Origin of the sequence: Echinicola pacifica DSM 19836, from assembly GCF_000373245.1 — a bacterium.
Classification (GTDB): Bacteria; Bacteroidota; Bacteroidia; order Cytophagales; family Cyclobacteriaceae; genus Echinicola; species Echinicola pacifica.
In genome coordinates this window covers 66,884-124,554 of record NZ_KB890759.1, presented here as the reverse complement: position 1 = coordinate 124,554, position 57,671 = coordinate 66,884, and the positions used below count along the sequence as shown (strand labels likewise).

Sequence of the window (57,671 nt, the reverse complement as noted above, 5' to 3'; positions counted from 1 at the left end):
CAAACAAGTGATGTTCCGTTTCCGACATGCCAAAGCTGGCGGTTATTCTTATATGCAGCTAGATGATATCAGCGTAAAAGAAGGAGACCTGGCAGATATTGCCATCGAACTACTAAGCCCGAGAGATGTCTGCGGATCTGAAGACGTGTTTTCTGTGAAAGTATCGAATAAGGGAAATATCGCAGTCGGAACCAATGCGGTAGTTCTTGATCTGCAGTACTTCAATACAGGAGAAATCTTAACAGAAACCGTGGAAGCGGGGATCCCAGTAGGTGGAAGTGTTATTTATACCTTCAAAAGCCCGCCAACCTTGGAAAACAAAGGTGATTCTCATGTCTTTAACCTGCATGCTACCATGAAAAATGAAAGTGTGGTGGATAATAATGATGTTGCCAACTTTGTTTACCAAAATGTAGGAAGCGATTTCACGATATTTGATACGACCACCGTGCATACTTATAGCGGTCAGGCCAAATTCCTGGATGCGAATAAGAATGTATTGTTTCATGAGCTGCGTGCAGCATCTTTTACCTGGAATACTGGTCAGACCACCGAATCCATTATGGTGACGGAGCCTGGTGTGTACACTGTATCGGTGAAATTTGAAAATGGATGTGAACGTTCTGAATCGATTGAAATTATCTTTGATGATTTTGCGAATGAAATGGTCGCTGGCCAACTATGTGGTCCGGATGTGATCCTCGAGCCGGGCGATTACAGCTCTTACCTATGGTTTGATGGATCCACAGAACCTATCTATATCGCCAAAGAGAATGGTGAATATTATGTGACCGTGTATAATGAACATGGCCTAGGTAAGACGCTTCGTACAGAGGTGGCAATAATGGATAATCCGTCTCCAGCAATCATCCGAAAGGACCTGGAGCACCTGAGCACCAATTTGGAAGCTAGCACTTACCAATGGAAAATCAACGGTAGAGTAATTCCTAACGCGAATAAAGCCTCAATTGTGGCCTTGTGGGAAGGTATATACACCTTGGAAGTACTCAATTCGACAGGATGTATCAGCGAATCTACGCCAGTATATGGACATGGATTGCTGGTAGGTAAAATGGTGAAAACATTTAGAGTTTTCCCAAATCCAACCGATGGAGAGTTGAATATTTTCCTTGCGGATAAGGTGGAAGGCCTGACCATGATCAATATCTACAGTAGTGATGGTCAAGTGAAGTATTCAGAGGAGTTTGCCTCCATACCTGAAAAACTTGATCTTAGTCAGTTGAGTCCGGGGACCTACATTTTAGAGTGTATCGTTCAGGGTGAGAAATTTACGGCTAAGGTGATCAGGAAATAACCGATCCATAATGGTGAAATTTTTGGGTGAGCCTTGACCTCTGTCGGGCTTACCCAATTCATATCAAACGATCCTAAAGATGAAAAAATATATTTTAATTGCATGCGCAGTATTAATGAGCTTCGCAAGCCAGGCCCAATCCTCTAATATGGGGATAGGTATTAAAGTTGGTTATAATTCCAGCTCCATGAAAAACTCCGGGGATATCATTACCACCTCTGGCAAAAGTGGAATAAGCTTTGGACTAATGGGGCTTATTCCGATCAGTGGAAACTTGGCATTTCAGCCTGAGGTTTTATATTCCCAGCAAGGAGCCGAACAGGAATATTCCTCAGGTGGCTTTAGCTATAAAGGCACGATGTCGATGGATTATATCAATGTTCCCCTGATGCTGACCTACACTGTTTTTAAGGGTGTTGCCATTCAGGCAGGTCCGCAGATTGGCTTCTTAATGTCCGCAAAGAATGATTATGAGGACAATTATCTAGGATACCAGGATGGTGACGAGCTCGACATTAAAGACCTGAGCAATGATCTTGATATAGGCCTAAATCTTGGCCTTGGTTATACTTTCATGGAGAAATATTATGTGGATGCACGGTACAATATGTCGTTTTCGGAGCTGTTTCCCGACCAGGAGGGACTAGGATTCGAACAAGCAGACTTCAAAAATAGAGTGTTCCAAATTTCTGTGGGATATCGATTTAAATAACACTTGCTCAATAAGGATCTCGAAAGGATCAAAAGGGGACTAAAGGCCTCATTTACTAACAATTGAGCGAAACTCAATTAATTGTTGACAACCTATTGATTTTCTCGAAAAGCCACTCTAAACGTTTAGGGTGGCTTTTTTATGGCTTATTACGAAGGCTGTAAAAGTAGAATTATTTGCAGGTAAATGTTGCTTCTATGGTTCAGTTGCGAGGAGAAAAGCAGAAATTCAGGATGTATTTTCTTACATTTGAAGGGGGATTTGATAAGCCATTGCAGTTTAGGGCAAAATAGATTTCACCACCCGAAAAAAACCGACATCATAAGATTAATAAGACACCGTCTATTGTGGATGAGGTTAAAGGCTCAGTTTACTTTTTTCATAGTAGGGAAATATAAAATATAAATGGAAAATCAAGTTTCAACAGAGGGAATATTACAAGCAAGCAAGGTGCTGGAAAGCTTGGTCACCAAGACTGCTTTGCAGCATAATCAACAGCTTAGCGAGGAATATGGCTGTCAGGTGTATTTAAAGCGTGAGGATTTGCAGGCGGTACGCTCCTACAAAATACGTGGGGCATTCAATAAGATGTCCTCCCTGACAGAGGCCGAAAAGGCCCGTGGGGTAGTCTGTGCCAGCGCCGGTAATCATGCTCAAGGTGTGGCATTTGCCTGCAATATGCTGGGTATAAGAGGAGCGATATTTATCCCTTCAACCACCCCCAGCCAAAAAGTCAGTAGGATGAAGCTCTTTGGCAAGGATCAAGTGGAGATTATTCTAGCAGGAGATACTTATGATGATGCTTACTTAAGTGCAGCACAATTTTGCAAAGAAAAAGAAGCGGTATTTGTACACCCTTTTGATGATCCTAAGGTGATTGAGGGGCAGGGTACCGTAGCCAAGGAGATTTTAGATGATGCGGATTTTCCGGTGGACTTTTTATTCTTACCGATTGGTGGCGGAGGCTTGGCTTCCGGAGCTTCAGTTTATTTCGACCAGTACAGCCCAGAGACCCAGCTGATCGGTACGGAGCCTGAAGGGGCGCCATCCATGAGCGAAAGCATCAAAGCAGGAGAAAATCTGGTGTTGGAGGATATTGATGGGTTTGTGGATGGAGCGGCAGTGAAGAAGGTGGGAGACCTTCCATTTTCGATTTGCTCCAAAAGCCTTGATGAAATGATCAGAGTCCCTGAAGGCAGGATATGTACCACTATTCTTAATTTGTATAATAATGAGGGAATTGTGGTAGAGCCAGCCGGAGCGCTTACTTTGGCCGCATTATCCCTATATGATAGGGAGAAGATTAAGGGCAAAAACGTGGTTTGTGTGATCAGCGGAGGTAATAATGATATCATGCGAACGGCAGAGATCAAAGAAAGGTCTCTTATCTATGAGGGGGTAAAGCATTATTTTATGATCCAATTTCCCCAAAGGCCTGGTGCGCTTAAGGATTTCGTCTCTAAGATCCTGGGGCCCAAGGATGACATTGCTTACTTTCAATTTACGAAGAAAAACTATAAGGAAAATGGCCCTGCAGTGGTAGGAATTGAGCTAAAAGATCCAGCGGACCTCGCAGGAATCTTCCAACGTCTCAAAGAATATCGATTTAAATATAATTACCTGAACGAAAATCTGGACCTCTTAGCACTATTGAGTTAATAGGTGAATCGCTATTACTGTGAGAATCAATTTGGAGTTGGAGGTATTTGCCCTTCGTTCTCACCTCATTCATCCCTATCTATAGCATGGGACAGGAACTAGCGTTACGCACAAGATGGTGATTGATATAGGATTGGCCCTGCTAATTATATTTGTAAAAAGCCTATAATGGCAAATATACTTTTGAGTATATTAGTGATTCAAACTGAAAATAAATCTTATGAAAGTATTTTTAAATTTTGTCAACAAGACGCTCAAAGGAGGCTTGTTTTTTATTCTGCCTCTGATGTTATCCATCGTATTGTTGGAGAAGGTGCTTCATATCATTCAACCAGTGGCCTATAAAAGCTCGCATTGGCTGCATCCTGATCAGGAGAAGGTTCTTGATTTCAGCTATGTTTTGGCAGTGGTGATACTGGTGGTAGTATGTTTTTTTATGGGGCTGGTGGCGTCCTCGGCGATTGGGGCGGGCATGATTGCATGGATTGAAAATAATATTCTGACGATGTTTCCTGCTTATCGACTGATGAAAAGCACCTTTCAGTCCGCTGCAGGCATAAGAGATGGCGATCATCTTCCGGTGGTTTTGGTGCCTATGGATGGCTTAGTGCTTGGCTTTTTGGTGGAGGAACTTCCTGATGGAGATAAATTGATTTTTGTCCCGGGCTCACCCGACCCTTGGTCAGGCAATTTGATCATCTATAAAGACAGTCAAGTTAAACACACCTCTCTGACTCAACCGGAGGCATTGAAGATCTTGAAGCAGACGGGGATAGGGGTAAAGGATAAGCTGCTGAGTGGAATATACCAAAATCAAGTGAAATGATCAGGTCTGACCTGATGTTTTTACGATTTTGAAAATAAACTACGATTTTTTCTTAAATATTGCAGGAATACTACCTAAATTCAACTTCTTGATATGTAAATAATTATCCAATAAAGTTGAAGAATTAGCCGTTGAACTGAGCTTGGATTTCGAAAGTCAGGTAGTCCAATCATTTTAGTTCGGGATAATATTTTTATCTTTGTCTAGAAATAAAATTTAAGGTATGGTCTTAGAATTTGAAAAGCCAATTGCTGACTTAGAGCTTAAGCTTCAAGAAATGAAGGATTTGGCAAAAGGCAAGGATATTGATTTGTCTGGCGACATCAACTCATTGGAAGAAAAAATACAAACTTTGAAAAAAGAGACATTCCAGAATCTAACCAGATGGCAACGTGTCCAATTGTCCCGGCATGCAGATCGTCCTTATGCTTTGGATTATATCTATGAAATCACCAACGATTTTATAGAAATCCATGGTGATAGGACTGTGAAGGATGATAAGGCCATGATAGGTGGCTTGGGAGATCTTGATGGACGTAGCGTAATGTTCATTGGCCAGCAGAAAGGTAGAAATACCAAACAAAGGCAAGAGCGTAATTTTGGGATGGCCAATCCGGAAGGCTACCGAAAGGCTCTGCGTCTGATGAAGATGGCCGAGAAATTCGGTAAACCTATCGTAACTTTGATCGATACTCCTGGTGCTTTTCCAGGACTCGAAGCAGAGGAACGTGGTCAAGGTGAGGCAATCGCCCGAAATATCCGAGATATGTTCATGCTGAAGGTTCCGATCATCTGCATTATCATTGGTGAAGGTGCCTCTGGTGGAGCTTTAGGAATAGCCATCGGTGATCGAGTAATGATGCTTGAGAATGCCTGGTATTCAGTGATTTCTCCAGAAAACTGCTCCACTATCCTTTGGAGAAGTTGGGATTATAAGGAACAAGCCGCTGAAGCCCTGAAGCTTACCGCTTCCGATATGCTCCAAAATAAATTGGTCGATGCCATCATTCCGGAACCACTCGGTGGGGCTCATAAGAACCTACAAGGAATGGCGGCTACCTTGAAATCAACCATCCTGGAAGCACTCAAGGAACTGGATAAAATGAAGGTCGATAAGAGAATAGAAGCTAGAATAGACAAATTCTCAAAAATGGGCGTTGTAAACGAATAGATATTATCCATAAGTTATATATCAAAAAGCCTCCTTCTATCAAAGGGAGGCTTTTTTAGTGTATAGGGTAAAGATAATTGGGTAATCTAGAAGTATCTAGAAAGCAAGCCCTACTTTGGGTGAGTTTCTATGCAAAGTGTAGCATTGTTTTTTCCGGGAAATAGGTAGGGCTCGAGCGTTTTGACTTTATTACCTTCTTGATCAATCGGAGCCGGGTAAACCATTGCACTTTATTAGGATAAAGAATCCATGGTCAAACGAGATGGAATTTGTATTTTGATAGCCATTCAGTATGGACAAAAAATAATATAATATAACCATGCAATTACATGTAATTGATACAGGCTATTTCAAACTTGATGGAGGGGCGATGTTTGGAGTGGTACCGAAGGCCTTATGGCAACGAACCAATCCTGCGGATGAAAATAACCTCTGCACTTGGGCCATGCGCTGCTTACTGGTCGAGTCTGGCGATCGTTTAATATTGATTGATAACGGCATCGGCGATAAGCAGAGCGAAAAGTTTTTTAGCCATTATTACCTTCATGGGGATAGCAACCTGCGGTCCTCCCTCCATAAGGCCGGTTTTGATGAAGGGGAGGTGACGGATAATTTTCTTACTCACCTACATTTTGACCATTGCGGTGGAGGGGTGAAATATAAAGAAGGAGGTACTGTACCAGAAATGGTCTTTGGGAATGCAAAGTATTGGAGCAATAAAGCGCATTGGACATGGGCTACTGAACCTAACGATAGGGAAAAAGCCTCGTTTTTGACTGAGAATTTATTGCCAATGCAGCAGAGTGGACAGCTGCATTTTCTCGAAGCAGAAGCAGGTCAGTTTATAGATGATTTCTCCTATATTACCGTGGATGGCCATACGGATAAACAAATGCTTCCCAAATTGTCCTACAAGGGTCATACGGTAGTTTTTGTGGCGGACCTATTGCCCTCAGTTGGTCATATTCCTCTTCCCTATATAATGGGATATGACACCAGGCCGCTGTTGACCCTAAAGGAGAAGGAGGCATTTTTGAGAGAAGCGGCAGAGCAAAAATATATTTTATTTCTAGAACATGATCCAAATAATGAATGCTGCACAGTAAAAATGACTGAAAAGGGTGTACGTTTGGATCAAACATTCAAGTTAAGTGAACTCTGAACATAGCATTGGTATTGCGCTTTCTGGCGGTGGAGTCCGTGGAATTGCGCATTTAGGGGTCTTAAAGGCCCTGGAAGAAATTGGTATTAAGCCCGGTAGGGTAAGTGGTACCAGCGCTGGAGCCATTGTAGGGGCACTTTACTGCCAAGGATTAAGTCCAGATGAGATCTTTGATATCATCCAAAGAACCAAATATTTCAAATTTCTAAGGCCCGCCATCAGCTGGACTGGAATACTGAAAATGGATATTTTGGAGGAGTTATTTAAGCTGTATTTGCCAGAAAACACCTTCGAAAGCCTTAAAATCCCCCTTACTATTACTGCCACTGAACTCAGTAGAGGCAAGGTGGTGTATTTTAGTCGTGGGGAATTGATTAAGCCACTGATGGCTTCCTGCTGCATACCGGGGATGTTTGATCCCATTCTGATTGAAGGAAAATATTATATTGATGGAGGAGCCTTGAATAATTTGCCTGTCGAACCCTTGGAAGGGCGATGCGTGGACCTCATAGGTGTCAACTGCAATCACCTCCAGGAGGTTCATACCGTGGGGAATATGAAGGCTTTGATAGAGCGTACTGTGATCATGGCCATGAATTATAATGTTTATTCAAGAAAGAATAAATGTGATTTTTTTATTGAGCCGCAGGGATTAGCGCGTTATGGAGTGTTTGATATCAAAAAGGCAAAGGATATCTTTGTTGCCGGATATGAATCGGCCCAGCGATTTATAAGTTATAACGATGGATTAGCAAAACTGGGAAGCCAATCCAAATAATAGTGAATGTGATGATGAAATTATTAGCCCGATTTGTCTTTTGGATTACTGGATGGAAGGTCGCAGGATCGTTTCCAGCAGGCCTCAAAAAGGCAGTGATGATCGCAATACCTCATACTAGCAATTGGGATCTGCTATACGCCAGGGCTGCTTTTTATATTATGGAAGTGCCAGTAAGATTTACCATCAAAAAAGAAGTGATGGTCGGGCCATTGGGCTGGCTGATTAAGGGCCTGGGAGGCATGGCCATTGACCGTAAAAGGATGGCTGGCCGTAGCAAACAGACCTATACAGAAGCCATGATTGACCTATTGCAGAAGAGCGATGAAATGGTAATGATGGTCACCCCAGAGGGAACGAGAAGTTATGCCAAACGATGGAAGTCTGGTTTCTATCATGTAGCTCTTGGAGCTGAAGTGCCTATCGTTATCGGGTTTTTAGATTATAAGAATAAAAGAGCTGGGGTGGGACCTGTAATTTATCCAAATGGAAATATGGATGAGCAGATAGAAGAAATGAAAGCCTTTGGCCGTACGGTGGAAGGAAAGTACCCCGATCAGGGAATCCGGTAATCGGTAGGACCAAAGCTTTAGCCGCCCCATGCTAAGCTTGTAGTATTATCATGAAAGGGCTCCAATGCTTAGGGTTAGGGGATGTTTTGCTTAAAATTGAATTTTATATTGACTCGAGCCAAATGATTTTAGCCATGCAGCCAAATTATTTGACCGGGTACATTTTGATAATAATGAGTAAAAACGATCTCAAAGGCAAACATTTCTCTGGAGAGGTGTAAGAATAATACGGTGGGATCTTTTTTAAAGATTATCACCTTTTATTAGAGTAGGCAAAAGCTAAAACGAAGAAGAATCCTCTGTTTTTAATATACTACTTTTAGGCAAATAAGTGGGGAAGGGGATGGCTGATGAATTGAGTTTATAGGATGCCTGTCCTTGCCATTTTGATAATTTGTTTAATTTTTAAGTAATTTCATATTTCTAAAATCGTAAGGCATACAATTTGTTCTATCGGTAGAAAATCTGTCCTGTTATGATGAAAAAGCTAAAAAATCTCACCATTTTTAATATTTTGAAAGATAGTGTCATGGCATTCGGCAAAAGCGATTCCATGACATATGCGGCCAGTATAGCATTTTACACCTTATTTAGTATGCCAGCTTTGCTGGTTATTTTATTAAATATCGGGGCTACATTCTACAATAAAGGAGCGGTGCGAGAAGAGCTTCTAGCTCAGATTTCCAATTTGAGTGGAATGGAAACTGCCGAGATGCTGGATGAGATTATTTATAATGCTTCCTTTGATGCGGATGGATTTGTGGCTAAGGCTATTGCCATCGGGGTGTTGATTTTCAGTGCAACGACCGTCTTTGTGAGTTTGCAGAATAGCATCAACCATATCTGGCATATCAAGCCTAAGCCTGAAAAGGGCATAATAAAATTCATAGTAAACCGTCTATTAAGCTTTTCGATGGTTGGAAGTATTGGCTTTGTACTTTTGGTATCGCTGGTCATTGATGCTTTAATTGTGGTGTTTTTCAATCAGCTCAGCATGCTGGTGGAAGGATTATCCTCCTTTTTGGCAGCTGTTACCAATTTCGTGTTGACGCAAGCCTTGATGGTGTTGATCTTTGGACTGATGTATAAGATTCTGCCTGACGCCAAGGTGAAGTGGCGCTCCGTATGGTTTGGGGCCATTAGTACCATGGTGCTTTTCGCATTGGGTAAATACCTCATCGGCTTCTATTTGGGCAATAGTGATATTGGGAGCGCTTATGGCGCAGCAGGCTCCTTGGTGATCTTCTTGGTGTGGGTTTATTATTCTGTCATTATATTCCTCTATGGGGCGCAGGTAACGTTTTATATAGCAGAAAATACAGGCAGGGGAATCCGGCCTGTAAAGCATGCTGTGAAAATAGAAGTGACCGAAATAGATGATACCGATATCCCTGACTCGCTGGATCCTAAGACGTAAAGCCGCCGTCCACAGTGAAGATACTTCCAGAGATATAACTGGCGGCTGGAGAGGCTAAGAAAAGGGCTAATGCGGCAACCTCTTCCGTTTTGGCTAGGCGCTTGATTGCTAAACGCTTCATGATTGTCTCCAAGTGTTGATCATTATTCCATAAAGCCTCGCTAAACTTGGTCTTCATCACCCCTGGACATATAGCGTTTACGCGTACCTTCTGATTTCCCCATTCCTTAGCAAAGACCTTCGTGAGGGAGTTTAATGCAGATTTACTTACACTATAGAGGCCTAGGAAGGGTTCTGGAGATAGGGCGCCTATCGAGCTTATATTTATAATAGAAGCATTAGAGGACTTCCTTAAATGGGGCAGGCAGAGTTTGGAGAGTTCGAAGGGGGCTTTGACATTCACCGCCATGATCTTATCAAATACCTCGAGACTAGCTTCATGAACCACTCCCAAAAAAGGATTTGTACCTGCGTTATTCACTAAAATATCGATCTGACCATAGGTCTCAATAGTTTTATCCACCAACATTGGTAATTCAGCCATATGACCTACATTGCAGACAAAGCCGGTAACCTCATAGCCTTTATCATTCAACCTGCTAGACACCTTATCCAATTTACCTTGATTTCTGCTACAAATAACAACTTTTGCTCCTGCGGCTGCTAAAAATTCGGCAATGCTCAAGCCTACTCCCTCCGATCCACCTGTAACTATTGCAACTTTATCATTTAATGAAAACAATGCTGACAAATCCATATCTTACTCTTTTCTTAGTGAAAAATCATATTGAATAAGATAACGATTTTACATAACTATTATTAGGTTTTTGGTATTATTTTTAATTGATTTTATATGAAGAAATAGGTGTCGAATAGGGCCTCAGTTCTTCTAAAAATGGGTTTCATTGATTTTTTGAGAGAGAGATTAGCTTAGGGGTTAAAAGTAGCCCTGATTTTATGTTTCGTGAATATTAATTCAGCAAAATAAGGATAAAATTAAACGTAAAAAAAAAGGGCAGAACGGTAATATTACCTGTTCTACCCCTGCTGTTTTTTTTGGATTTCTTAGAATAAAGACCCTTGGATAGCCTTTGGCCGCTGGGACTGGACAGTTCCCTTGAGCATATCATGGATTAATTTAATGAATCCGGTTTGCCAATTCTCCTGGCTTATCTTTACTTCCTTATTTTCATATTCTATCGGACCTCGCAGTCGCTCATAGCCAATCATCATGGACCATATGGTATAGAAGGTGATCTCTGGCTGCAAATCAGGCCTCATGCTGCCATCCCTGACTCCATGCGAGATGATCTGAATACCTAGCTTGGCAGGATCATGATGGATCTCTAATAGCTGCTTGAAATTAGGGCTTTCTAGGATCAAAGGATCCATTAATTTCCTTTTTTCTTCATTATTGTACTGATCCATAAGTCCCATAAAACTTAATATGGACTCATGGTACATTTTATTTTCTTCAGTGAAGCTAATGAAGTTTTGGATGAGCAAGGTCACCATATCCACGCCGGTTTTGCCTTTGGACTTCTGGACCTCCCGAAATAGCTCCTTTAGTTCCTCAAATGCTTTTTTGGTCACCGCCATGTATAGGTCTTCCTTATTCTTATAATAAAAATAAATCAAACCTTTACTCATCTTTGCTCGCTTAGCCACCTCATCCATCTTGGTGCTATAATAGCCCTTAATGGCAAAAAGCTGAATAGCCGCTGTAAGTATTTCTTTCTCTTTTTTCTGTCTTTCTAATGCTCCCATGGTTATAAAAAATTCTTGGATATTAAATGAGGGTTAAATTTATTGAACTTTATTTAAAAATGATAAGGATCGTTCTAAAAGTTTGCAAAAATATTGTTAAAATCACTTATGGAGGCCGTACAAAGCCTAAAATTGGTAAAAAATACGGATAACCATTATTCCAATACTTTGAATAATGAGCTAAAAAAACATCCATTGATCGTGCTAATTGACCAATGGATGCTCTGTTTACTTCCTACTTTTCTATCCATTTAGGACAGTATTAGGAGGCTATTTTGATAATGAAATAGTTCTTTTTTCCTTTTTGCACCAGCAAATATTTCTTCTGAAGCAGCTCAAGACTATCGCTAGTTTGATTGGGATCAGTGATTTTGGATTTGTTGATACTCACACCGCCACCTTGAATCAGTTTTCGGGCTTCGCCTTTGGAGGCAAAAATTACTCCCTGGCCCTTATCTCCCAAAAGGTCTAAGATCGTCTCAGTGGTCTTGTACTCCTCCTCGGAAAGCTCCACCTGAGGTACCCCATCGAATACCTGAAGGAATGTTCGCTCATCTAATGCAGCCAAATCTTCCGTGGAAGACTTTCCAAATAGGATAGAGGAGGCTTTTAAGGCCATTTGGTATTCTTCTTCAGAATGAACCATGATCGTGATTTCCCTTGCTATCTCTTTTTGCAATAAGCGCAGATGTGGTGCTTCAACATGTTCCTTCTCAAGGTTTTCTATCGTTTCTTGATCCAGAGTAGTGAAAATCCGAATGTATTTGCTAGCATCCTCATCGGATACATTAAGCCAGAACTGATAAAAATGGTAGGGAGAGGTCTTCTCAGGGGCAAGCCAAACACTTCCCCCCTCGGTTTTACCAAACTTCGTCCCATCAGCCTTAGTGATGAGGGGCACGGTCAGTGCAAAGGCACTTCCACCTTCTTTTCTACGGATTAGCTCAGTGCCCGTCACGATATTTCCCCACTGATCAGAGCCGCCGAGCTGCATGGTGCAGTTTTTATGCTTCCACAAATGATAGAAATCATAACCTTGGATCAGCTGGTAGGTAAACTCGGTAAAAGACAATCCATTACCCTCGTCTAGCCTGCGCTTTACGCTATCCTTGGACATCATATAATTTACAGTGATATGCTTACCCACATCTCTGATGAAGTCCAGGAAGGAGAACTGGGACATCCAATCATGGTTATTGACCAGCTCTGCGGCATTGGCCTTTCCATCTTCGAATTGGAGGAATTTGCCTAGCTGATTTTTGATTCCATTGATATTTTTATCAAGGGTTTCTTTATCTAGCAAGTTACGCTCAGCAGACTTGAAGGAGGGATCACCGATCATTCCTGTGGCACCACCGACCAAAGCGACCGGCTTATGGCCAGAGCGCTGGAAATGCAAAAGTGTCATAACCCCCACCAAATGGCCGATATGTAAAGAATCAGCCGTAGGGTCAAAGCCTAGATAGGCAGAAGTGACTCCCTTATTTAAATGTTCTTCTAAGTCAGGAGTCATATCTTGCACCATTCCTCGCCAGCGCAATTCTTCGATAAAGTTGTTCATTTTATATAATAGAAATTAAGTCCACATGAAAGCTGCAAATATAGCTTTCAGATTATAAATTCGGAAGTATGTCAGCACATCAGTAGCTGCTATTTCCTTAGTTTGCTGATACTAAGTAAGGTACAGTCCATCCTCTTCCTGCTGCTATAATAAAGCGCCAGGAGAGATGTTCCGGTTTATTTCCGCTCCATCACCAACACCAGACGATCCAATTTAGGACTGGCAGCTAATCGGCTGATTTTACCATAACCGGGCATACTTACCTTTGCGATTTTAGTCCATTCGGTCGTTTTATTGACTTTCTTGATATATAGATCCTGGCCTTGTGCCATTAATAGCGTGTTTTTGTCTAGCCAAATGAAATCATCCTCCTCACCCAAAGTGGTTCCATAGGTGCCCTCACTATTGTCCTTCAGGTCATAAAATTTGATCTGAAAGGTATTGATCCCATTTAAGCTAACACTTGTTTCCTTATCTATATAAGTGATTTGGCTGGTTTTCGGTCTCCTCTGGATAGATCGGCCCACATTGCTGGCGATGGGGATGATCTCCTCTCTGCTCTGTGGATAGATCAAGGTATTAGGCTCTCCGAGGACATACATAGCGGCCTTATTATCGTACCAATCGTAATATCCCACAGGCTCTATATCGTCATAGAGTAATTCTGGCTCACCAAAATTTATAGGATATAGCCAAAGTCGTTGGCTGCTGTCGGTCTCCACCGTCACTGCCGAGATGTATGTGCCACAGTCTGTGAGCCGAGGTGAAAATTCACTCAGATCCGGGGTTCTGGTCATATTAGTGAAATCATCCTTGTCAAAACTATAAAGGATAATATCATTATTGTTTTGATCATCCTGAGATGAAAAAACAACTTGCTTATTATTAATAAAAAAGGGCTGATTGTCATAGCCTTCCCGGTCTGTAAGCATTTTTGCCGAGCCTGGTACAATGGAATAATTTCCCATAAAACTTTTGGTGTCCATCACTACCAGGTCAAAGGAATCCTGAGCCTGCGTGGAAGGGCTGAGCATTATAAAAATTACCAAAGTTAATAAGTTAATCTTCATGACGTTTACTTTCATAGTGATACTCATTTTACCAAATATTCTTTTATTAAGATGCATTACACGCAATAGTATAAGTTGATTGCCTGTATTCTATCTTATATTAGACTCAAAATATTCTGATCAAAAAAGCTAAATATATTACCTTATTGACCCTAAAAAGCTAAATTACGAAACGAATGGGGATTGACTACTATTTTCACTTCATTATTGCCGCCTACGGACTTGAGAATGAAGGACTACCTAAGTGGGCCTGATGTTTTTCCCTAACAGAGTGCTAAAGCTTTTCGTGAAAACCACTTTAGAATCCTATATTGAGTAGGGGAGTTTAAGCCCATAAGCTACCCTTGCCAGGGGGATTTTGAGGGTTTAAGCGATCAGATTCAGTGAAACGTTCATTTTCGGACAAAAAAGTGAACGGTTATGAAGGAGGAAATTAGCTTGATCACCCCAAAATGAGTTTAAAGCATGATTTTAACTTATGGCATCTTTTTAGTAAGATTATCTTCAAATGGTAAATAATACTATAATAACAGGTATTCGTATTCCATGGGAATTGGTCTTCTGGATAGCGGTGATTCCGGCAATTTTGCTAATCTCACCACAGGAAGCAGCGCATTTTTCCTTATGTCCCTTATCTGCAGTGGGATGGGATTGGTGTCCGGGCTGCGGATTGGGGAGAGGAATGAAGCTGATCACCATGGGCCACTTTAAGGAAGCGATGATATTACATCCTTTGTCAGGCTTTGCCTGGTTGGTTATTATTCACCGTATTTATTCACTTTTAAAAAACTTTAAAACAAATTATACTTATGGCTAATGTACTGAAACATCTTCCTGAGTTGGAAGGAATGGAACTTGGATATATTCAAGGGATTCTCAAAAGTATGGATGAGGAGCAAGCGGGGCTCTTTGCACAGGTTTATCGAGCAAGAAGAAAAGACAATCAAATGGTGCTGATCCTCACTCTTCTTGGATTTTTTGGATTTGCGGGTTTACACCGTTTTGTCTTAGGACAGATAGGTCTGGGGATCTTGTATTTCTTTACCATCGGCCTATGTTTTATTGGTACCATAGTGGATCTGGTAAACTACAAAAGCCTAGCTTATGAGTACAATATAAAAGTGGCTCATGAGACTCTATCCATGATGTCAAATAGCTTCGGCTCAGAATCTGTCACTTCATAAAATATCTATTCCTATGCATGTATTCAAACTGTCCCAATTTGCGCTTGTTTTGACCCTTGCCTTGCTGCTTGGCGCCTGCGATTTGTCCCAAAAAAGTATGGTGGCTGACATTGACGAGGTATTTGAGGATATTACGGAGGTCGAGCTATATGGAGGGCCTTTAGAAATAAGTTATGAGGGTAGGGAAGGGTACACCGAGGTGGCACTAAACGCCTACCTTGAATCCACCAACGCCCAGGCGGTTGATATATATTACGAGAAAATCGGTAATAAATTAATCGTCAAATATGAACAAAGCAAGGGCGTAAGTGGCTGGGGTGGCGCTAATAGCGATGGTTTTATCAGTCTTATAGGACCTAAGGACATCAAGGTAAATATGGAAGGCGGCTCCGGCCAGGTCATGGTGCGCGGCATAGAACATGAAGAAGTCACTGTCGCGGCAGGCTCTGGCAAAGTGGACGTATCTGATCTTAAATGTGATAAAATTAACCTAAAGATCAGCTCTGGCAAGCTGGAAGCTTCGGATTTGGTAGGCAATGTGACTTGCAAATTATCCTCTGGCTACGCGGTGGTGGAAAATGTGATTGGGAATGTGGACGCAGTGGCCAGCAGTGGCAAGCTAACCATCCGCAAAGTCGATGGACTTGTCAATGCTAAAATCACTTCAGGCAAAATATCCCTGAATGAGATATCCCGATTAGGAAGTTTGATCGGTTCATCAGGATCGATAGATGGCCAGGAAGTAGGCCTCTGTGATGATACCAATATCAAGTTCTCCTCAGGATCTATTCACCTGAGCACCTCAGACAATCTCGATGACTATAATTTCCACCTGGCAGCCAGCAGTGGAAGCGTGAGAGTAGGAGATCAAAAATCAGGAAGTACACTTTCGATTAATCATAATTCGGATCAAACCGTGCGTGGCGTGGTAAGCTCCGGAACCATTACCATAAAAAACTAAACCAGAACAAATCTGAGCTCCTATCCTCTTTTCAGATACAGTCCTCAGGCGAATTGCCAACAATAAAAAAACCTCCTGCCAAAATTAGGGCAGGAGGTTTTTTTATTTCGTATAAGCTAGATCTTAATTCCCGTACAGTTCATTTCCCACTTCCTCATACTTGTCTCCAGGGGTCCATTTTGGCTTGGAGGGATCGTTGGCTATATTCTCTGCTGTCAGCAGATAGGCCTTCCAATATTTCATGGCATAGTCCAAATCAAAATTGTCCACCTGATCGGGTACTTGATGGTAATATTTCATCAGCTCCTCATCAAAGCCGGTAAATCCTAAGCTAAAAGTGGGAGCAGGAATTCCTTTTTTAGCAAAATTGACATTGTCTGAGCGGTCATATAAGCCCTGCTCTGGTGAGGGGTCACCATGCGTCTCCAAGCCATATGCTGTCACCGCCTCTTCTATCAGGTGATCTGCGGAGGTTCTTCCAAGGCCAATTACCGTAATTCTTGAGATATCATTATAACCTCCATTATCGATATTGAGGTTATAGATTACTTTATTTAATGGAATGAGTGGGTTTTCGGAATAGTAAGCCGACCCCAAAAGTCCTTTTTCTTCGGCAGTCCAAGCGCATAGAAGTATGGAGCGTTTTGGAGGGTTTTCAGCGAAGTATTTGGCGGCATTAATCAAGGCCACCGTCCCAACGGCATTGTCTCTGGCGCCATTATAGATCGAGTCTCCTTCAGCATTTGGCTTGCCGACTCCTATATGATCGTAATGTGCAGATAGCATCAGGTATTCATCTTTCAACTCAGGGTCTGTGCCTTCTATTAGGGCTATGACATTCTTACCGTCGATTTGCTTATTCACCTTGCCTAGAACCTCTATTTGGACCTTAGTTCCTGCCTGGTCGGCTGTTTTGATGAGCTCATTGTTGAGGTCTTTTACCCATATATAAGGGAGACCCGGGCTGGTTTCCTCGTTTTGACCTAGGGTCATCTGAGTTTTATTAAGGTATCCGATCAATAATGGCCAAGGAGGATTAGGAAGATTGTACATCTCCACTAGCCCCAATGCGCCATGTTCCGCAGCCAAAGCCAATTTATCACGGCCAGCAGCAAACAAGGCCGATGGGTTCATTTTCTCGGCTCCACCAACACGGACCACCACTATCTTTCCTTTTACATCGACCTGATCGAAATCCTCTTCGGTACCATAGCCTGCCACGACCAGCTCAAATTCCCCTTGAAGCGAAGCGCCATCTAATACTAGCATGTCTTGACCATGGGTCAGGGGCTCGGTGTCACCGATCACCATTGATCCGGATTTTGGGGGTGCAGATAATCTAAGAGGCACATGTTGGTAATATTCGTCAGCGCCTGAGACGGTCTGAGCGCCATATTGTCTGAATTGCTCGGCGATATACCGGGCGGCGATGTCTATTTCTGAGCGAGCAGCATCTCTTCCCATTAATTCGTCAGAGGCCAAAAATCTGAAATGACTAGTGGCTTCCTCCTTTTGGATGGACTGGTCGATTTCTGCTTTCTGCGCAAATAATACAAATGGGCAGGTCATCGCTGCCAATGCGGTGAGGTAGAGTGTTTTTCTGAGCATATATTGATTTGATAGTTATTTCCTGACCAAAATTAATAGATTAATTAGATAATTTGCGGTCAAATTGACTTTCCCTCCCCAATATGTATCCCTAATTCGCTTTCATTCCACCCAAATTCCCTGAATAGCTTTTCATAATACTGAGGTAAGGAAGCATGAACTTCAATGGGCTGCTGGGTATAAGGATGGGCAAATTTACAGTTCCAGGCATGCAATAGCATCTGGGGCCTGTCAAAGTGAGAGCGGAAGAATCTGTTCTGGCGATTGTCTCCATGGGTGGTATCGCCAATAATATAATTGCGCTCATGAGCCATATGGCGACGGATCTGGTGCATCCTTCCGGTATGGGGAAAAGCCCTAATCAGCGAATACCGGCTAGTTTGGTGCATGGGACTACTTTGAACGGGAATTTCCACCCTTGCCAGGCTTTTATAGGCCGTCTGGGCTTCCTGGAGTTCTTTGGTGAGATGTTTCTTTAGAGGATGATCCACTAGGGCTTCAGCGCTTTTGGTATAGCCTCTTACGATGGCCAGATAGTACTTTTCTATACTATGATTTACATAATGCAGCTGCATAGGGGCCACGGCTTCCCGGGATTTGGCAAACCATAATAGTCCAGAGGTAGGCCGGTCAATGCGGTGGACCGGGTGGACTTTTTGCCCTATTTGGTCCCGAAGTACCTGCAAGGCAAATACCACGGTTTCATCCTTGGCTAGACTGGATCTATGCACCATCATTCCTGCAGGCTTGTTGACAGCGATATAATGCTCGTCCTCGAAGAGAATTTCAAGTTCCATAGTTGAGGTATAAAAAAATGCCTTTCTGCTAGGTGAGAAAGGCATTTTGGATCAATAGTATAAGGCTGAGGAATTAAATTTTTACCCAGCTTTGGCTTTTATTACTTTCGATGATTCTTTCGCAGATCAATAGCTCCCTATAGCCATCCTCAAAAGTGGGGAAGCTTGGGTTTTCGGGCTGCTTGCCTTCTGCCACGGCCTGATATACTTCCTTAAACATTTGCTTAGAGGTATCCGGGAATCCTTCATTGTGCCCTCCAGGAAAGCTGATCAATCCCGCTGCTTCAGGAGTGAAGAGGGATGGATCTTTCATCAATTGCTGATTAGCAGATTCACGCTTACCAATCCACATTTCATTTGGCTTTTCTGAGCACCATTCAAAATTAGATTTGGAGCCTGCAATTTCGATATTCAGACGATTCTTCCGACCAGCATTTACCTGACTTACGGTCACGGAGCCTTTGTTGCCATTGTCAAAACGTAGCATTACTGTGGCGTGATCCTCAGTCGTGATAGGTACCTCAGCATAGTCCGATTCCTGAAGCATCTTGCCAGAATAGGTTTCTATTGGCTTGAGAGGCTTGAGACGGGTTTTGTGCACCGTGGAGAAATCAGCCATTACCTCAGTGATCTTCAGTCCAGTCACATATTCTGTGAGGTCAAGAAGGTGCGATCCGATATCCGCGATGGCTCTGCTGTCTCCTGACTTGTCTGGTTCTAATCTCCAGTTATAATCTGTATTGAGGTATAGCCAATCCTGAAGGTAAGAGCCCATAATGCTATAGACATCTCCGAGTTCGCCATTTTCGCGCATGGTCTTCATCTGGCGAACCATCGGATAATAACGAAGGTTGAAATGAACGGCATTCACCAAGCCTTTCTCCTTGGCTAATGCGACTAATTCCTCCGCTTCTTCGATTTTGGTAGCCAGAGGTTTTTCGCAAACCACATGCTTGCCAGCTTCCAGTGCCGCTTTAGACTGTGAATAATGCAAGAAATTTGGCGTGCAGATATGAACCACATCTATCTCCTCCTGCTTGAGCATCTCCTCAAAAGTGTATGCATTGGGGATGCCCAAAAGTTCCGCTTTGGCCTCCGCCAATTCTTGATTTACCTCACATAAGGCAATGACTTCTATATTGGGAATTCGACGTAATGCTTCCAAGTGAGCGGGGCCTATAAAGCCTGTTCCCACTATAGCCGCGTTAATCTTCTTTGTCATGATTATAGGGTTTCTATAGGTTTCTGGTAAAAATAGTTTGTGAATAAAGATAGACCTTGAAGATGGATTTTCAAATTTTCATTGCTACAATTAGATCAATTCAATCCGCAGCCAAAATCGATAAAGCTCGCTGTATTTCGGCCTAATGAAGAAGGAAAATTCTATTAACCTAATGACTTTAAGATACTTATTCTGAAAATGGCTTGTGTTTTTGGGTCGGAAATGTGATTTTTCATCCTATTAATTATCAAATATGGCCGAAGAATTGGGCAGCGTGGCTTAAGATTTCAGGGCTGTAAAAAGTAAAAATCACCAATAAGCCAAGACTAACCTAAGCCAAGAGCATTGGTCTCCGCTTCGGGCAAAGTGGAAATGCCATTGAGGCTTGATGAGAGTCCACCAGCTTCATAAGCGCATTGAGCGTATCACTATGCTAGAGCTGTGATGGGGAAATCATAATTCATCCATCCCTCGCTCTCCGAAATCCGGTCCGGTGAGCAAGAGGGTAGAAGTCTGCTGATCTATTTTAAATTCAAACCTTAAATTGTCCTTGTCGGTCTCATTAATATTCAGGCAGGCATTATAATAGGCTTTATTAAAACTAATTTTCAGGCTTCCTGAGTCCGAAAATTCCGTGATTTCAGGTTCTTCACCCAAGGCTCCATCGGCTTTGGTGTAGTGTGAAATTAAGATTTCTAATTCCCGCTTATGGGAAAGCAGGATTTGCGAAATGGCCTCCTGGTCCAGCTGACCGGAAGAGTGCTGATCGGGGTGAATAGGAAATTTCCAGGAATGTTGCATAGGGACTGTGGATAGAATTCCAAGTTAGGGAAAAATCAGGAATTAATTTGAAGCCAGTCAGCGGGAAATGTGGGTAAAAAAAAAGCAGCTAATCTCCAGAAGGAAAATAGCTGCTTCATATTATTGTTGTTGGTTGGATTACTTATCAGAAGGAATCAAGCCATCAGTTTTCATTTGCTCATACGATTTAATCGCAATATTCTTTATCGTTTTGTCCACAGAAGATGGATTCACGGTAGAGGAGATGCTAGACCAAAGCAGCTTAGTTTCACCTTTAAGGGAATAAAGGCTAGTTTCTACAACGTAGTTGATATCCTCAGAATAGTATCCTGGATCATAATATCCGCCGTAGCCAAATCCACCCCAATAGTAAGGGTGCATAGACCAGTAACCGTTATAGCTTCCTGGTACCCAGTTATTGGTTTTTGTTTTGTCCAATAATTTCATGACGATAATACCATCAAAACCCGCATCCTTAAGGATTTTATTACTTTGGGTAGTATCAGTGGCAGAAGTGGCATTCATCAACACGGAGTAGGAAGGGTGGATTTTGCCATTTAAGCTGGATACTTCATCCTCAGCGATTCTTCTGCTAGCTTCTGAGTTGCTCAGTACAGCTACCATTACTTTAGAAAGTTTCACTTCATCAGGCTGAACGTCAGGGCTTTTCCATGAGCTCAGGATGGAAGTCGAAGAAGAACAGCCATAAGCTGCGATCAAGACAACGAATAATAATTTCTTTAACATAAAATAATAGAATTTAATTTTTAAGAATCAAAGGTAAGTAATGATTATTGAAACATTGTTAGCGCTAGATTATTTATCCAATTCAGCTAACAGTTTGTCTGTTCCTTGTTGGATTTCTTTCTGGGCAGTGGCATCTTTTTTAGTGATCACGCCAGTAGCCACCCCTTGCCAAACCATTTTATTGGATTCCTTGTCCACGAGGTCCAGAGTGAAGGTACCTTCTTTATAGGTTCCCACAGGGACTTCCTGCACTTCCCAATGGTAGTTTCTCTGTCCCATATACATAGGAGGATCGCTTCTAAGGTCCGTTTCCCGCGTTTGGGTTTTTTCTTCAATCACGACACCGATATTTACCAAAAGAGCTCCCGCGCCAGGTGCATATACAATTCCCCGTCCGGTAAGATTTTTTTTGATAGCATCTTTGATATACTCCACACGCTCGGCGTATTGAGGCATCTGATCGATATCCAAATTAGGTTTCGAGAAATCAAAACTTTGATAATTGTGGATATCAAAATCTGGCTCTTCATGCGTCTGAACGACCTTGCCTGCGGTGCAGGCACTGAACATTAGGAGGACAGCCAAAGGGGCCATGTAGGTTATTATGCGATGTTTCATGATTGTTAATGGTTAAAGTTTAGGGTAATTATAATTTAAAATTTCCAGGCTAGGCCAACACGAAAATCCAAACTGCTGAAGGGACTCTCTCCAAAGGTGGCATTATATTGTGCCCCCAGGTTCATGGATACACCATAGGATAGAGGCATTTGGACGCCTGCTCTTGGCGCAAGACCAAAAACAAAGTTATTATCCCTTAAGGAGTACATTCCCAATTCAGCCCACTTCATGACATAATATCCACCGATACCTAAACCAAGATAAGGCTGTATTTGACCCTCCGGCTCAAGAAAGTAGGTTCCTGTCGCAAGGAATGGAATAGAATTGGTATAGTTGAATCTTTTGCCGGTGATAGTTACGATCTTGCCATTTTCGACGATCTGCTCACTGGCAATGCCGGGTACATTTTCATAATATGTGGAAACTCCCGTTCCAAATCCTACGGAGAAATGCTTTTTGATTCTATAGGAATAATCCGCTGAGAATCCGCGAAAGCTGAAGCTTCCCGTGAAGTCTGTCACCTCACCCAAAGGTAAAGTAGGAGCGTAATTGATTTGAAATTCACTGGTGCCCTGTTGGGCCATGGATACTTTTGCGCTTAGCGCAAAAAATAGTACGAATATAAATAGATGGATGCGTCTCATAAATATTATTTAATTAAATACGGGGAATCGGTCATCATTTGATCAAGACCTCGATCAATACGTTGACGAACTATTTGGTCGGAACCATCAAGCACGCCATTCAGTGCTCCACCCCAGATCACTGGCAATGGGTCAGGCTCGCCATCATTAACTACGGTAAGGCTGGCAGGGTCCACCATCTCCACTAGCAAGGTGCCAGTACGGTAAGAATAAACGCCACCAAAATAACCCCATCCACCAGGATAGTATGGGTAGAATCCATCCGTAGGATAGCTTGGGTAATAACCCCATCCAGGCCACCATCCCCAGTAGTCCCACCAAGAATAATATTCAACATTTAAATTGTCAACAGCAGTAACCATCAACACAACATCCGAACCATTAGAAACGGGATCGGTGGTTGCTTTCCAACCTGCTCCTTGAAATTCAGAGTTTACCTTCGCCAGGATGAATGCCTCCATCGTCGGGTCTAAGGTACTATTGTCATTAGTGATATATACCACACTATCGGGTAGGTGATAAGTATCATAATCAGTGTAGTTCACTGCCGGATCTTCGTAGGTAAGGACCAAGTCTAGGTCATCTACGTAATCCGCTCCGCCTGGCGTGCAGGATATTACTCCAGCAAGCAAAAAGCCTAACATTACTATAGAATTTTTAAGCATAAATGGTTATAATTTGTAGAATATAATAACAATAACGCTGCAAATATTTAAAAAATGAAGGGGATAAGTGAAATTTTACGCTGACTTTTTTTAAAAAATGTCTTAAAAGAATTCAAATATTTTCTTTTCAAGGACTGAATCTGAATAATTAATAATCCCTTAATACTGGTTATTTTGCCCTAAAATGTGGGATTTTAATTTAACTTACTTTAAAATCACCTAATTAAACTTCTGATAACTAATTGGTAATAAGCCTAGGTTTTTGGAGTTTTTCCCTGGTGATTTTTACCTGCTGTGCTGCTGGTTTGATTCTTTACCACCATCATGAATCCTTGAGCCTTTTCTTACCGTTTGTACCATTTGTATAAATTACTTTTGTAGCTAAGCTCATTTGTGTTAGCTTAAATGACTTAAAAATCACCTAATATGAAAAAAACGCTTCTGTTAATAGGCTTCATCTTTTTTGCAGCTTCTTCCTTGGTATTGGGCGCCGGGCCCTCCTCAGTACTCTACCATGATCTGCTCAGCCTGAAAGAAACCAAGCGGATCCTATACATCGCCGCACACCCCGATGACGAAAATACCCGCCTGATCGCCTACCTGGTAAATCATGAACACGCAAGTGTCGGCTACCTGTCACTCACCCGTGGCGATGGAGGCCAAAACCTCCTCGGAAAAGAGCTAGGAACCGAGCTTGGCATGATCCGAACCCAAGAGCTCCTCAAAGCACGAGAAACCGATGGCGGCCAACAGTTTTTCTCCAGAGCTATCGACTTTGGCTATAGCAAAAATCCCGACGAGACGCTGAACAACTGGGACAAAGAAAAACTGCTGGCAGATGTCGTATGGATGATCAGAAAATTTCAACCCGATATCATAATCAATCGATTTAATACCACTCCGGGAGTGACGCATGGCCATCACACCACCAGTGCAATACTCTCCCTAGAAGCATTCTCCCAGGCCGCCGACCCCCAGGCCTTTACCGATCAACTTGCCTATGTGAAGCCCTGGCAGGCACAGCGGGTATTTTGGAATGCCTATAGCTGGGGCGCTCCTTACCAAGCTAAAGAAGGGAAACAAAACTATGCTTTTGAAACAGGGACTTTTGACCCACTTCTGGGCAAAACCTATAACCAAATCGCCGCAGACAGCCGCACAATGCATAAATCCCAAGGATTTGGATCTACTGCCTCTCGCGGTGAGTCTTGGGATTATATAGAATTTGTAAAGGGGAAGGCCTTTAAGGAGAGCCCCTTCGAAGGCGCTAAAGACCGATGGGCTTCCCTGCCAAATGGAAAGGCCAGCCTCGCCGCCATAGAAAAGGCGATCAGTGAATTTGACTTTAAAGCCCCCGAAAACAATCTCGAAAACCTCCTTAAGGTGTACGATCTACTGTCTATAAATAAGGCAGATGATAAATGGCTACTAGAAAAACAAGAAAGTATCAAACAAATGATTTTTGACTGCCTGGGCTTGAAAATGGACTTTCTTTCCTCAGTGCAAAATGCCATCCCAGGTGCCTCCGTTAAGGCCAACTTCCTTATCAATAATCCCTCTTCTAAGCAGCTAACCATCAGTTCGATAGATTATCTCAGTAATAAGCAAACCGTCAATAAATCTCTGAAAAATAATGAGGTTTATTCTGAAACGGTGAACGTGAAATTCCCCGAGGATTATCCTGTTTCCCAGCCTTACTGGGTGCAGTCTCCACCAAAAGACAATCTATATCAGGTGAATGATCAGCAGCAAATTGGGGCTGCCTATAATCTGCCTGCCCTCAGCGCAAGGGTCATAATGGACATTCAAGGGAGGGAAATCGAAGGCTTGGTTCCATTGCATTACCAGTATAATGATAGGGTGGATGGAGAGGTAAATCAGCCATTTGTCCTCTTACCTGCCATCAGGGTGGATGTGGACCATGATCAGGTCTATGCGGTGGCTGGAAATAAAGCCGAGCTGACCGTTAAAGTAGGGTTTGAAACCGATATTATTGCTGGAGACCTGCAGTTGGAAGGGCTTAGTAAGGAGGCTTATAAGGTGGTGGAAGAATATTCCGATGCGGCAGCAAAAACGAAGACCTATAAAATTGAAATTAATGGAGGAGCGCCTATCGGCAAGACGGAGGTGAAAGTAAGCTATAAAACGATAGCCCGGAAGGAATATTCCCAGTCTATCAGACAAATCTATTATTCCCATATTCCTCAATTAACCTATTTTCCCGACGCTAGCTTTTCATTGATCAAGCTGGACCTAAAGATCTCTGGCGAAACGATCGGCTATATCCCTGGGGCAGGGGATGCGCTGCCTGAGGTGCTGAGAAACCTGGGCTATCCAGTAGTCATGCTTGAGGATGAAGATTACCGTTCTTCACGCTTGCAGCAATTCAAGACCTTGATCGTAGGAATTAGAGCTTTCAACGTCAATCAACAATTGGTCGATCAGTATGCCGAGCTGATGGAATATGTAAAGACAGGTGGGAATTTGATCATTCAATACAATACCACAGCAGGCCTCCTGACCGATCAGATGGGGCCTTATCCATTTGAGATTTCTCGCACGAGAGTCTCAGTAGAAAACTCCCCGCTAAAGCTGACTTTGCCTGACCATCCGATTTTGAATTCGCCCAATCCGATTATAGAAGAGGACTTTGAGGCTTGGATTCAGGAGCGGGGTTTGTATTTTGCAGAAGACTGGGATGACCATTATCAGACGCCCTTCTCGATGAATGATCCCGGAGAGCCTGAGACGCAGGGTGCCCTATTGACCACCAAGTATGGTGAGGGGGTATATACCTATTCAGGCATAAGCTGGTTTAGATTATTACCAGCAGGTGTGCCCGGAGCTATTAAGTTGTTTGTTAATTTAATTGAACAAAATAATGAATGAACCGTCTGTAAATTGGTTTAAATTGTATGTATTGCTAATGGTGGTGCTGGCTGGATTGATTGTTTTATTTTATGGTATTAGCCAATATTACGGATGAGTAATTTAGATTGGATTGTATTATTTGGGACGCTGACAGCCATTATTGGCTACGGCGTATATAGGACATATGGAGCCAAGACCATGGACAGTTACCTCAAAGGAGGAAACGATTTGGGATGGTGGACCATAGGATTGTCCATCATGGCCACCCAGGCCTCGGCCATTACTTTCTTAAGTACGCCAGGTCAGGCGTATCAGGATGGGATGCGTTTTGTGCAGTTTTACTTCGGCCTTCCCATCGCCATGATTATTCTCTCGGTGACATTTTTGCCGATTTATTATAAGCTTAAAGTTTATACTGCCTATGAGTTTTTGGAGTCAAGGTTTGATCTAAAGACCCGGACTTTGGCCGCTTTATTATTTCTGATTCAGCGAGGGCTTGCCGCGGGAATTACCATCTATGGACCGGCAATTATTCTATCGACCTTGCTGGACTGGAACCTTACCTTTACCAATATCTTTATTGGACTGGTGGTGATCGTCTATACGGTTTCCGGAGGTACCAAAGCGGTATCCATTACCCAAAAGCAGCAGATGACCGTGATGATGGGGGGGATGATATTGGCAGGAATTCTAGTGGTCAATATGCTACCCGTCTCCTTTGGTGAAGCCATGCATGTAGCTGGTAAGATGGAAAAATTGAATATCGTCAATTTTGAATTTGACTGGGGTGATCGGTATAATTTCTGGTCGGGGATCACCGGCGCTTTATTTTTGTTTTTATCGTACTTCGGGACAGATCAGTCTCAGGTTCAGCGTTACCTCAATGGTCGCTCGCTGAAGGAGAGCAGAATGGGGCTGATCATGAATGGCTTTCTGAAAGTCCCCATGCAATTTGTGATTTTATTTATAGGGGTGATGGTCTTCGTCTTCTATCAGTTTTACCAACCCCCGATATTCTTCAATAAAGTGCAGACTGAGAAACTTCAATCCAGCGATTATAGTGATGATTTTGCGGCTTTGGAGGGGGAGTACAGTAGTTTATTTGAAGAGAAGAAAGCCGCTATTGACGGATTACTCCAGGCTCAGGAAAATGGCGAGGAACAGCAGGTCCGCATTTTGCAAGGGCAGATCGCGAACAAGACAGCCCAGGCAGAAGGGGTCCGCGATCAGGTGAAGGAGTTAATCACTAAGAATGACCCTAATGCTGAAACTCGCGATACCGATTATGTATTTATGAGGTTCGTGATGGACTACCTCCCACAGGGAATCGTCGGTTTATTATTTGCGGTGATCTTTAGTGCAGCCATGTCCAGCACCGCTTCGGAGTTGAATGCATTGGGCTCCACCACGACCATAGATATTTACAAACGCTCCCTAAACCAAGGCAAGGAATCCTCTCATTATACCTTGTCCTCGAAGGTTTTTACGGCGGTATGGGGTGTGTTTGCGATTCTCTTTGCTACTTATGCCAGCCTATTCGAAAACCTCATTCAGGCGGTAAACCTTTTGGGATCCCTCTTCTACGGAACCATCCTTGGGATTTTCCTTGTAGGTTTTTATATGAAATGGGTCAAAGGAAGAGCCGTATTTATAGCCGCTTTGATCACAGAAATGATGATTCTCCTGATTCATTGGAAGAATGGAAGTACCCTGTTAGGGCTATCCATAGATATTGGATTCCTGTGGTACAATGCCATTGGCTGCCTACTGGTGATGGCCTTATCAGCCATCTTACAGCTGATCCTTCCCAGCCCTAAACCGGCAAAGGCCTGATTCAAGAACGGACAGAGCGATCATTCAAAAAGATAAATCAACTGGGGCAATGGGAGCGGAGAGAACGCTGGTTTGGGAGTCAGCAATCAGCCCTTACCATAAAGTATTAGTAGGGAATAGCTTGTTGGCTTTTATTTAGGCTACAGTGTACCTGACTCCAAAGGCCATGGTCAGGCGCTTAAACCTGCCTGATTATAACCAAGCGAGGAGGCGCGATGAGGGCAAGGCTTCATAGTCATCTTCCGCATCTGCACTGACTTGATTTTAATAATGGTATAAAAAAAGCCCTGAAAATCAATTTCAGTGCTTTTTTCATTAAGGAGAGTGCTTATTACTGAATTGTTTTGATCAGGCGATCATTTAAATTGACATAGTCAGGGTTCTTGGCTTCTTCGGCCATTTCCTTAGACTCCTGAGCACTGGCTAGAGCGGCTTCCTTATAGCCTAGTTTATCAGCGATCTTGGCCTTGAGGTGCATGGTCCAGTATTTTGGATCGGCTTTTACCGATTGACTTATCCACGTATAAGCCTGCTCCAGGTCTTTATCTTTGGAGAAATAATAAGAGGCTGCCTGATACAATAGTCCGGGATTATCAGAATTCACATCGATAACCATTTCTTGAATTTGCTTCATCACAATAGGATCCACCTCGGTAGTGATATTGAAACCGATGCCTGTTTTTTCCCATTGCAGGTTAAGAGTGGCTCCCGTATCCGTCATATCGTTGAAGCTGATTTCCATGGTTTCATAGTTTTCTGGCAGCTTTTCGGCAGGAACCTTAAATCGTAGCACATCCTTATCATCGGAATAGCCGATGGCTCCCCAAAGCTCCAGGTTCTCTGAAAGGATCACTTCCCATTCTTTCTTTCCTGGGATGGTGTATAGTGCATAAGTTCCGGCAGGGATGGGGTTGCCTTCGATATTTACTTCCGAATTGAAGGTCAGCTTGGTGCTGGAATTGGCGCCGGTTCTCCATACTTCTCCGTAAGGAACCAGGGTGCCGAATATTTTACGGCCTTTTTTGCTAGGGCGGCTGTATTCCACCACTACATCTGTAAGCCCAATTTTTTGGCTAATGCTTGCTGCCGGACTGGCTTGGGGCATTTGGATTTGCTGCGCATAGGTAATGATGCTAGTCATAAATAGCATCACCAATAGGAGGCTTGATTTTGTTTTCATGGGTAAAATTTAAATAATTGTTTAATTGTATATCTTTGGCATTATAATTACGGGCTATTGTCCAGTGAATATGGACGAAAAGCCTATGTTATATTTGAATACTATTTCTATTCTTCCAAAGGAATTCTTTTTGAATCCGGATGTGGTGGAAGTTTCACGCTTATTATTAGGCAAAATACTGGTCAGTCAGGTGGATGGCAAGGTCACTGCTGGCAGAATCGTGGAAACTGAAGCTTATGACGGAACCATCGACAGAGCCTGTCATGCATTTCCAAACAAGATTACGAAAAGAACTGAAGTAATGTTCGCAGAAGGAGGCAGAAGTTATATTTACCTATGCTATGGTATCCATCATTTGGTAAATGTGGTGACAGGTCCGGAGCATTCACCCAAAGCGGTTTTAATCAGGGCTTTGGAGCCTGTGGAAGGCCTAGACTTTATGCGCGAGCGTAGAGGACCTGTGGTAGATCGGTTGCTTACCAATGGCCCAGGAAAACTCGCTGAAGCCCTAGGAGTCAAATTATTACATAATGATAAGGAATTATATCATAATAATGGAATAATCTTTATTGCCGAGGAGGCAAATAACAAAAAAGTTAATATTACCGTTAGTAATAGGATTGGGGTCGCTTATGCAAAAGAGGATGCATTTCTGCCCTGGAGATTTTATATTAGCAAGAATCCATACATTAGCCAAAATTAAAAATGAGTTTAGCTATTATTTCTCCAAGCAGGGATGTAAGCCCTTGGTTGGAAATTTTTAAAAAAGAAGTTCCGGATCTTCCACTATCTATCTATCCGGATATCCCTCATCCCGATGAAGTCGAAGCAGTAATGTTATGGCAGCATCCGAAGGGAATCATCAATGAATATCCAAATCTAAAGTTAATTTGCTCTATGGGAGCAGGGGTGGATCATATTTTAGGGGATGAAACTATCCCTACCCATATTCCTATCACTAGAATTGTGGATCCCCGACTGACCTTCTCCATGACCAATTATGTCACTATGGGGGTGCTGAACTACCATCGAAAATGGAACCGGTTCCAAGCTCAGCAGCAAAAAAAACTTTGGGATATGAAAGCCCCGGAAGCCGAGGTGAAAATTGGCGTGATGGGCGTGGGTGAATTGGGGGGAGACGTATTGGATAAACTTTCATACCTTGGACTGGAGGTCGTAGGTTACGGTAATAGCCCCAAGCCTGATTTTGATTATCCTTATTATTATGGCGACCAATTAGAAGCTTTTTTACAGGAATGCAACGTTTTAGTCTGCTTGCTACCACTTACCGCAGATACACGTGGTTTTTTAAACATACGTTTATTTGAAAAATGCAAGCAAGGTACCTATCTTATCAATGTGGCAAGAGGAAAGCATTTGGTAGAGGAGGATTTAATAGAAGCTTTGGATAAGGGCTATCTTTCTGGGGCACTGTTGGATGTATTTCATAAGGAGCCACTTCCGGAATCGCATCCATTTTGGGCGCATCCACAGGTAGAAATTACTCCTCATATTGCAAGTATTACCAATCCTTCTGCTGCAGCCCCACAGATACTTGAGAACTATCGTCGGATGCAGGCAGGGGAGGAGTTGATGAATAAGATAAATAGAAACAAAGGGTATTGAATTTAGAAATGATAAACTACATATGACAGCTTTTAAGATACTATGTCCTACTGATTTTTCGGAATGCTCTCTCAATGCCATTGAATATGCTGCTAAACTGGGGGAAAAATACAATGCAGAATTGATTCTTTTTCATGTACCAGAAATGGCCGATTATAAGAAACTTTTCAAATTTACCGACCAGAATTCCCTTACTTTCGTCAACAAGAAACTCGACAGTCTAGCTAAGGAAGTGATGATCGAAAGCCTTGATAAAGGTCTGAAAAGCTGCCACTCCGTCATCCAGGAGGGAAAGCCTGAGGAGGAAATATTAAAATACGCCATGTTTGAGCGGATAGACTTGGTGGTGATGGGAACGGAAGGGGTAAACGATATCAAAACGAATTTTATTGGCACCAAAGCCAGTACCGTCGTGGAAAGATCCGAAGTGGATGTTTTGATAGTGCCAAGAAAGGTGTTTTTTAAACCTCCGCGTAAGTTTGTATATGCCTCTGATTACCTTGAAGAGGATAAATTGGCTATCCAAAAAGTGGTGAGACTTGCGGGTTATTTTGACAGCGAAATTGATATCGTCCATGTCGGGACCAAGAAGAAGACTATTGATAAAGCACTGCATCAAACTATGGTGGATGAGATCCGGCCATTTGTGAAATATGAGAAAACCAGCTATGTGCTCAAAACCTTCCGAGATGAAGTTGGTTTGGGATTGGAAAACTATCTCTTGACCGCCAAAGGGGATATTTTGGTGACTTTGAGTAAAAAGAAAAGTTGGTTTGAACAGTTGTTTACTCAAAACCTGAGCAAAAAAATGTCCTATTTTATCAATAAGCCGCTTTTTGTAATAAGGAAGCCTTAGTTCGCTATTAATAGACCGAGTCACTTAGGCGTTTAGTTTTGGCCTCATTCTTTATTGAATAAAATTAAAAAGGGGAGCTTGACGCAAAGTCAAACTCCCCTTTTTATGAGTCCAATGGACAGGTTTACTTTTGTTTACCGAATTTCGATTGAATAAAATCGAAAAACTCCGAGCGGGTGTTTTTATCATTAATTATTTTCCCAAACATATTCCAATATCCTCCAAAGGACACCTTATTAGACAGATTAGCCTCCTGATTTAGCAGCTGCGAAGGGGTGCTTGTCGACTTTTCCTTTGGGGCGCCAGAAATGGCTGGGTCAGTATTTTCTGCTTTTTTAGGCTCATAGCCTACCAGCTTATCTGCTTTCTCGAAGCTCTGCTGAGAGCGCTCTTTATAACCCAGTTTTTCTTCGACCAAGCCTTTATTATTATAAGAGACGGCATCTTCAGGATCCATTTCGATGGCAGTGTCATAGTCGGCAATTGCACCTTCCAGATCTCCCATTCGATCCTTTAGGAAGGCCCTGCTGGAGTAGCGGTAAGGGTTTGCAGGGTCAAGATTAAGGGCTCGATCTAGCTCGGAAAGCGCCTCATCATTTCTCTTAAGTAAGTGAAGTACCACCGCACGATCACTGATATAGTTGGCATTATAAGCCTCCAACTGCACCAGCACATCGAAGTCAGCGAGGGCTTCCTCCAATTTCCCGAGCCGGGATAATATCCTGGCCCGATGAATCCGCAATGCGGGAGCACTGTCCTGCTCCATCAGCTGGTTAAACACCGCCAATGCTTCTTCAAATTTACCTTCCTTGTATAGTTCTAATCCTTTATTAATATCGCTCACGGTTGACCTTTCTTTTTGATTGACATGTTAAAAATAACAACTATAATGTTAACAGGCTATTGCTTCAATTAGTTTTATTATCCTGAGTTTATATTCACCTGAGCGATAGACTGCACATTCATTCTTCTGCGAAAAGGTTATTACCGATATAAACTAGTATATTTGACTAGCTATCAGGTAAAAGGGAAGTAGGGCTTAGGATCTTTTGAATTGGCCTATATTCTGATCACCTGATGCTGGAAAAGCTAGTCCTATGGAGGAGCGAGAAATTTTTAGTTTTTCCATATTCAATTCTATTTCTGGCTAGGTAATAATTTCTATATTTGAGTATAAAAAGTAAACTATGCCAAATCAACCAGAAGCGATACTTAAAGAATTGAAAAGCGGGAAATATGCTCCCGTTTATTTTTTGCAGGGAGAGGAGCCTTATTTTATTGATCAAATCACAAATTATATAGAGAATAACGCGATTGCTGAGCACGAGAAAGGCTTCAATCAGATCATAATGTATGGCAAAGATGCCTCCATGAATGTGGTGCTCACCAATGCCAGGCGGTTTCCGATGATGGCCGAGCGGCAGGTGGTGATCGTAAAGGAGGCGCAGAACCTGCCAGACTTAGGTAAGGAAGCTGGTGATAGCCTTTTGGTCAATTATCTGGCAAATCCACTGCCCAGTACCATTTTGGTTTTTGCTCATAAGTATAAGGTGCTGGATGGGCGGAAAGCCTTGGCTAAGGATCTGGATAAAAAAGCGATTCTCGTCAAGTCTGATAAGGTACCTGAATATAAGTTGGCCCCATGGATCGATGGATATGTGAAGAGTAAATCATTCACGATAGAGCCCAAAGCCTGCCAGATCATTGCAGAGTCCATAGGAAACAACCTGGAAGTACTGACCAATGAGATTGATAAAATGCTTATCAATTTTAGCGAGCCGGTACAGATAAACGCTAATCATATTCAGCAGTTTATTGGGATCAATAAAGACTATAACAATTTTGAGTTGACCAAGGCATTGAGCTATAGGGATATTCTGAAGGCCAATAAAATCATAAGCCACTTCAGCCAAAACCCTAAGTCTAATCCCCTGATTCCCATCGTGGCGCTATTGTATCTGCACTTTTCGAGGTTGCTTATGGTGCATGCCAATAAAGGAACCAACGAAAGGGAATTGGCCGGTGCGCTCAAAGTGAATCCGTACTTTATGAAAGAGTATATGATTGCTGCCAAAAATTATCCTTTAGGCAAGGTTATTGATAACATCGCATACTTGCAAGAGGCCGACCTGCGTTCTAAGGGTATCGATGCCAGCGGCATGAATGAAGGGGAAATCCTTAAAGAATTGATATTTAAACTGTTGCATTAAGTTGCCAAGCTTGACCATGAGAAAACTATTCTTACTGATGGCCACTACTGGTTTTTTTTACCAGTCTTATGGACAATCAGGACTATACCAAACCGGAGTTGATAAACAATTTGATGATGCTTTTGAGCTCTTTGATAAGCATCAGTACAGTGCTTCTAAGCAAGCATTTGAAATTGTAAAAGGGGAGAAGTTAAGCCCCAGAAGAACCATCGACGCAGATTTTTATTATGCTGTATCCGCATTATACCTCGAAAACCCCGATGGGCCTTCCCTGGTAGAAGGGATTATTAACCATTATCCCGAAGATCCACGGGCCAATGAAGCGGCATTTATCTTAGGCGATTACCTTTTTGAAAAGCGCCATTATAAGGAAGCGATAGAGAAATACAGCCTCGTGAATGTGGATGTTATTGATTTGGAGCAGCGCTCCAAAGTGTATTTCCGTACTGGATATTCTTATTTCCAACTAAAAGATTATACCAATGCGGCTCGCTACTTTGACCCAGTGAAGAAGATGCAGACGAGCTATACGGGGGATGGTTATTATTATAGTGGCTATGTGTCCCTGCAGCAGCAGAAATATGACCAAGCCATCGCTGACCTGAAACAAGCAGATCGCTATCCTGAATATCAGGATAAGGTACCCTATATGCTTTCTGAGCTCTATTATCGTCAGCAGCGCTATGATGAGCTGATCGATTATGGCACCAGCATCACCCAATCCCGACAGAAGCTTGACCGCAAGTCAGATATTTACCTCTTATTAGCAGAAGCCTATTTTGAGCGCAGAGACTTTACCAATGCAGCCACTTATTATGATGCTTTCTCCAAAGGAGGATCCACCAAGATGAGTAGAGAGCAGATGTATAAGGCAGGGGTGGCGCAGTTTGAAGTAGGGCAATATCAGTTGGCAGCAAACTACTTCAAACAAGTAGCGCTCCAGGATGATCGCTTAGGTCAGGTGTCTAGTTATTATTTGGGGCATAGTTACCTCAAACTTAATAATCCGGAATACGCCATCACGAGTTTTAGCGCTGCCTATAAGAGCGATGTGGATGCTAATATCCAGGAAGAAGCTTTATATAATTTTGCCAAGCTAAGTCTTGAGCGTGGAAGCTATCAAGAGGCCATCAACGCCATGGACCAATACTTAGCAAAATTTCCCTCTGGAAATAATATTGGCGAGGTAGAGACCATGATGAGCGATGCGCTGATCAATACCAATAATTACCTCCGTGCAGTAGAACATATCGAAGGAATGTCCAATAAGTCTCCAGCCATACGGGCGGCCTACCAAAAGGTGACCTATTATCAGGGGCTTACTTATTTCAGAAATAAGCGTTATGCTGAGGCCATCACTTATTTTGATAAATCGATCCTTTACCCCGTAGACAAAACTATCGTCCATGAGGCTTTTTTCAGGAAAGGGGAGGCTTATGCTGCTCAGGAAAATATGCCTGCGGCGATCAAGGCCTATGAGCAGGTGACGTCAATGCGTTTGACCTCATTGGATCCGGCATTGATTCGCTCTCATTACGGCTTGGGCTATGCCTATTTTAATACTCAGCAATACAGCAAGGCGCAGCAGCAGTTTCTTCAATATAATGAGAAGATAAAGAAGGTGAATAACCTCACTTCTTATTATGATGATGCGATCCTTAGGCTAGGCGATTCTTATTATATACAGAAGAAATTTGATGAAGCGCTTTCCACTTTCAGGCAGGCGATCAATGAAAGGAATCCGGATGGCGATTATGCACATTATATGGCAGGCGTGGTGCTCAATTTCCAGAATAGAAATAAAGAGGCCATAGCAGAGCTGGATAGAGCCCTAAGTAAGTATCCTAACAGTCGATTTAGAGACGATATTGTATTCCAGAAGGCCCAGATCAATATGGAAGTGTCCAATTATGCCGATGCCAGAAAAGGGTTTTCGGAGCTCATTAGCCAGAGTCCAAACAGTGCTTTTGTGCCCTTTGCCTTGGAAGGTAGGGCAGTGGCCAGCTATTCCCTCAAGGATTATAATGAGACCATCGCTGATTATAAGAAAATCCTAGACAGCTATCCCAACGCGACTAATGCCGATGCGGCCTTAGTTGGCTTGCAAGAGACGCTGTCGCTTCAAGGAAGAACTGCCGAATTCAGTAAATACCTATCGGACTATAAGCGCTCTAACCCAGGTAATCAAAGTCTTCAAAGTATAGAATTTGAAACAGCCAAAAACCTGTTTTTCAATAAATCATATGGTGAGTCCATAAAGGCGTTTGAGGAGTTTAGAAGAAGCTATCCAAATTCCGCTCAGGAGTCCGAAGCACAGTACTTTACTGCGGATGCCTATTATAGAATGGGTCAGAAGGACAAAGCCCTTCAGCAATTTTATACGCTGGAAGGCAGAGGAGCATCGACTCATCGGTCCAAGGCCATTCAGCGAATTGCAGAGATCGAGTTTGAGAATAAAAACTACCAAAAGGCCATACCTTATTTTATCAGCAGCACCAAGCTGGCGAGAGATAAGATCGAGCAGTATGAGGCTAATCGAGGTCTGATGACGGCATATTATGAAACTAAGAAGCATGATTCAGCTTCTTACTATGCCGATAAGGTGATCGCTTTAGGGGATATCACACCGGATGCCACTGCCAGTGCTCAGCTGATCAAGGCGAAGTCCTTATTGCAGACCGGAAAAACTGCCGATGCACAGGATGAGCTTATGGCATTGCTTAATGAAAGCAGTTCTGTACAAGGCGCCGAAGCCTTATTTATGCTTGCGCAATCCTTCCACAGTGCCGGAAATTATAAGCAATCCAATGAAACGATCTTTACATTTTCTGAAAAATACGGAGTGTATTCGCTTTGGTATGGAAAGTGTTTTGTGTTGTTGGCCAAAAATTATAAGGCCCTGAATGAGAATTTCCAAGCGAAGGCGACCTTGGAGTCCATTATCGAAAACTCCGAAAATCAGCAGGTTTTGGAAGAGGCTAAGGCGGAGTTAAAAGGGTTATAATTGGAGGTTTCATCTTTAATTTTTGAATGAACTGATCATGAATAAGATATTAAGAATCATAGGCTTGTCGATGTTACTACCGATCACCGTGGCCACCGCACAGGACCAGCAAGGCAAAGAACGTGGAGAGGTGACCGATGCCGAATTTATTATCCGTAAGGATAGAGTATTGACCTTACCGAAGCGAAACAGAAATTTTGAGCCTGTCCCTGCATTGCCCCAAAATCAGGGGAATAAGCAGTTTAGCTATGCTGCGAGGGACTTCTTCTTCCAGCTGCCTCCAAGCCTTTCGGAATTGAGTCCATACCAAAAGAAGTTTGATAGTACCATCCCTGACTTATATCACGGATATGCCAAGCTAGGTTTTGGGAATTATCAGTCGCCATTAGCAGAGATTTACATTAATAATAAGGAAAGCGACTACCTGAATTACGGGGTAAAGATCCGTCATCAGGGCTTCTATGAAGGGCCTGTTGATGGGGCAAATTCCGCTGAAGATCATACCCAAGTACAGCTGCATGCCAATTATTTCACCGAATATTTCGAGGTTTTTGGCTTGCTAGGATATCAAAGAGATCGCTATCATTTCTATGGTTATACTCCAGGCACGGAGGTCGCTCCAGAGCAGATCCAGCAGTTATTCAATACCATAGATATAGAGGGGGGAATCAGAAATATCGATAAGAATGAGGCGATAAATTACCAAGCTAAATTGGGCTTGCGATTATTTGATGATGATTATTTGGCTCGTGAGCATGAGGTAAGACTTGAAAGTACCGGGAGCTATAAGATCATGGATGCGATGAATGCAGGATTGGATTTCAATACTTATTTTACCTCCCCATCGGATCAGACCTATCGTGATGTCAATAGAAATTACCTTCAGGTGAGACCTTATGCACTGTATCAGGACCAGGGACTATCAGTAAGGGCAGCGGTAAATATGGTGATAGAGAATGATGAATATGTGGATAAGCCCTCTGATTTTCATGTGTTTCCGGAATTGAATGCGAGTTATTATATTCAAGAGGAATTTGCGCTATATGGTCAGGTGACGGGTGGAGTTCAGAGAAATACCTATTATCAATTTGCGCAGGAAAACCCCTACTTAGGTCCGAGCACTCAACTACTGAATACAGTAGAAAAGCTAAAAGTAGAAGCTGGAATTAAGGGGAGTGTCACTGATGCATTTACCTATCAGCTAGGCATAGGCTATGGCGATTATGATAATATGGCTTTCTATGCCAATAGTGTCGCCGACAGTGCGAAATTTGAAATTCTCTATAATAATGGTTCTGTGCTTAATTATACAGGGAATTTAGGCTATAATTTCAGCAAGGTATATGGATTAGTGGCTGAGGCCAATTATTACCATTATAGCTTGGACGAAACGACTGAGGCCGGGAAGGCTTCTAGTCCCTGGCAGCGACCGGAGTGGGTGCTTAGCATTCAGAATATTTTCACCCCTTCCGAGCAATGGCTAATTACTGGCGGACTGGATATGATGGGAGGGATATATGCTAAAAATCTGCAGTCAGGAACGGAGGATACTCTGAAGCCTATTATTGATTTAAATGTCAAGGCAGACTATAAAATTACCGATCGATTCTCGGTTTTTGCCCAAGGAAATAATTTATTAAATCAGAAGAATGAACGGTATTGGAACTATCAATCCCGTGGTATTCAAGGGATAATTGGTGCAGGCTTTAAATTTTAGTTGCAATACCTTGAAGTAAAATAGAGGAATTAATCCCTTGTTGCAAGTTGAGTAATTGGCTCTTTTATCTTAGTTTAGCAATTTAAACCACCAAGGAGAATACTAATGGCGAAAAAGGATCAGGATAAGAAATCGAAAAAAATGAAGGATCAAGACAAGGATTTTGGTCTGCCAGAAATCGAAATTACCCCTTTAGATAAGGAGGAGAAGCGTCCTGAACCTATTCCCGTGCCCATCACTGGTACCGAAAAGTCCTCAGAAGCTCAGCTAGAAAATGCTGATAAAGAGGAGGAACCTAAAAAAGAGGAGCAGGGTGGAGCCAAAGAATCAGCCGTTGCCGCTGCGGCATTAGCAGGGGCGGCTGCGGCCAGCCAGTTTTCTAAAGAAAGTCCTGTAAACCCCCACAGCACCGCAACAACAGTGCCTCCAGCGCCTCCCGAAGTACCTAAGGATCCCCAGGAAAAAGAAAAGTCTTCCAGCCGATCAGGATGGATAATACTGGTATTACTTTTGTTAGGACTGGTAGGATTTACTATTTATTACTGGACAAACCATTATAATAAACCTGCTGAGGAGATGCCTACTGCGGTAGTGCAGCCCAAGGTGGCAGATAATATAGAAGAAGAGCCAGCTCCCGTCGTAGTAGAAGAGCCTGTAGAGGCGGCCAATGGAAATAGCAGTCCTAGCTTAGAAGAGATTACGAGTAAGTCAGATAATCCTAGGTACCTGGTGACAGTAGGAGCCTTTATAGATGGGGATTTGGCACGTGATTTTTCTAGAAAATTGAATCGCAAAGGTTATTCTACTTATCTCGTGATGCCAGGATATGGATCTAATTTCTATAAACTGGCGATTGCTGATTTTGATAATGTGATAGACGCCACCGCCAGGATAGAAGAGGAGCAGAAGAACTTCAAAGAAACTTTATGGGTTTTTAAATTTTAATATGATCATACTACAAACGTTATCTACTAACCAACAAGCCGTGACAGACACCCTGTCCACGATGGAAAGTACCACAGAAAGCATAGGGCTTTTTGATTTATTGATCAAAGGCGGTGTCATGATGATTCCGCTCTATCTTTTGTTTATCCTCGCGGTTTACATTTTTGTGGAGCGGGTGATTACCCTGAAGAAAGCCGCTCAAACTCCTAAGGACATGATGGACCAAGTGAAAATGAGGGTTCAGACAGGAGATATTGGCGGGGCAAAGATGATTTGCCAGGAAGAAAATACTCCTGTGGCCAATATGATTTCCAAAGGCTTGGAGCGTATCGGTAGCCCACTGAAAAATATTGAAGTGGCTATAGAAAATGTGGGGAAAATAGAAATCTATAAGCTGGAGAAAAACCTCAATCTGCTAGCAACAGTATCCGGAGCAGCTCCAATGATCGGGTTTTTAGGTACCGTAGCCGGGATGATCCGGGCTTTTATCGGCGTGGCGCAGGAAGAGGGAATGGTTTCCCCAAAATTACTATCTACTGGGATCTATGAAGCCATGATCACCACCGCCACAGGCTTGGTAGTGGGTATTGTGGCTTATCTTGGTTATAATTATTTGGTGGCAAAAGTTTCAAAATTGATCCATAATATGGAATATACTTCCATAGAGTTTATGGATTTATTGCAGGACAAAAAGTAAGCTGAGGAATTACCTCAGCTATTGCTTCCTCTAAATGAACTAAAACTATGGCACTTCAATCCAAACATAAGGTAGATGCTTCATTCAGCATGTCTTCAATGACCGATATTATTTTTCTGTTATTGATCTTCTTTATGCTTACCTCTTCCTTCATTACCCCTTCAGGACTTCCAGTAAATCTCCCGAGCAGTGAAGCTTCGGATATTGTGATGCAAGAGGTCACTGTGACGGTGACCAAGGACCTGCGTTATTCTGTGAATGACAGAATTGTGGGGAGAGACGAAATTAAAAATGAGCTTACCACGTTATTAGAAGGTAAGAAGGGACAAGTGGTCTTGCATATAGACAAGGATGTCCCTGTAGAATATTTGGTAGAAATTGGTGGAATCGCGGCCAAATTGGAAGCAAATGTTTCCATTGCGACCAAACCCTATAATTAATCTATTATGCAGGTAGAGGCGATAAACAAATTTAATTGGGACAGTAAGAAGAAAGCCACGGCGGTCACCGTTTTGGTAAATATTCTATTGCTGATCGCTATTTATTTTATCGTTGTATGGCGACCACAGGTTCCACCCATGTCCGAATTCGGTCTGGAGCTGAACCTTGGATTTACCGATGCAGGAAGTGGTAATCGACAAACTGAGGCGCCACCTTCCGAAAGCGAGACGGTTTCTGAGCAGGCTCCTGCGCCAGGAAGTCCCGCCGAGCAGGTCACTGAGGCCGTGCAGCCTGTGGCCCAGCCCGAGAGCAAGCCTGTATCTCAGCCTCAGCCCACTAAAGCTAAACCTCAATATGAGGCCCAATCTAATGTGAAAAGCCCCATTAAGGCCGCTGAAAAAACCACTGAGGACGTGAAAGAAACGGAGCAACCTATAAAGGAGGCTAAGCCAGTAAGCCAACCGGCCAAGGAAGAAACAAAGCAAGCAGAGAAGAAAGTAGAAGAAAAGCCTACGATTGACAAACGTGCTATTTTTGGTGCGGGTGGGACGAGTGGCACTAGTAATCAGCAGTCAGCAGGCAGTAATCAAGGGTCCACCAATCAACAGGGGGACCAAGGGAATCCTGAAGGCACTGTAGATGGTCGCTCCCTGTATCAGTCGGGCCAGGGAAATGCTGGCAACGGAGCGGGATATAACCTCGACCTGGCAGGATGGGATTTTGCTAGCAAGCCTAATATCCAGGATCGAGTTTCCAATAGATCCGGTAGGATCGTTTTTAAGATCATTGTCGATGATAACGGCAAGATTGCCCAGGCTATTCCACTCGAATATAATGTAACCAATGAGGTATTGGCTTACTACCGTGGGGTGGTCAACAAATTGATTTTTAAGCGCCAAAGTGGTAATCCTACTGCCGATTATTCGGAGGGAAAAATTACATTTATCATCAAAGTAGATTAATCAGCAATGAATTATCAGGAAACGTTGGACTACTTGTTCAACGCATTGCCGATGTTCCAACGCATAGGTGCTGCTGCATTCAAAAAGGATCTCAGCAACACCATAAAGCTCTGTGATCATCTCGACCAACCTCAGCATAAGTTTAAGTCTATCCATATCGCTGGCACCAATGGAAAGGGGAGCAGCTCTCATATGCTTGCCGCCATTTTGCAGGAAGCGGGCTATAAGGTGGGGCTCTACACCTCCCCACACCTTAAATCTTTCACAGAAAGAATAAAAATAAACGGACAGGAAATCCCCGAACAGAAAGTGGTGGATTTTGTTGCAACAAATCGTGCCTTCCTTGATGAACTTAAGCCAAGCTTCTTTGAGATGTCTGTCGGCTTAGCTTTCCAGCATTTTGCCGAGGAGAAGGTGGATTATGCAGTGGTGGAAGTGGGGATGGGAGGACGCCTGGATAGTACTAATGTCCTTCGGCCGGAGGCCTGCCTGATCACTAATATTGGTCTTGACCATACGCAATTTTTAGGTGATACCCTGCCCTTAATCGCCGCAGAAAAAGGTGGAATTATCAAACAAGATATCCCAGTCATCATAAGTCAGGCACAAGCCGAAACCATTGAGGTATTTATCAGAATCGCTCAGGAGAGAAATGCGCCTATTTTCTTTGCAGACACTTATTTCGAAATCACGAAGAAGGGATTAAATAAGGATACTTTGCTTAATGACTATCTTGTGGATAAAAGAGGTGAGATGATGGAGGTTTCATTGGATCTTCTGGGAGATTATCAGCAGTATAATCTTGGTGGCTTGATGATGACGGTGGAAGTATTGCAAGAGCAGGGGCTGAAAATAAGCATTCCTATCATCCAGTCAGCTCTCCGCAAGGCAGGGAAATCAACTGGTCTCAAGGGCAGGTTTCAGCAGCTTAGCGCATCGCCATTGATCCTCTGTGATACGGCGCACAATGCGGATGGACTGAGGATAGTGTTGAATCAGCTGAAAGGCTACAAAGCCGATAAGTATCATTTTATACTAGGTATGGTCAATGATAAGGATATTGGGTCAGTGCTCAGCTTATTTCCTAAGGAGGCTAGCTATTATTTTTGTCAAGCCAATATCCCTAGGGCTTTGGCGGCAGAAGAATTATTAGAAAGGGCCAAAGAGGCTGGATTGGAGGGCGAAATCATTGCGGATGTAAACCAGGCAATTGAGGAAGTGAGTAAAAAAGCGAAGAAAAATGAATTAATTTTTGTCGGAGGCAGTACCTTTGTGGTCGCTGAAATCGAAAATCTGTAAAATGGGAAGAAATAAGCTGGCCAGGTTCAAGGCTAATGATGAAAATAGGAATGTAGTTCAGGAAGGAAAAGCCATTTTTGAACAAATAAAAGGACAGTGGAAAGCAGTCCAATTTCAGAATGAAAAGCCTTTGGTGGTGGAGCTCGCATGTGGTCGCGGGGAATTTACCGTGGGCCTAGCTCGGGTACATCCTGAGAATAATTTCGTAGGCGTGGATATCAAAGGTGCCCGTATTTGGAAGGGTAGCACGGTCGCGATTGCCGAAGGACTCGAAAACGTTGCCTTTTTGCGAACTCAAATAGAGCATTTAGATCGCTATTTTGGGGCAGAGGAAATCAATGAATTGTGGATAACTTTTCCTGACCCACGACCGAGAGATGGCGATGAAAAGAAACGATTGACCTCTCCGAGATTTTTAGAACTTTATAAGCCCTTAGTGCAGGCGGAGGGATGGGTGCATTTCAAAACTGATAATACGGGATTGTTCGATTATACCTTGGAATTATTACAAAGCCGAGAAGACATCAGGGACTTAGTTTATACCAAGGATTTCTATACCTCGGAGTATAAGGATGACCATCATGGCATCAAAACCCGCTATGAGGCGATGTTTAGTGCCAAAGGGGAAAAGATAAAATATATGAAATTTAGATTCGCCCGCTAGACTTCCATTAGCAGTTCCTTTATTTCACGGTCCTGATCAGGGGAGTCAGTCATTATCATCAGGGTATCACGGCCTTGCAATTCAGTTTGGCCATTAGGAGTTACGAATTTACCGTCCCGACTAATCAGGACCACTCTAAAGGTGGTGGGAAAGGCGATGTCCATTAGTTTCTTTCCCTCCATTGGTGTGTTTGGAGCCAAGGTGATCTCGACCAGGTTACTGCCCCCTTCCTCAGCCATTTCCAGATCCAATAGTGACTTCTTCTTTAACTCCTCAGGTAGGGATAATTTCAACCACCTGGCGGCCAGAGGTAATGTCGTTGCCTGTAAGGCAACAGAGGTGAGGACGATAAAGAACACCACATGGAAGATCATGCTGGAGCTCTCCACCCCGTGAATCATGGGGAAGGTGGCAAATACAATTGGCACTGCACCTCGCAAACCCACCCAGGATAAGAAGGTCTTTTCGCGTAGGTTATAGTTGAAAGGCCAAAGGGTAAGGAAAATCCCTAATGGTCTCGCCACCACAATCAAAAATACTGCTGCTGCCAGAGACAAGCTGAGCACAGGGAACATCTGGCTAGGGAATACCAATAATCCCAAGGTGATGAACATGACCACCTGCATGAGCCAGGCCAGCCCATCAAAAAACTTCATGATACTTCGCTTATGTACCAGCTTGGCATTACCCACCGTAAGTGCGCAGATATATACCGCCAGGAAGCCATTGCCATATAGCAGGTCAGTAAGGCTATAGGTCAGCATGATCATCGCAATCATCAATACGGGATAAAGTCCCTCAGCATCCAGCTTGATGCGATTTACTAATAATACGATGCCTCGGCCGATTAACCAACCCAAACCCGCTCCTACAAGCATCTGAAGGAAGAATATGGGGATGATCTTGCCAAAGGAAAAATCGCCAATAGTAATCATGCTGGTGAAGGCAATGGTAAGGAAGTAGGCCATAGGGTCATTACTGCCGGACTCCAGCTCCAATAAAGGACGCAAATTGCCCTTTAAGCCAATACTCTTGCTCCTCAAAATTGAGAAAACAGCTGCTGCATCGGTAGATGAAACGATGGAGCCAAGTAATAAGCTCTCCAGCAAAGTCAAATCTGAAATCCAATATACAAATCCTCCTAAGGAAAAACTGGTAAGCAATACTCCTAAGGTGGATAAAGCAATGCCCTGTCCTAATACCGGTTTTACACTTGGCCATTTGGTATCCAGACCACCCGAAAAGAGGATGAAGGTCAAAGCAATAATACCCAAAAACTGCGTCAATGAAGGATCATCAAAGGCTATTCCTCCCAGTCCTTCAGAACCTGCCAGCATGCCCACACCTAGGAAGAGCAAGAGGGTCGGAATCCCCGTTTTACCAGAGGTTTTACTCGCCAGTACACCGGCGAACAATAAAAGAGAGGTGATGAGCAGAATGTTTTCGGCAGTCAGGACCATAAAGGCTATTTAATATGAAAAAAGTTATTTGGCAGTGCTTACCGGCGCCTGAATAGGATAGCCCTTATTGATCCAATCGATTTTTATATTATCCAAAATCGCCAATAGCTTAGGATTCGTAAAGCCCATATCATTCAATAAGGTAAAGGCTGGTCGAACATTTGGACACTTATGCAGGGGGCAGCATCCACAATAAATGATGATTTCTGTGTCTTTTGGTAGACTTTTGACCGTCTCTTTGAGCTGTTTGATATTGGCTGGATCCTGTCCTGCTCCGATATCTACAGAACCCTTAATAACTGCTTCAGGGCCTACACTCAAGATTAAAGGGAGCTTTTCGGCCTTAGTAGAATTGATTTTCTCCTTCAAATCATAAGGTGACATCATCTGCTTGGCGGTCCATGGCTCCTTGGACTGAAATGAGGTGAGAGCAGTAACTCCAATTATAAATAGTAATAAGATGCGGACAGCGTAATTTTTCATTGGGAAAGATTAAAGTGAACAGTGTAATTGGACTCAAAATTTGACGGCTGATGAAATAGAAATAGCGTATTTCTCCAGTAATGATGGTATAAATTTACAAAATAGATGTAAATGTTCGGTTACCGTTGATCAGGAAAAATGGGTATCCGTAGATTCATTTTACTAGGTTTATCTTGAATACCGCTTGTACATCCTATACGTGAACTGGGGTTTAGATGTGACCGTTTGATTACCAGTGAATTAGGCCTTGTTTCCAGCCAGGGCTTATAAAAAGGTGTAAATAAAGATTTTTCGAATTTAATGGCTTTTATATTTGAAAAAGTTATCTTCATCACCTGTATCGATAAGGTGGCCGATACATTAACTTTTCTACCATGCAGGCCGGCGGCGAACTGAGACTCTAATATTTTGAGGCGAAAAGTCTATTTTTAATTTCCCCCTGCTTTATTAACCAGTGGGAGCATTTAGAGATTAGAGAAATGGATAATCAGGGGCCTAGATGCAAAGAGGTAAGGTTTAATGCATCCAAATGAGTAAAAACCATCAGAATATAAACAGACAATTATGAATAAGAATGAACCCAGATTGCCTACGGAGGCCTTTGAGATTGAGATTAGTGATATGGATCATCAGGAGGGCTGGACGGCTGGCATGCCAGCGGGAATTTCCCACCAGCAATGGCCAAGAAGCACTTATTACGGTTACCCACTTCCACATCGCTTTACCGTCAAAGTCCCGAGGGAATATAGAGTCAAAGGGGAAGAATTTATAGCTGTATCGGTGTTTTTTGGTTCGGACGAGCCGTATCAGCAGTATAGGAAAAAGTACCATGGAGTGGAGCAGGTATTTGCTAATCCCACGCTCAGTCCTGAGCAGGAGAATTCTCCTTTTTGGCAGGGGCTGCTTGCTTATATTCAAAATCCCCACCCAATGGAGCGAAGAATGAAGGATATTTTGGGGCAAAGTTGGGCTTTAATATGGTTAACTAAGGAGGAATTTCAAGCTCCTCTCAGCGATTTCCCGTCCCATGCTTCCAGTTTATACCCTGGTTTCTCGATTGAGGAAATGAATAAAGATGAGATAGGAACCAATTGTTTTTCGGATTATGATGATCCTCACTATATAAGAATGTCCATTAGGAAAGGCGATGTAAATGTCGGGAGGAGTATGGAGGAATTTGAGGATATAGATGATCCGAATCATTATATTCCAATATTTTCGGAAGAAGGTAAGAAATTTCAGCTGAATCAATATTTTGGATCAAATCATATAGGAGGGACTGCCAACCCTTACCAGGGATACCCTGAGTTTAGCCCGTTTTATATAGAATTTGAAGAGGAAATGGGTGGGATGAATATGGGCGGTGGAAACGGGCAGATCGACCTCCTTCATGATATGGTGGATTGGGCCTGCGGATAATTTATTGTTTAGAAAACTAATTTTGGTAAAAATCGGTTAGAGGAATATGCCCTTTAAAAGCATAGAGGATTAGTTATCCTTTTATAATACAAGTCTTTAACTTAACTTTATGACTTGGAGTTTCCTATTTAGGAAACCCCCATAGCTGATGCTAAAATCCTTAATCTTGGTAGTGGACTATTGTATTTTGCAGAAATGGAAGCTATGATGACTGGCTAGGGAAGCAATATTGCCTAATGATAATGAATAAAACTAAGTCCATATTATTTTTAAATCTGTATATCCTGCTTTGGGTGCTGATACCATTCAGTCATCCAGGTGGGAATATATTGGATACCAATGGGCCTGGAAGTGATCAGCGAATGGAGGTGAAGGATAATTTTCACCAATATCCTGATACCTTTCATCTCAGCACCGGCAATACCCTTAGCATTAGCCATAGCCTGATTAATGAAGGAAATAATGATAACAATTCAGGGAATCGATTTTTATATTCTTTACCCTCTTTTGAGATTTTAAAGTCATTTGTTTCACTTCAATCAAGTGTCTTTAAGTCATTTGTTTCCAGTGTTTTAAGTGTTTTTATTTTTACGGGAGTTCATATAGCTTATCCATTCCATTATTTTTGGTAAACGGCCAAATAATATTACATCTGTCCAGTGACCCATGCCTACCTCTTTAGGTGGATCAATTGTTTTTTCTAGAGAACCAATTCAAGATTTCTTTAGAATTAGTGTCACGGGCTATATTAAAATTGACCCTCAGGTCATCATCCTCTTTATTCTTCAAAAGAAAGGTAATAAGCATGTTATATATAATAAATATACTATTGGCGCTAGTGGTTTTAGCGCTTGGGTATCAGGTGATATCCAAAATGGTAAAAGGCAATAGGTTAAGAAATAAATTGATAAAATGGACCACAGAGCAGGGGTTTTTATTATCTGCGGTGGAGTCATGGCGAGGTAAGTCCAGTATAGGTCTGGACCCTAAAAATAATATAATAGCCCTGCTCAATGAGGACAAGGGAAAAGCAAAGTTTGACCTTATAGATCTGGAGGAAATACGCGTATGCAGGGCTATTAAGGTATATAATGGAGGGGCGGATGAGGAATCCATAGAAGGCCCACTGCGCAAGATCATGATTGAATTGCATTATTTGGACGAGACCAGGCAGCACACCATCGAGGTGTATGATATGAAGAAGCAGCCCAAGCTAAGTAACGAATGGAGTTTAGCCCAGCAGTGGACCGAAAGGATCAACCGATCGATATTAATTGGCTAATAATAAGAGGTTTCCAATTCAAAACCAGACAGGTGATATTTACCCTTGTCTGGTTTTTTTCGTTGGAAACAAATTTAAAAATGCCAGTACTATTACAAACTTTCCAGATGATTTAATAAATTGATAACCTCAATTGCAAATTAGTAGGGACTTGCTTTGACTAATTTTAAGGCATCCGAATGGGGAAGGACTCGCAAGGATGGTAGTCTCCTGTCTAGGAATTAATCTAGGTCAATAAAAGAATATGGATACAGGCAAATCTCGCTTTATTAGGTATAACTCTCACTCAGAAACCCAACTGTCAATAGAGCAATTATTTTATGCCTATCATAAAAAGTTAGTTTATTTTTCTGTCCAACTACAAGGTGATCAGGAGTTAGCGGAGGATTTGGTGCAAGATGTATTTATTCATATGGCAGAGCATAGTGAACTTTTGAAGAAAGGGGAAGACCATATGCGAAATTATTTATATCGGGCGGTAAAGAATAAATCCTTAAATGCAATGCGGGATCTGGCCAGTAATGCAGAAAAGACCTTTCACCTTCCCGACAGGTCCTCTGAGGAGCAGTCCATTATTCACCATATGATCAGAACTGAGGTCATGGCCACCTTATATGAGGCACTAGAAAGCCTGCCGGAGGGATGCCGAACCATTGCCTCCTTGTCTTATCTGGATGGAAAAAGTAATCAGGAAGTTGCTGATCAGTTGGGAATATCGATAAATACGGTAAAAACCCAAAAGCAAAGAGGCCTTAAGTTATTACGATTGAAGCTGAATCCTGATGCATTTTACCTGATAGCCGTATTAATGAATTGTTAAGGAGGGTTAACGCAATGTTAATTATTAATATTTTTTAAGAAAGCCAATTTTTCTTTCACCCGAAAACCTATATCCAGTGTATAGAGAGTAAAGACACTGGAATGGACAATAAGGATTCATATGATTTTTATGCTCAATTAATCTCCAAAAGTATTCGGGGATCTCTCAGTATGGAGGAGCAATCCCTTCTTGAGGGATGGCTGACGGAAGATCCTTCAAATCGCAGCTTTTATGATCAGCTAATTTCAGAGGATTTCCTCAATCAGGAACTCCGTGAACTGGAAAAAATAGACACCGATGAGGCGTTTGCTCGCTTGGAAGCCAGGCTAAATAGTAAAAGGGAAAATCCAAGCCATAGCATTAACCAGTGGAAGAGAATCGCCTCAGTAGCCGCAGTATTTGCAGTGATGCTTTTAGGCTGGACCATTTATAAGGCTTCATTTGAGTCCTGGTCGAGCGATGGTCTTATCGGCCAAAATGCCCTTGTGGATGCTGATCCGGGATCAAACAAGGCAATTTTGGTGCTTGCTGATGGCCAAAATATCCCCTTGGAAACTATTGCAGAAGGCAGGCAGGAGATATCTCCTGGCATGCATATCGAAAAGAGCAATAATCAGGTCATTTTTAAATTGGACCGGCTGTTCGCTATGGCTTCAGAGAAAACTAATAGAATAATAGTGCCACAGGGCGGCAGGTACACCGTGGAGCTGCCAGACGGCTCTAAAGTATGGCTCAACAGTGCTTCTTCCTTAAGTTTCCAATCGGCTTTCGGAGTTGATTCACGGCAGGTTTACCTGGAAGGAGAGGCTTATTTTGAAGTCGCTCCGGATGCCCAAAGGCCTTTCCTAGTGGAAGCCAATGGAACTCAAATCCAGGTCCTCGGCACTCACTTTAATGTAAATGCTTATACTAATGAACCTGCGACCAAAACCACATTATTGGAAGGGAAGGTGCAAATACGCTATGGTGCTCATGATAAGGTACTTAAACCCGGTCAGCAAGCAATTTCCAATGAGGCATTAGCAATCAGCCCAGTTTCTACTTCAGAGATAATGGGCTGGAAAGAAGGGTATTATAGATTTAAAAGCACAAGGTTAGACGAAATTTTGCGTCAGCTGGAAAGATGGTATTCCATCAAAGTGGTGCACGATAATGAGCTTCCATTGCGGCATTTTAGTGGAACGATAAGCATGGACACTCCACTATCTAAGGTTTTGGAGATGCTGGAACTCTCTGGAGAACTTGATTTTCAATTTAAAAATGGGATGCTATATGTAACAGAAATGAAATAAAAAATTAAACCAGTGGTCCTCGGAAAACCACTGGCTTGGCTGATCAATGCCATTCACTCTAGTTAAAACAAATATTATCGATCAACTTCTAAACGTAAAGTTATGAAATTTACCTACTTGGGACAAGGGGGGCTGAGGCTTTCCTTTGCTCCACCCAATTATCTTTTGGTTATGAAATGGACCCTTATACTTAGTTTGGCATTCTGCTTTCAGGTGACAGCTAAGGTACATTCCCAGGATCTCACCTTGAAAATCAATGGGCAACAACTCACTGAGGTCTTCGCAGCGATTGAGGATCAGACGGATATTAGCTTTGTTTATTCTGATGAGATGATCCGGCAGGCAAAACCTGTCCATATAAACCTCAGCAAAGTAAGTCTGGAAGAAGCCCTTCCCATGGTATTTGCTCAGCAGCCTTTTACCTATCAATTGGTAGATCAGTATGTAGTGATCAAGGCAAAGCCCAGCGCTGAAAGGGAAGAAATAGCGATCTCTGGTACCGTAAAAAGCCAGAATGGAGAGCTCTTACCCGGGGCCACGGTAAGGCTAAAAGGCGGGTCCAAGGGTACTGTTACCGATATTGACGGAAAATTCACCCTTAGCATGCTCCCAGATGATGCCGTGCTGGTCGTCAGTTATATTGGATATGATTCGCAGGAAATAGCGCTAGGAAGTAAGTCTGAAGTAGTGATTATACTCAACCCGAGTGACAATTCACTTTCTGAGATAGTGGTGATAGGCTATGGACAGCAGGAGAGAAAGCAGGTATCGAGTGCTATAGCCGACTTCAAACCCACTGAAGAGAATTTCAGACAAGTACAAGGGCCGGATCAGTTGATTCAGGGGCGTATGGCTGGAGTATATGTTGGCGCGGGAGGAGGTACTCCAGGCAGTGATATCCGAGTAAGCATAAGAGGAATAGGATCATTAAGTGGACAAAATGAACCACTATATGTGGTAGATGGCATTCCATTGGTGAATCATAATGCTGCATTATTTGACCTTGGCGAAGGGATGAATCCCTTGGCAGAGCTTAACCCTAATGATATAGAGTCCATAGAAGTACTTAAGGATGCAGCCTCAGCGGCTATTTATGGATCACGTGCCACGAATGGAGTGGTGATAATCACCACCAAATCTGGCAAGGAAGGGAAGTCTAGCTTCAATATCCAATCCAATATAGGGGTACAATATTTACCAAATGTCAATAAGCTCAAAATGGCTGATTCGGACCTTTATCTGGAGGTCCTAAATGAGGCTAGATTTAACTATAACGAACAGAATGGGTATCAGCCTGGCGATGGAAACTTCGTCAATTATCAGGAAAATCCCTATCCTGGATATCCAGAGACAGACTGGCTGGACATAGTCACCCGCAATGCCCTGGTGTCCAATGTCAATATGTCTTTCAGTAGTGGAACCAAGAAAACCAAATTGTACCTATCTGGCGGATACCTTAATCAGCAAGGGGTCATGGAGTCCAATGAGTATAAAAAGTATAATACCAAGGTAAATATTACCCATCAGGCGACATCCTGGCTGGAGGTAGGCACTAATACTAATTTAAGTTTTTCGAGAAATAATAGAATCCCAAATGGCAATTATGGCTCTGCAATTATGCTTCGAAGTATGGGGCAGCGACCCTTTGATCGCCCATTCAAACCTAATGGGGAGTATTATGTGGGAGGCACAGAGGAATTGCTGTATCATAATAATGTGCAGATTCTCAATGAACAAAATACTAAACTGGATAATTATAGAATGCTGGGGAATGTTCATGCAGATATTCGTTTCAGCCCTTCATTTCATCTGAAAAACACCTTTGGAATGGATGCCATTTATACCGAGGATTACTTGTATTATACCGATAAGCACCCTTATGGTGCAGGGCAAGGCCGGCTATTGGATGAGCGAAGGATGATGACTAATGGGCTGATAGAAAATACATTGTATTTCGATCATACTTTTGGCAAATTAACGATCAACGCCCTGGCCGGGCACTCATTCCAGAAGGTAACCACCAGTGTTAATTCTATAGATGGCCGTGGTTTCCCTTCTCCCTCCTTTGATGTACTTTCTGTGGCCAGTGAGATTGCTTCGGCCTCCTCAGGCTTTGGTCAAAATTCCCTGGAGTCTTATTATAGTCGAGCAAATCTTAGCTATGCAGATAAGTATATGCTCTCACTATCCATCCGTGCGGATGGCTCGTCTAAATTCTCCCCGGAAAAACGCTACGGGTCTTTTCCTTCGATCTCCGCTGGCTGGAATATTTCCGATGAACCTTTTTGGAGCCTGAGTAGGACGGATTTGAAGTTTCGCGCAAGTTATGGTGCCACAGGAAATCAGGATGGGATTGGCAGTTATGCATACCAAGCATTGATGAGCGGTGGGGCAAATTATGATGGGAATAGTGGTCTGTCGATATCCACCTTTGGCAATCCAGAGCTTACCTGGGAGACAGCAAAGCAATTTGACATAGGTGTGGATTTAGGGATGTTTGCGGGAAAACTGCATCTGACAGCTGATTACTTTATTAAGAATACAGAAAATCTACTTTATAATATGCCTATTCATGCTACTTCCGGATTCAGCAGTGTGACTAGCAATATAGGCTCGATGCAAAATCGAGGATTGGAATTGATGATCGCTTATCAGCATAGGTTCGGAGAACTGGAATGGCAATCGGATTTCAATATTTCATTTATTGATAATGAACTTACCTCTTTATTAGGGGACGAGCCATTACTGATAGGGGCCAATAGGACCCTCCAAGTGGGGGAGGAAGTGGGAAGTTTCTATATGTATAAGATGCTAGGGATCTTTCAGTCTGATGAGGAGGTGCCACAGCTACTATTTGACCAGGGAGTCAGAGCAGGTGATGTTCACTATGAGGATGTAAATAATGATGGTATTATCAATGTAGATGATCGTCAGATTATTGGTACTTCAAATCCCGATTATTACGGTGGTTGGTCAAATACCTTTAAGTATAAGAATTTTGATCTGAGTGCTTTTCTTACGTATTCTCAGGGCTCCGAAATTTATGCCACTTGGCGGATTACCACTGATCGGCTAGGAATAGGTGCACAAGGCTTCCGTGAAGAGGTGGCTTTGGATCGATGGACTGGACCCGGAACTAGCAATGAGGTGCCTAGGGCTTATCATGGAAGTGGGTATAACCTCAATAACTCCTCTAGATTCCTAGAAGATGCTTCTTTTGTAAGGCTTCGGACGCTTTCGCTAGGTTATACCTTGCCCAAGGCTTTCTTATCAAAACTACAGATGTCCCATTTGAGATTTTTTGTCCAGGGAGAAAACCTTTACCTCTTCAGCAAGTATTCGGGTGTGGATCCTGAAGTTTCCAAAAATTATGATGCGCGATTCATGGGGGATGATAATATGAATCTTCCACAGCCTAGAACCATACGAGTGGGTCTGAATGCTACCTTCTAACGCTAAACTGAAAACAATTATGAAGTTTAATATATCAATCATTCTGATTATGGCGCTTATTATCGCCAGTTCTTGTAGCAATCAGCTGGACCTCTATCCTAGATCTGCAGTCTCATCGGATGCTGAGCTTACGGAGGAGGACGCCTCGTCCTTCCTTATCGGAGTGTACCAATCGGTACAAAATGACCCTGGAAGGGAATCCTATATTTTGGCAGATCTACTTGGAGGAGATATGAACTCGGCCAGCTCCACCAATGGGGGAGGAACCAATGCCTTTATCAGTAATATCATGCGTCCAGAGCACAGCTATGTAAACAGCTCGTGGAAGGGGTATTATGAGGCTTTGTATCAGGTGAATACCTTGCTGACCAGCCTTCTGACACTTCCAAATAACTCCGAAATGAATAAAAATAGGGGGGTATCTCATTATTTTAGGGCCTTTATTTATACTAGCCTGGTAACCAAATTTGGAGGGGTTCCGATCTTGAAGGAAAATTCCCTGGAGCGTATGCCGCGTAATACGGTGGAAGAAGTGTATGCCTTCATTGAGGAAGACCTGCAGATAGCCATAGACCTGGCTCCAGAGTTTAGCGGAGACCTTGGAGGGGATTTTAATAGTGTGTCTTCTGATGCCGCCAAAGCTCTTTTGGCTAGGGTAAAATTGCTACAAGGTAAAAAGATGGAAGCGGCTACTCTAGCAGAGGAGCTGATTGCAGCGCCCTATTTCCAGCTAGACAGCTTTGAAAAGATTTTTAGAAGAGAGGGGAATAGTGAAATAATATTTGCATTCGTCAATCTTACCATGGAGTCCAATATTAACCTTTCGACTCTTTTTTATACCTATGCACATCCCCAAAGTGGCTCTTATGTATTTAAACCCAACCCTTGGGCAATGCAAATGTTTAGTCCTGAGGATGTACGAGGTCCCATCTCTGTGGATACTTATGAGGGCCTGGATGTGGTCAATAAATATCCAAGTGGACAGACAGGAACCGATCAATTAAACGTCAGTCGATTAGCTGAACTATACCTGATTAGTGCTGAGGGTCAAGGGTTAGCTGGTCTTCCCAGGCTAAACGAACTCCGGGCCGCTCGTGGCTTGGAACCTGTTTCTGCTGGTAATGAAGATCAATTTCTGGATCTCCTGCTGGAAGAGCGCAGGCGAGAGCTTTTTGGAGAGGGATTTCGATGGATGGACTTAGTGCGTACTGATAAGGCCATTGACCAAATCGGTATCCAGGATCGCGAAACCTTGATGCCTATCCCGGAAACAGAACTATTACTTAATAAGAATCTGGTTCAAAACCCAGGCTATTAACCCAAAGTCAAAACAAAATTATGAAAAAATATAATAATTATTATTATACGATTGCCTTCATATCAGCCTTATTGCTGACTGCTGCAAGCTGCAAAAATGAAGATGCCTCACCTACAATTATAGAGAATGATCTGTCGCCTATTACCCAGCGACTCATGGACAGCACAGACTTGATTAATGATGTGTTTTGGGATACCACCTTCATGGTAGCTCCGGGGGTTGAGGAAACCGATATTCATTACCTGTCTATGAAAGGTCTGACGATGAGAATGTTTTTGTTTAAAGTGGACCTTAAGGAAGAGGGGGTAAGCCTTAATCCTTTGACCCCATATGGTTCCTCAGGTTTTGGAATGCAGACTATTCCTGAAATGATGAACTGGTTGGAAATTCCTGGAAAGAAGGTGGTCGCTGGAGTGAATGCGGACTTCTTTAATATGAGCACAGGCGAACCTAGAGGAATCGTATATCTCCATGGGGAGGCCATAAAAGAAGTGCCCTTGGCGGGAAGATCCTTCTTTGGTGTCGATAAAAATGGTAAACTGTTAATTGCTCATTCAGATGATCTAGAAGAATATAAGGATCAGATTTACGATGGTTTGGGAGCGGGAGACCTTTTAGTAAGGGATTATGCATTGGCGCCTATTTCTAATCAGGAGGATATCCATCCAAGGACTGCGGTGGGGATTACTGATAATCAAATAGTCTATTTTATGGTAGTTGATGGTCGCCAATTTGATTATTCCAATGGCCTAACCTTACCAGAAATGGCCTCGTTTTTTATGGCGCTGGAGGTCAAGGATGCTACCAATCTAGATGGTGGTGGTAGCTCCACCTTCGTGACCCAACATAGTCTTGCTGATGTATTTCATATTCGCAATAGACCCTCAGACGGAAGCCCCAGGCCAGTGGGTAATGGATGGGCTGTGATGGTGGATGAAAATTAATTTTTTTGCTATAAAAAGATATTTAAGATGAGATATTTAAAGTTCATACTAATTGCAGTGATCCAATTTTCATTTCTGGCCTGCTCTGAAGAGGAGAATTCCCCTGTGGACATGACCGGAAGCTTTGTCTATGCAATGAGCCCCTTCGAGGGTAGCGCCAATGATGTAATTACCATCATGGGGAGAGATTTTAATTCTTCGAGGGAGGAGAATCGAGTGTTCTTTGGAGAGCAACAAGCCATCGTGTTGGAGGCTCAACAAAATCAACTGCAGGTATTAGTGCCTGAGGGGGAAGGGATTTTGGAAGTATCAGTAGAAGTAGATGGTGATAGGAGTAAAGGAGCTGATTTGGAATTCACTTATTTACTGGCTACTCAGGATTTCGTGGTGAGCACCCTGGCTGGCAATAGTGATGTTGGCTTTGAAGACGGCCTTGGCAATAATGCGTATTTCAGTAGCCCCGAAGGGGTAAGCATTCATCCAGATGGTTATTTGATTATCACTGATAGGAGTAATAATGCTATTCGCCAGCTAGATTTTGATGGAAATGTTTCAACTCTCCTTGGATCAGGGAATAAGGGCTATAAGGACGGACCGATAGCCACGGCTTTATTGAATTTTCCATGGAAATCGTGTGTGGATGATCAGGGAAATATATATATAGCGGATAGGGATAATCATTCCATCCGTAAGATTGACCGTCAGGGGAATGTCAGCACCATCGCCGGGACAGGGGAAGCGGGCTATCAGGATGGTCCTGGGAATACCGCTCAGTTTGATCAACCCCTGGACATTGCAGTGGATTCTCAGGGGATTCTTTATGTGGCAGATAATCGAAATCATAGCATTCGAAAGATTGAGGTGGATGGCACAGTAAGTACCCTTTCTGGGAATGGTGCGCAAGGCTATCAGAATGGCAGCCTCTCAGAGTCGCAATTCAGGTATCCCTCTGGCTTAGCCATAGATAAGGAGGAAAATATAATAGTGGCTGATCGCCTCAATCATCTTATCCGTAAGATTGACCTCTCCTCCTCCCAGGTAAGTACCCTTGCCGGCGCAGGAACCCAGGGGTCACGTGATGGCTCTATTCAGGATGCCCAATTCAATAATCCTTACGGGATAGCTGTAGGGGAAGAGGGAGAGATAGTGATCGCTGATCTTTCAAACCACAAAATCAGGATGATTAGTCAGGATGAGGTCCTTACCATCGGCGGTAGTGTCAAAGGCTTCTTAGATGGTATCAGTATTACTTCCCAATTCAATAGCCCCACCGATATCGCTATTTTGGACGGTGTGATTTATATTACCGATTTGGGCAATCAGCGCATTCGAAAGATAGTTAGAAAATAATTTTTCAATCCCTTGATCAAATTACCTGGTCAAGGGATTGATCTTCTATTAAATTCAGAAATGTATTTAAATCCTATTTGTTATAGACTTTGCTTTTTTCCCCTTGGTGGTGAGGAACCACAAGAGATCCTATATATTCTCCCACTTGAAATCAGCTGATGAGGACTCTCTCTTCATTCGAATATTGACTAATATTGTCAAGGATAAATTTTCTTTGCACCGCAAAGAGATTACAACCAAGCTTCCTTACTCAAAAAGACTCCCTTATCACATATAGGCATCTTTACT

Annotated in this window: 51 protein-coding genes (1 of these 51 cut by a window edge); 34 read left to right on the top strand and 17 right to left on the bottom strand. The window is 42.8% G+C overall.

The genetic code is table 11. From position 1 onward, the window contains the following. The 9 genes from B050_RS0120965 to B050_RS0120915 form a co-directional block, all read left to right on the top strand. On the top strand, positions 1-1,315 hold the 3' portion of the coding sequence (locus B050_RS0120965) for a M4 family metallopeptidase (protein ID WP_083923316.1). 4,793 nt of this gene lie to the left of the window's left edge; the window shows 1,315 of its 6,108 coding nt (coding positions 4,794-6,108); its start codon lies off the left edge, out of view; it ends in the stop codon at positions 1,313-1,315. A 79-nt stretch (positions 1,316-1,394) separates the two neighbouring features. Then, on the top strand, positions 1,395-2,027 hold the full coding sequence (locus B050_RS0120960; protein ID WP_026236069.1) for a porin family protein: 633 nt from the start codon (positions 1,395-1,397) through the stop codon (positions 2,025-2,027). Between the two features lie 405 nt (positions 2,028-2,432). Beyond that, the gene (gene ilvA, locus B050_RS0120950; protein WP_018475925.1) at positions 2,433-3,686 is read left to right on the top strand and encodes a threonine ammonia-lyase IlvA; all 1,254 of its coding nucleotides are present in this window, start codon (positions 2,433-2,435) and stop codon (positions 3,684-3,686) included. A 220-nt stretch (positions 3,687-3,906) separates the two neighbouring features. Further along, the gene (locus tag B050_RS0120945; protein WP_018475924.1) at positions 3,907-4,512 is read left to right on the top strand and encodes a DUF502 domain-containing protein; all 606 of its coding nucleotides are present in this window, start codon (positions 3,907-3,909) and stop codon (positions 4,510-4,512) included. A gap of 223 nt (positions 4,513-4,735) precedes the next feature. Further along, positions 4,736-5,683 (top strand): acetyl-CoA carboxylase carboxyltransferase subunit alpha, encoded by a 948-nt coding sequence (locus B050_RS0120940; RefSeq protein WP_018475923.1) that lies wholly within the window; start codon positions 4,736-4,738, stop codon positions 5,681-5,683. A 319-nt stretch (positions 5,684-6,002) separates the two neighbouring features. Beyond that, positions 6,003-6,845, top strand: a complete 843-nt coding sequence (locus tag B050_RS0120935; RefSeq protein WP_018475922.1) for an MBL fold metallo-hydrolase — start codon at positions 6,003-6,005, stop codon at positions 6,843-6,845. Next, positions 6,835-7,623, top strand: coding sequence for a patatin-like phospholipase family protein (locus B050_RS0120930; RefSeq protein ID WP_018475921.1), 789 nt, complete (start codon positions 6,835-6,837; stop codon positions 7,621-7,623). Before B050_RS0120935 ends, B050_RS0120930 begins: the two co-directional genes overlap by 11 nt. 11 nt (positions 7,624-7,634) lie before the next feature. Further along, positions 7,635-8,195 (top strand): 1-acyl-sn-glycerol-3-phosphate acyltransferase, encoded by a 561-nt coding sequence (locus tag B050_RS0120925; RefSeq protein WP_026236068.1) that lies wholly within the window; start codon positions 7,635-7,637, stop codon positions 8,193-8,195. Positions 8,196-8,670: 475 nt separating this feature from the next. Next, positions 8,671-9,612 carry a YihY/virulence factor BrkB family protein gene (locus B050_RS0120915; RefSeq protein WP_018475918.1) on the top strand — a complete coding sequence of 314 codons (942 nt, stop codon included), beginning with the start codon at positions 8,671-8,673 and terminating at the stop codon, positions 9,610-9,612. Here B050_RS0120915 and B050_RS0120910 read toward each other — a convergent pair. The 4 genes from B050_RS0120910 to B050_RS0120890 form a co-directional block, all read right to left on the bottom strand. Then, the gene (locus B050_RS0120910; protein WP_018475917.1) at positions 9,602-10,369 is read right to left on the bottom strand and encodes an SDR family NAD(P)-dependent oxidoreductase; all 768 of its coding nucleotides are present in this window, start codon (positions 10,367-10,369) and stop codon (positions 9,602-9,604) included. The two genes, B050_RS0120915 and B050_RS0120910, sit on opposite strands and share 11 nt — an antisense overlap. A gap of 308 nt (positions 10,370-10,677) precedes the next feature. Continuing rightward, entirely contained in the window at positions 10,678-11,379 is a 702-nt protein-coding gene (locus B050_RS0120905; protein ID WP_018475916.1) for a TetR/AcrR family transcriptional regulator, read from the bottom strand. Between the two features lie 262 nt (positions 11,380-11,641). Further along, entirely contained in the window at positions 11,642-12,940 is a 1,299-nt protein-coding gene (gene tyrS / locus B050_RS0120895; protein ID WP_018475914.1) for a tyrosine--tRNA ligase, read from the bottom strand. Between the two features lie 176 nt (positions 12,941-13,116). Next, entirely contained in the window at positions 13,117-14,025 is a 909-nt protein-coding gene (locus B050_RS0120890; protein ID WP_229802461.1) for a TolB-like translocation protein, read from the bottom strand. 493 nt (positions 14,026-14,518) lie between these two features. Between B050_RS0120890 and B050_RS23325 the strand changes: the two genes are divergently transcribed. From B050_RS23325 to B050_RS0120875, 3 genes are read left to right on the top strand one after another with little or no spacing between them, the layout of a single operon-like run. Continuing rightward, a complete protein-coding gene (locus tag B050_RS23325) occupies positions 14,519-14,827 on the top strand; it encodes a DUF2752 domain-containing protein (RefSeq protein ID WP_018475912.1) in 309 nt (102 codons plus the stop codon). Beyond that, positions 14,820-15,194: a TM2 domain-containing protein gene (locus tag B050_RS0120880; protein WP_018475911.1), complete on the top strand. Its 375-nt coding sequence runs from the start codon at positions 14,820-14,822 to the stop codon at positions 15,192-15,194. The genes B050_RS23325 and B050_RS0120880 overlap by 8 nt, the downstream gene beginning before the upstream one ends. 13 nt (positions 15,195-15,207) lie before the next feature. Beyond that, complete coding sequence (locus B050_RS0120875; protein ID WP_018475910.1) at positions 15,208-16,155, top strand: DUF4097 family beta strand repeat-containing protein; 948 nt, start codon at positions 15,208-15,210, stop codon at positions 16,153-16,155. A 123-nt stretch (positions 16,156-16,278) separates the two neighbouring features. Here B050_RS0120875 and B050_RS0120870 read toward each other — a convergent pair whose 3' ends face one another. The 8 genes from B050_RS0120870 to B050_RS0120835 all read right to left on the bottom strand — a co-directional run bounded on the left by B050_RS0120870 (position 16,279) and on the right by B050_RS0120835 (position 23,236). Beyond that, entirely contained in the window at positions 16,279-17,763 is a 1,485-nt protein-coding gene (locus B050_RS0120870) for a M28 family peptidase (protein WP_018475909.1), read from the bottom strand. A gap of 59 nt (positions 17,764-17,822) precedes the next feature. After that, positions 17,823-18,560, bottom strand: coding sequence for a pseudouridine synthase (locus tag B050_RS0120865; RefSeq protein ID WP_026236066.1), 738 nt, complete (start codon positions 18,558-18,560; stop codon positions 17,823-17,825). A gap of 73 nt (positions 18,561-18,633) precedes the next feature. Further along, entirely contained in the window at positions 18,634-19,782 is a 1,149-nt protein-coding gene (locus tag B050_RS0120860; protein WP_018475907.1) for a Gfo/Idh/MocA family protein, read from the bottom strand. 453 nt (positions 19,783-20,235) lie between these two features. Continuing rightward, positions 20,236-20,583 (bottom strand): hypothetical protein, encoded by a 348-nt coding sequence (locus B050_RS0120855; RefSeq protein WP_018475906.1) that lies wholly within the window; start codon positions 20,581-20,583, stop codon positions 20,236-20,238. A 138-nt stretch (positions 20,584-20,721) separates the two neighbouring features. After that, a complete protein-coding gene (locus tag B050_RS0120850) occupies positions 20,722-21,330 on the bottom strand; it encodes a hypothetical protein (RefSeq protein ID WP_018475905.1) in 609 nt (202 codons plus the stop codon). 69 nt (positions 21,331-21,399) lie between these two features. After that, a complete protein-coding gene (locus tag B050_RS0120845; protein ID WP_157492937.1) occupies positions 21,400-21,948 on the bottom strand; it encodes a DUF4136 domain-containing protein in 549 nt (182 codons plus the stop codon). Positions 21,949-21,983: 35 nt separating this feature from the next. Continuing rightward, positions 21,984-22,592: an OmpW family outer membrane protein gene (locus tag B050_RS0120840; RefSeq protein WP_083923315.1), complete on the bottom strand. Its 609-nt coding sequence runs from the start codon at positions 22,590-22,592 to the stop codon at positions 21,984-21,986. A gap of 5 nt (positions 22,593-22,597) precedes the next feature. Further along, positions 22,598-23,236, bottom strand: a complete 639-nt coding sequence (locus B050_RS0120835; protein ID WP_018475902.1) for a DUF4136 domain-containing protein — start codon at positions 23,234-23,236, stop codon at positions 22,598-22,600. Between the two features lie 447 nt (positions 23,237-23,683). Between B050_RS0120835 and B050_RS0120830 the strand changes: the two genes are divergently transcribed. Continuing rightward, positions 23,684-26,146: a PIG-L family deacetylase gene (locus B050_RS0120830; RefSeq protein ID WP_018475901.1), complete on the top strand. Its 2,463-nt coding sequence runs from the start codon at positions 23,684-23,686 to the stop codon at positions 26,144-26,146. A 93-nt stretch (positions 26,147-26,239) separates the two neighbouring features. Beyond that, positions 26,240-27,961, top strand: coding sequence for a sodium:solute symporter (locus B050_RS0120825; protein WP_018475900.1), 1,722 nt, complete (start codon positions 26,240-26,242; stop codon positions 27,959-27,961). Between the two features lie 331 nt (positions 27,962-28,292). Here the strand turns inward: B050_RS0120825 and B050_RS0120820 are convergent, their stop codons facing one another. Continuing rightward, positions 28,293-29,141 (bottom strand): DUF2911 domain-containing protein, encoded by an 849-nt coding sequence (locus B050_RS0120820; protein WP_018475899.1) that lies wholly within the window; start codon positions 29,139-29,141, stop codon positions 28,293-28,295. 85 nt (positions 29,142-29,226) lie between these two features. On the opposite strand from B050_RS0120820, the gene B050_RS0120815 reads away from it, so the two are divergent. Genes B050_RS0120815 through B050_RS0120805 form a run of 3 tightly spaced genes read left to right on the top strand, consistent with a single transcriptional unit; the run spans position 29,227 to position 31,623 of the window. Next, on the top strand, positions 29,227-29,844 hold the full coding sequence (locus B050_RS0120815; protein ID WP_205745012.1) for a DNA-3-methyladenine glycosylase: 618 nt from the start codon (positions 29,227-29,229) through the stop codon (positions 29,842-29,844). A 2-nt stretch (positions 29,845-29,846) separates the two neighbouring features. Continuing rightward, entirely contained in the window at positions 29,847-30,767 is a 921-nt protein-coding gene (locus tag B050_RS0120810; protein WP_018475897.1) for a 2-hydroxyacid dehydrogenase, read from the top strand. 22 nt (positions 30,768-30,789) lie between these two features. Then, a complete protein-coding gene (locus B050_RS0120805) occupies positions 30,790-31,623 on the top strand; it encodes a universal stress protein (protein WP_018475896.1) in 834 nt (277 codons plus the stop codon). A gap of 124 nt (positions 31,624-31,747) precedes the next feature. Here B050_RS0120805 and B050_RS0120800 read toward each other — a convergent pair whose 3' ends face one another. Then, positions 31,748-32,467 (bottom strand): tetratricopeptide repeat protein, encoded by a 720-nt coding sequence (locus B050_RS0120800; RefSeq protein ID WP_018475895.1) that lies wholly within the window; start codon positions 32,465-32,467, stop codon positions 31,748-31,750. Between the two features lie 343 nt (positions 32,468-32,810). Here B050_RS0120800 and holA point away from each other — a divergent pair, with 343 nt between their 5' ends. The 9 genes from holA (at position 32,811) to trmB (ending at position 43,562) form a co-directional block, all read left to right on the top strand. Further along, positions 32,811-33,833 (top strand): DNA polymerase III subunit delta, encoded by a 1,023-nt coding sequence (holA, locus tag B050_RS0120795; RefSeq protein ID WP_018475894.1) that lies wholly within the window; start codon positions 32,811-32,813, stop codon positions 33,831-33,833. Positions 33,834-33,849: 16 nt separating this feature from the next. Further along, positions 33,850-36,837 carry a tetratricopeptide repeat protein gene (locus B050_RS0120790; RefSeq protein WP_018475893.1) on the top strand — a complete coding sequence of 996 codons (2,988 nt, stop codon included), beginning with the start codon at positions 33,850-33,852 and terminating at the stop codon, positions 36,835-36,837. A gap of 37 nt (positions 36,838-36,874) precedes the next feature. Further along, a complete protein-coding gene (locus tag B050_RS0120785; protein WP_026236064.1) occupies positions 36,875-38,554 on the top strand; it encodes a TonB-dependent receptor in 1,680 nt (559 codons plus the stop codon). A gap of 141 nt (positions 38,555-38,695) precedes the next feature. After that, positions 38,696-39,499, top strand: a complete 804-nt coding sequence (locus B050_RS0120780) for an SPOR domain-containing protein (RefSeq protein ID WP_157492935.1) — start codon at positions 38,696-38,698, stop codon at positions 39,497-39,499. A 1-nt stretch (position 39,500) separates the two neighbouring features. After that, the gene (locus B050_RS0120775; RefSeq protein ID WP_026236063.1) at positions 39,501-40,196 is read left to right on the top strand and encodes a MotA/TolQ/ExbB proton channel family protein; all 696 of its coding nucleotides are present in this window, start codon (positions 39,501-39,503) and stop codon (positions 40,194-40,196) included. 47 nt (positions 40,197-40,243) lie between these two features. Further along, a complete protein-coding gene (locus tag B050_RS0120770; RefSeq protein WP_018475889.1) occupies positions 40,244-40,636 on the top strand; it encodes an ExbD/TolR family protein in 393 nt (130 codons plus the stop codon). A 6-nt stretch (positions 40,637-40,642) separates the two neighbouring features. Further along, positions 40,643-41,599, top strand: a complete 957-nt coding sequence (locus tag B050_RS0120765; protein ID WP_018475888.1) for a hypothetical protein — start codon at positions 40,643-40,645, stop codon at positions 41,597-41,599. Between the two features lie 6 nt (positions 41,600-41,605). Continuing rightward, entirely contained in the window at positions 41,606-42,898 is a 1,293-nt protein-coding gene (locus B050_RS0120760) for a bifunctional folylpolyglutamate synthase/dihydrofolate synthase (protein ID WP_026236062.1), read from the top strand. A 1-nt stretch (position 42,899) separates the two neighbouring features. Next, positions 42,900-43,562 carry a tRNA (guanosine(46)-N7)-methyltransferase TrmB gene (gene trmB / locus B050_RS0120755; RefSeq protein ID WP_018475886.1) on the top strand — a complete coding sequence of 221 codons (663 nt, stop codon included), beginning with the start codon at positions 42,900-42,902 and terminating at the stop codon, positions 43,560-43,562. Here the strand turns inward: trmB and B050_RS0120750 are convergent. Both B050_RS0120750 and B050_RS0120745 read right to left on the bottom strand, forming a co-directional pair. After that, positions 43,559-45,022, bottom strand: coding sequence for a potassium/proton antiporter (locus tag B050_RS0120750; protein WP_018475885.1), 1,464 nt, complete (start codon positions 45,020-45,022; stop codon positions 43,559-43,561). The genes trmB and B050_RS0120750 overlap by 4 nt on opposite strands. 24 nt (positions 45,023-45,046) lie before the next feature. Continuing rightward, entirely contained in the window at positions 45,047-45,505 is a 459-nt protein-coding gene (locus B050_RS0120745; RefSeq protein WP_018475884.1) for a rhodanese-like domain-containing protein, read from the bottom strand. Positions 45,506-46,069: 564 nt separating this feature from the next. On the opposite strand from B050_RS0120745, the gene B050_RS0120740 reads away from it, so the two are divergent. Next, complete coding sequence (locus B050_RS0120740) at positions 46,070-46,924, top strand: hypothetical protein (protein WP_018475883.1); 855 nt, start codon at positions 46,070-46,072, stop codon at positions 46,922-46,924. A gap of 269 nt (positions 46,925-47,193) precedes the next feature. Here B050_RS0120740 and B050_RS23525 read toward each other — a convergent pair whose 3' ends face one another. Continuing rightward, on the bottom strand, positions 47,194-47,364 hold the full coding sequence (locus B050_RS23525) for a hypothetical protein (protein ID WP_157492934.1): 171 nt from the start codon (positions 47,362-47,364) through the stop codon (positions 47,194-47,196). A gap of 365 nt (positions 47,365-47,729) precedes the next feature. Between B050_RS23525 and B050_RS0120725 the strand changes: the two genes are divergently transcribed. The 7 genes from B050_RS0120725 to B050_RS0120695 all read left to right on the top strand — a co-directional run bounded on the left by B050_RS0120725 (position 47,730) and on the right by B050_RS0120695 (position 57,383). Continuing rightward, positions 47,730-48,206: a hypothetical protein gene (locus tag B050_RS0120725; protein WP_018475880.1), complete on the top strand. Its 477-nt coding sequence runs from the start codon at positions 47,730-47,732 to the stop codon at positions 48,204-48,206. Positions 48,207-48,450: 244 nt separating this feature from the next. Then, entirely contained in the window at positions 48,451-49,026 is a 576-nt protein-coding gene (locus B050_RS0120720) for an RNA polymerase sigma-70 factor (RefSeq protein WP_018475879.1), read from the top strand. 101 nt (positions 49,027-49,127) lie between these two features. Beyond that, positions 49,128-50,318 (top strand): FecR family protein, encoded by a 1,191-nt coding sequence (locus B050_RS22760; RefSeq protein WP_018475878.1) that lies wholly within the window; start codon positions 49,128-49,130, stop codon positions 50,316-50,318. A 102-nt stretch (positions 50,319-50,420) separates the two neighbouring features. Beyond that, positions 50,421-53,771, top strand: coding sequence for a TonB-dependent receptor (locus B050_RS0120710; RefSeq protein ID WP_018475877.1), 3,351 nt, complete (start codon positions 50,421-50,423; stop codon positions 53,769-53,771). Between the two features lie 19 nt (positions 53,772-53,790). Next, positions 53,791-55,089, top strand: a complete 1,299-nt coding sequence (locus B050_RS0120705) for a RagB/SusD family nutrient uptake outer membrane protein (RefSeq protein WP_026236061.1) — start codon at positions 53,791-53,793, stop codon at positions 55,087-55,089. Positions 55,090-55,109: 20 nt separating this feature from the next. Next, positions 55,110-56,033 (top strand): phosphodiester glycosidase family protein, encoded by a 924-nt coding sequence (locus B050_RS0120700; RefSeq protein ID WP_018475875.1) that lies wholly within the window; start codon positions 55,110-55,112, stop codon positions 56,031-56,033. A 27-nt stretch (positions 56,034-56,060) separates the two neighbouring features. Then, positions 56,061-57,383, top strand: coding sequence for an IPT/TIG domain-containing protein (locus tag B050_RS0120695; protein WP_018475874.1), 1,323 nt, complete (start codon positions 56,061-56,063; stop codon positions 57,381-57,383). Positions 57,384-57,671 lie beyond the last annotated feature (288 nt).

Coding starts and splice junctions, on each gene's coding strand:
- B050_RS0120745 (WP_018475884.1), bottom strand. CDS start 45,505: ATGAAAAATTACGCTGTCCGCATCTTATTACTATTTATAATTGGAGTT.
- B050_RS0120810 (WP_018475897.1), top strand. CDS start 29,847: ATGAGTTTAGCTATTATTTCTCCAAGCAGGGATGTAAGCCCTTGGTTG.
- tyrS (WP_018475914.1), bottom strand. CDS start 12,940: ATGAACAACTTTATCGAAGAATTGCGCTGGCGAGGAATGGTGCAAGAT.
- B050_RS0120910 (WP_018475917.1), bottom strand. CDS start 10,369: ATGGATTTGTCAGCATTGTTTTCATTAAATGATAAAGTTGCAATAGTT.
- holA (WP_018475894.1), top strand. CDS start 32,811: ATGCCAAATCAACCAGAAGCGATACTTAAAGAATTGAAAAGCGGGAAA.
- B050_RS0120835 (WP_018475902.1), bottom strand. CDS start 23,236: ATGTTAGGCTTTTTGCTTGCTGGAGTAATATCCTGCACGCCAGGCGGA.
- B050_RS0120765 (WP_018475888.1), top strand. CDS start 40,643: ATGCAGGTAGAGGCGATAAACAAATTTAATTGGGACAGTAAGAAGAAA.
- B050_RS0120815 (WP_205745012.1), top strand. CDS start 29,227: ATGTTATATTTGAATACTATTTCTATTCTTCCAAAGGAATTCTTTTTG.
- B050_RS0120820 (WP_018475899.1), bottom strand. CDS start 29,141: ATGAAAACAAAATCAAGCCTCCTATTGGTGATGCTATTTATGACTAGC.
- B050_RS0120770 (WP_018475889.1), top strand. CDS start 40,244: ATGGCACTTCAATCCAAACATAAGGTAGATGCTTCATTCAGCATGTCT.
- B050_RS23325 (WP_018475912.1), top strand. CDS start 14,519: ATGGTAAATAATACTATAATAACAGGTATTCGTATTCCATGGGAATTG.
- B050_RS0120870 (WP_018475909.1), bottom strand. CDS start 17,763: ATGCTCAGAAAAACACTCTACCTCACCGCATTGGCAGCGATGACCTGC.
- B050_RS0120860 (WP_018475907.1), bottom strand. CDS start 19,782: ATGACAAAGAAGATTAACGCGGCTATAGTGGGAACAGGCTTTATAGGC.
- ilvA (WP_018475925.1), top strand. CDS start 2,433: ATGGAAAATCAAGTTTCAACAGAGGGAATATTACAAGCAAGCAAGGTG.
- B050_RS0120705 (WP_026236061.1), top strand. CDS start 53,791: ATGAAGTTTAATATATCAATCATTCTGATTATGGCGCTTATTATCGCC.
- B050_RS0120740 (WP_018475883.1), top strand. CDS start 46,070: ATGAATAAGAATGAACCCAGATTGCCTACGGAGGCCTTTGAGATTGAG.
- B050_RS0120825 (WP_018475900.1), top strand. CDS start 26,240: ATGAGTAATTTAGATTGGATTGTATTATTTGGGACGCTGACAGCCATT.
- B050_RS0120780 (WP_157492935.1), top strand. CDS start 38,696: ATGAAGGATCAAGACAAGGATTTTGGTCTGCCAGAAATCGAAATTACC.
- B050_RS0120940 (WP_018475923.1), top strand. CDS start 4,736: ATGGTCTTAGAATTTGAAAAGCCAATTGCTGACTTAGAGCTTAAGCTT.
- B050_RS0120695 (WP_018475874.1), top strand. CDS start 56,061: ATGAGATATTTAAAGTTCATACTAATTGCAGTGATCCAATTTTCATTT.
- B050_RS0120845 (WP_157492937.1), bottom strand. CDS start 21,948: ATGAAACATCGCATAATAACCTACATGGCCCCTTTGGCTGTCCTCCTA.
- B050_RS0120805 (WP_018475896.1), top strand. CDS start 30,790: ATGACAGCTTTTAAGATACTATGTCCTACTGATTTTTCGGAATGCTCT.
- trmB (WP_018475886.1), top strand. CDS start 42,900: ATGGGAAGAAATAAGCTGGCCAGGTTCAAGGCTAATGATGAAAATAGG.
- B050_RS0120775 (WP_026236063.1), top strand. CDS start 39,501: ATGATCATACTACAAACGTTATCTACTAACCAACAAGCCGTGACAGAC.
- B050_RS0120855 (WP_018475906.1), bottom strand. CDS start 20,583: ATGCAACATTCCTGGAAATTTCCTATTCACCCCGATCAGCACTCTTCC.
- B050_RS0120890 (WP_229802461.1), bottom strand. CDS start 14,025: ATGAAAGTAAACGTCATGAAGATTAACTTATTAACTTTGGTAATTTTT.
- B050_RS0120880 (WP_018475911.1), top strand. CDS start 14,820: ATGGCTAATGTACTGAAACATCTTCCTGAGTTGGAAGGAATGGAACTT.
- B050_RS0120700 (WP_018475875.1), top strand. CDS start 55,110: ATGAAAAAATATAATAATTATTATTATACGATTGCCTTCATATCAGCC.
- B050_RS0120725 (WP_018475880.1), top strand. CDS start 47,730: ATGTTATATATAATAAATATACTATTGGCGCTAGTGGTTTTAGCGCTT.
- B050_RS0120760 (WP_026236062.1), top strand. CDS start 41,606: ATGAATTATCAGGAAACGTTGGACTACTTGTTCAACGCATTGCCGATG.
- B050_RS0120945 (WP_018475924.1), top strand. CDS start 3,907: ATGAAAGTATTTTTAAATTTTGTCAACAAGACGCTCAAAGGAGGCTTG.
- B050_RS23525 (WP_157492934.1), bottom strand. CDS start 47,364: ATGGCTAATGCTAAGGGTATTGCCGGTGCTGAGATGAAAGGTATCAGG.
- B050_RS0120785 (WP_026236064.1), top strand. CDS start 36,875: ATGAATAAGATATTAAGAATCATAGGCTTGTCGATGTTACTACCGATC.
- B050_RS0120710 (WP_018475877.1), top strand. CDS start 50,421: ATGAAATTTACCTACTTGGGACAAGGGGGGCTGAGGCTTTCCTTTGCT.
- B050_RS0120850 (WP_018475905.1), bottom strand. CDS start 21,330: ATGTTAAAGAAATTATTATTCGTTGTCTTGATCGCAGCTTATGGCTGT.
- B050_RS0120960 (WP_026236069.1), top strand. CDS start 1,395: ATGAAAAAATATATTTTAATTGCATGCGCAGTATTAATGAGCTTCGCA.
- B050_RS0120790 (WP_018475893.1), top strand. CDS start 33,850: ATGAGAAAACTATTCTTACTGATGGCCACTACTGGTTTTTTTTACCAG.
- B050_RS0120750 (WP_018475885.1), bottom strand. CDS start 45,022: ATGGTCCTGACTGCCGAAAACATTCTGCTCATCACCTCTCTTTTATTG.
- B050_RS0120875 (WP_018475910.1), top strand. CDS start 15,208: ATGCATGTATTCAAACTGTCCCAATTTGCGCTTGTTTTGACCCTTGCC.
- B050_RS0120840 (WP_083923315.1), bottom strand. CDS start 22,592: ATGAGACGCATCCATCTATTTATATTCGTACTATTTTTTGCGCTAAGC.
- B050_RS0120720 (WP_018475879.1), top strand. CDS start 48,451: ATGGATACAGGCAAATCTCGCTTTATTAGGTATAACTCTCACTCAGAA.
- B050_RS0120905 (WP_018475916.1), bottom strand. CDS start 11,379: ATGGGAGCATTAGAAAGACAGAAAAAAGAGAAAGAAATACTTACAGCG.
- B050_RS0120865 (WP_026236066.1), bottom strand. CDS start 18,560: ATGGAACTTGAAATTCTCTTCGAGGACGAGCATTATATCGCTGTCAAC.
- B050_RS0120925 (WP_026236068.1), top strand. CDS start 7,635: ATGATGAAATTATTAGCCCGATTTGTCTTTTGGATTACTGGATGGAAG.
- B050_RS0120830 (WP_018475901.1), top strand. CDS start 23,684: ATGAAAAAAACGCTTCTGTTAATAGGCTTCATCTTTTTTGCAGCTTCT.
- B050_RS22760 (WP_018475878.1), top strand. CDS start 49,128: ATGGACAATAAGGATTCATATGATTTTTATGCTCAATTAATCTCCAAA.
- B050_RS0120915 (WP_018475918.1), top strand. CDS start 8,671: ATGATGAAAAAGCTAAAAAATCTCACCATTTTTAATATTTTGAAAGAT.
- B050_RS0120935 (WP_018475922.1), top strand. CDS start 6,003: ATGCAATTACATGTAATTGATACAGGCTATTTCAAACTTGATGGAGGG.